This is a genomic window from Serratia sp. LACPHL-BACT-2024-00286 (assembly GCF_043109535.1).
Lineage (GTDB): Bacteria > Pseudomonadota > Gammaproteobacteria > Enterobacterales > Enterobacteriaceae > Serratia > Serratia sarumanii.
On record NZ_JBICNA010000010.1, the window covers coordinates 1 to 57,671 of the forward strand.

The window sequence follows — 57,671 nt, forward strand, 5'->3', positions numbered from 1 at the left end:
AAAACAACAAGCCTCATGCGAAAGCATGGGGCTTTTTGTTTTGTCTGTTATCTGGCGTTCTGCACGAGCATGGGCATGCGAAAGGCCCGTCGGGAACGGGCCTTAACGCCGCTCGCGGCGGCCCCGGAGGGGAGAGTCTCAGGATGAGACGAATTGTGTAGGACACTGCCAGGCATCAAATAAAGCCGAAAGCCCTGAACTGACGTTCAGGGCTTTTTGCTATGCGTAAAACGCAAAAAAGCGCAGCTACACTGCGCTGTTTCTCCGACAAAACAGCCAGAGAAAAGGCCCCGAAGGGCCTTTGATTAGGGTGTGTTTGCTTTTTTCACTTATTATTCGGTCAATGCGAGCTGCCCTGAGAGATGCCCAACCCGGTTTGCGAACGGACAAACTGAGCCCGGAAGCGTTCCCGCTCTTGCTGCCCGGCCAGCGAGCTGTCGGTGATCGAGAATAGCCAGGTACCGACAAAGGCGACAATCATCGAGAACAGCGCCGGATATTCATAAGGGTAAATCGGTTTTTCATGGCCGAGGATCTGCACCCAGATCGTCGGGCCGAGGATCATCAGAATCACCGCCGTCAACAGGCCCAGCCAGCCGCCAATCATCGCGCCGCGAGTGGTCAAACGCGACCAGTACATCGACAGGATGATGATAGGGAAGTTACAGCTGGCGGCGATGGAGAACGCCAACCCGACCATAAAGGCGATGTTCTGCTTCTCGAACAAAATCCCCAGGGCAATGGCGACAATGCCTAGCACCACAACGGTGATCTTGGATACTCTCAGTTCGTCGCGCTCGGTTGCCTTGCCGTTTTTCATCACGCTGGCGTACAGATCGTGAGAAACGGCCGAGGCGCCGGCCAGCGTCAGGCCTGCAACGACCGCCAGAATGGTGGCGAAGGCCACCGCCGAGATAAAGCCGAGGAAGAAGTTGCCGCCAACGGCATTGGCCAGGTGGACCGCCGCCATGTTGGTGCCGCCCAGCAGCGCGCCGGTGGCGTCTTTGAAGGCCGGATTGGCGCTGACCAACAAGATGGCGCCGAAGCCGATGATAAAGGTCAGGATATAGAAGTAACCGATAAAACCGGTGGCGTAGAACACGCTCTTGCGCGCTTCTTTGGCGTCACTCACGGTGAAGAAGCGCATCAGGATGTGCGGCAGACCGGCGGTGCCGAACATCAGCGCCAGGCCGAGCGACAGCGCGGAAATCGGATCGGACACCAGGCCGCCTGGGCTCATGATGGCGATGCCTTTCGGATGCACCTTCACCGCTTCGGCGAACAGGGTGTTGAAGTCGAAGTTAACCGACTTCATCACCATCAGCGCCATAAAGCTGGCGCCGGACAGCAGCAGCACCGCCTTGATGATTTGCACCCAGGTGGTGGCCAGCATGCCGCCGAACAGCACGTACAGCACCATCAGAATGCCGACCAGGATCACCGCCACGTGGTAGTTGAGCCCGAACAGCAGCTGGATCAGCTTGCCGGCGCCGACCATCTGCGCGATCAGATACAGCGCCACCACCACCAAAGAGCCGCAGGCCGACAGGGTACGGATCGGTTTCTGTTTTAGGCGGTAAGAGGCGACATCGGCAAAGGTATAGCGGCCGAGGTTGCGCAGGCGCTCCGCGATCAGGAACAGAATGATCGGCCAGCCGATGAGGAAGCCGATGGAATAGATCAGGCCGTCATAGCCCGAGGTGTAGACCAGGGCGGAGATGCCGAGAAACGAGGCGGCAGACATGAAGTCGCCGGCGATCGCCAGCCCGTTTTGCAGGCCGGTGATGCGCCCGCCCGCGGTGTAGTAATCCTGACGGGAACGGGTGCGTTTGGACGCCCAATAGGTGATGTAGAGCGTGGCGCCGACAAACAGGATAAACATCACGATCGCCTGGATGTTCAGCGGCTGACGATGCACTTCGCCGCCGATGGCTTCGGCACAGGCCAGACCGGGCAGCAACAGCAGCGCGGTGGCAGAGAATAAGCGCTTCATTGTTTCACCTCACGCAGAATTTCTGCGGTGAGGCGATCGAACTCGCCGTTGGCGCGAAACACGTAGATCCCGGTCAAGACGAAAGAGATCACGATCAGCCCGACGCCGACCGGGATCCCGCGGGTGATGGTCGATCCGGCGGCGATCGGCGTGCCGAGCCATTGCGGATCGAAGGCGATCAACAGAATAAAGCCGACGTACAGCGCCAGCGTAATCAGCGAAAGCAGCCAGGCGAACCGGCCGCGTTTTCTCACCAGCTCTTTAAAGCGCGGGTTTTCTTCAATCCCTTGATAAATGGTGTCATTCATCAGAGTGTCTCCAGTCGGTATTGAGAGATTACGCCGCGCCAAGGCCACTCAACGGCGCGTTATCCGAATGAACGGCCTGAAGCGGCGTAAATTATGACGGCACTTTCATTGATTGTTTTTCTTCCAACAGCTTGTCGACTACGGCCGGATCCGCCAGCGTGGAGGTGTCCCCCAGGTTGCTGGTGTCGCCGGCAGCAATTTTGCGCAGGATACGCCGCATGATCTTGCCGGAGCGCGTCTTGGGCAGCGAATCTGTCCAGTGCAGCACGTCCGGCGTGGCGATCGGCCCTATCTCTTTGCGCACCCAGTTGCGCACTTCGGTATAGAGCTCCGGCGTCGGTTCTTCGCCGTGGTTCAGCGTGATGTAGGCGTAGATCGCTTGGCCTTTGATGTTATGAGGAATGCCGACCACCGCCGCTTCGGCGATTTTCGGGTGCGATACCAGCGCAGACTCGATCTCGGCGGTGCCCAGACGGTGGCCGGAGACGTTCAGCACGTCGTCGACGCGGCCGGTGATCCAGTAGTAACCGTCCTCGTCGCGACGGGCGCCGTCACCGCTGAAGTACATGCCTTTGAAGGTCGAGAAGTAGGTTTGCTCGAAGCGGTCATGATCGCCGAACAGGGTACGTGCCTGGCCCGGCCAGGAGTCGACGATCACCAGGTTGCCTTCGCAGGCGCCTTCCTGCGGCGTGCCGACGTTATCGACCAGCGCCGGCTGTACGCCGAAGAACGGCCGCGTGGCGGAACCGGCCTTCAGCTCGGTGGCGCCCGGCAGCGGGGTAATCATGAAGCCGCCGGTTTCGGTTTGCCACCAGGTGTCGACGATCGGGCACTTTGCGTTGCCTATCTTGTTGTAGTACCACTCCCAGGCTTCCGGATTGATCGGCTCGCCGACCGAGCCCATGATGCGCAGCGAATCGCGTCGGGTGCCTTCGATCGCCTTGTCGCCTTCGGCCATCAGGGCGCGAATGGCGGTTGGCGCGGTATACAGAATGTTGACCTGGTGCTTGTCGATCACCTGCGACAGGCGATTGACGCCCGGATAGTTAGGCACGCCTTCGAACATCAGCGTGGTGGCGCCGCAGGCCAGCGGACCGTACAGCAGATAGCTGTGGCCGGTAACCCAGCCCACGTCGGCGGTGCACCAGTAAATGTCGCCGTCGTGGTAGTCAAACACATATTTAAAGGTCATCGCGGCGTACACCAGGTAGCCGCCAGTGGTGTGCAGCACGCCTTTCGGTTTGCCGGTCGAGCCTGAGGTGTACAGGATAAACAGCGGATCTTCGGCGTTCACTTCTTCCGGCGGGCAGTCGGCGGAAACGCCCTGGGTCAGCTCATGCCACCACAGATCGCGCCCTTCCTGCCAGTAACCCGGTTTCCCGGTGCGTTGGAACACCACCACGTTGGCGACGCTGACCACGCTGGGATTTTTCAGCGCATCATCGACGTTCTTTTTCAGCGGCACGGCGCGGCCGGCGCGCAGGCCTTCATCGGCGGTGATCACCAGCTTGGCGTTGGAGTCGATAATGCGCCCGGCGACCGCTTCCGGCGAGAAGCCGCCGAAGATCACCGAATGAACGGCGCCGATGCGCGCACAGGCCAGCATCGCGACCGCCGCTTCCGGCACCATCGGCATATAGATAGCCACCACGTCGCCCTTTTTCACGCCGAGCTTTTTCAGCACGTTGGCGAACTGGCAGACGTCATGGTGCAACTGTTTGTAAGTCACTTTTTTGGATTGGGTCGGGTCATCGCCTTCCCAGATAATGGCGGTTTGGTCGCCGCGCTCGGCCAAATGGCGATCCAGACAGTTGGCCGCCAGGTTCAACGTGCCGTCTTCAAACCAGCGAATGCTGACGTGGCCCGGATCGAACGAGGTATTTTTAACTTTGGTATAGGGTTTGATCCAATCCAGGATTTTGCCATGCTCACCCCAGAAAGCCTCTGGGTCTTGAACCGACTGTTGATAATACTCTTGGTATTGTGCCGGATTAATCAGGGCGCGTTCTGCAATTGCAGAAGGAATAGCGTGTTTATGCAGTTGGCTCATAGCTTTTCTCCTTGAAGTTGTTAATGATATGTCAACTGAAGGTTAAGTGTAGTTTGCTACGATTCTTTGTTTCTTTTTTGCGCGGCAGATCACGCAACAAAGATATTGATTTGTAATCGTTCTGTCGCATTTGCAGGGCATATCTATCTCTTTGGTGCTTAAATCCCCATAAACCCGCATTTTTAACCAAAAACACTTATATAAAGAACAAAAAAGAATAAAAAAAGACGAGGGGAACTGCCTCGATATTAATAGATACGCGCAGGGTCATAATTATTTCTCGCTATAAATCTTTTTGGATTATTTTTCGCTATTAATATTCGAAGTTGGTATTAACACCATATAACGATGGACGACACATCGTGAAATAACGTTTTATTAACCTTAATTCCTGATGAAAGGTTGGATGATGCCTTATGGCATTTGCTCTGCGATATCGTTCGTTTTTTAATCTGAATATAAAGTGGCGCTGCATTTATGGCCGAAAGTGTCACTCGGTCAATTCTCATTTATTTGACTTTTAAGTAACAAAATATAAACATATTATGCGGATTAAATATGCAGAATGGGTGAAAAATAACGCATTTTAATGGCGTTCAAAAAATCGTCGCCGGCGTGCTTGTGTGCTTCATGGTATGAAAAATTATGTTTTTAATAACAAGCAATTATGCCTTTTGAAATAGTAACCCGAAATTTTTGTTATTCGATTCAGCGCTCAACCCTGACAAATCAAGGCTTGCAGAGCATGCCGCCCGGATGATACAGATTTATACTGCGTCGCACCCAGGGCAGGTGAACGCTTCCACTGAATTAACATAAGCCTGTAATAAATGATTAAGTATTCTTTTCGCCGTGTTGCGACTTTGTACGGCGAAAAGGGTCTTTGAGGACTTTTTGGGTATGAAAAGTGTAAAAATTAGCCTGGCTTGGCAAATCCTGATCGCGTTGGTACTGGGTATTATTGTTGGCGCGGTATTGCACAACCAGACCGAATCTCGTGAGTGGCTGGTGAGTAATATTCTCAGCCCGGCGGGCGATATCTTTATTCGTCTGATCAAGATGATTGTGGTGCCGATCGTTATTTCCACGCTGATCGTCGGTATTGCCGGCGTGGGCGATGCGAAAAAGCTGGGCCGCATCGGATTGAAAACCATTATCTACTTCGAAGTGATCACCACCGTCGCCATCGTGGTGGGGTTGACGTTGGCCAACGTATTCCAACCCGGCCACGGCATCGATATGTCGACGCTGACCACGGTGGACATTTCGCAGTATGAGAAAACCACCGAACAGGTGCAAAGCGGTTCGCACAGCCTGGTGGCGACCATTCTGTCGCTGATCCCGTCGAACGTCTTCTCGTCGATGGCCAAGGGCGACATGTTGCCGATTATCTTCTTCTCGGTGCTGTTCGGTCTGGGGCTGTCGTCGTTGCCGAAAGAGACCAAAGAACCGCTGCTGAAGGTGTTCAAGGCGGTGTCCGAAAGCATGTTCAAAGTCACCCACATGATCATGCGCTATGCGCCGATCGGGGTGTTTGGCCTAATTGCGGTCACGGTAGCCAACTTCGGTTTCGCTTCGCTGCTGCCGCTGGCCAAGCTGGTGGTGCTGGTGTACTTCGCCATCGCGTTCTTCGCCCTGGTGGTGCTGGGGGCGGTCGCCCGGCTGTGCAACCTGCGCATCTGGACGCTGATCCGCATCCTGAAAGACGAACTGATCCTGGCTTATTCCACCGCCAGCTCGGAAACGGTGCTGCCGCGCATCATCGAAAAGATGGAGGCTTACGGCGCGCCCAAGTCGATCACCAGCTTCGTGGTGCCGACCGGCTACTCCTTTAACCTGGATGGCTCGACGCTGTACCAGAGCATCGCCGCCATCTTTATCGCCCAGCTGTACGGCATCGAGCTGTCGTTGGGGCAGGAGATCGTGCTGGTGCTGACGCTGATGGTCACCTCGAAAGGGATCGCCGGCGTGCCGGGCGTCTCGTTCGTGGTGCTGCTGGCCACGCTGGGCAGCGTCGGCATTCCGCTGGAAGGCCTGGCGTTCATCGCCGGCGTGGACCGTATCCTGGATATGGCGCGCACCGCGCTGAACGTCGTGGGTAACGCGTTGGCGGTATTGGTGATCGCCAAATGGGAGCACCAGTTCGATCGCAAGAAGGCGCTGGCCTACGAAACGGAGTTTCTGGCGCAGAAGGTGAAGCCGGCCAATCAGGCCTAATCGCCGAGTCTCGCCGACGTTAAAAACGCCCCGGGCAGTTGTGCCGGGGCGTTTTGTTTTTATGGCCCTTCAACCTGCCGCTTTCTTTTCTTTGCCCTACTGCGCGACTTGCATCCCCGCTTAACAGAATCTAAAGTGTTACCAAATTAATGGAAATGATAATAGATGTTATTATCATTTTCATTTGATGATGTATGGAGACACGCAAAAGCCGTTGAACGGCGGGTTACGCCCGTTCGGCGTCTTTATTCGGGCTTATCAAAGGTAGGTAACATGTCGGACACCGCTTTGGCCTCTGAATGGTTGCCGCTGGCGCCAGCGCAGCTTGATTTCTGGGAAGAACACACCTTGCACCCCGGGCAGACCCTGTCCACCGTCGCACACTGCACCGAACTGTGCGGCGCGGTAGAGGAAGAGACGCTCTGCCGGGCGATCGCCACTACCCTCGCCGAGACGCAGGCGTTTGCCCTGCGCTTTGGTGAGCGGCGTGGCGACGCTCCTCCGCCGTTACGGCACGATCCACAGCGCATACCGCCATTACAACGCATCGATCTGCAAACGCACGGCGATCCCTGGCAGGCGGCGCAAAGCCTGATGCGCGAAGATATCGCGCAGCGCCGGGCGCTGCACAGCGAGCCGCTAGCCGCCGCCTGGCTGCTCAAGCTGGGGCCGGAGCGCTACCTCTGGTACGTGCGTGCGCACCATATTCTGGTTGATGGCTTCGGCATGGCCTTGATTGAACACCGCTGTGCCGCGTTGTATGCGCACTATCTGGGTGAAGGCAGCGCGGGTATTCCCTTAGGCGCCTTTGACGCCTTTCAACAGGCCGAGCTGGCCTACGCTGATTCTGAGCGATGCGAGCGCGATCGGCGCTTTTGGCAGAGCTATCTGCCGCCGTCGCAGGCGCTGCCGACGGTGCGCAAGGGCGGTGAGGCCTATGGCGTGCGGCGTCTAAGCTCCCACCACCGGCTGCCGGCGGCGGTATCGCAACGGCTGGCACAGCTGGCGGAACGCAGCGGCATCAATTGGCCCGACTTGCTGGTGGCGCTGTCGGCGGCCTGGCTGTTTCAGGTGATGCCGCGCGACACCCGACAAGGCGATACGCTGCCGATGTGGATGCCGGCGATGAATCGCCGCGGGCAGGCTGCCACCAACGTGCCTTCGCTGGCGGTCAACACGCTGCCGCTGCTGGTGTCGCCACCCCCGTCGGCGACGCTGGGAGATTTTCTGATGACGATGGCGCAGCAACTGCGGGAGCTGCGCAGCCACGCCGGCTACCGCCTGCGTCAACTGGCCGCCGATCGCGGCGTGGAGCCAGGCTCGCGCTTCTTTATTTCTCCTTTCATCAACGTGCAACCCTTCGATGCGCCCCGTTTTACCGGCTGCAGCGGTACTCGCCGCGTATTGGCCGGCGGTTCGGGCGACGGTTTTAATCTGACTTATCGCGGCCGCACCGACGCCCGCGATCTGCAGGTCGATATCGATATTTATCTGGAACAGTTCCCGACGGAGGATGCGCTGGACTATGGCGAGGCGCTGCAAGAGTTTCTGTTGCGCGCGCTGCAGCGGGAAGCCTGGGAACAACCGCTGGCGGCTCTGACGGCGTTGCCCGCCTGATAAAGTGCGGGCGGGGGATGTCCCCGCCCGAGTTTTATGGCATCAGTTGGCCAGCAATGCCGCCACTTCGCGCGCGTTCTTGCATGGCAGGAGCGAACTGCTTACCAGCCGGGTGCCGAAAGCGTCATTGAGGCGCTCCGCCACCTGTTTGATATGCGGCAACTTCAGCCCCATGGTGATAAACGCCGTCTCTTCCCCCCATTCCGGGCGTGGCGTTACGCCGATCGCCTGCCAGTAAATAGTCAGGATCTCTGCGCTGCGCGCCAAAGGCGCGTTCGGCGGCGGCGCCGCACAGGCGTTCAGCGCCGGCGCAGTTTGCTGGTGGCTCAGATCGGCGCGGATGCGATGACGGTCGGTTTTGCCGTTGGCGGACAGCGGCAGCGCCTCGGCATGGATAAAGCGCGTGGGAATATGGGTGCAGGGCAGATAGCCGGTGGCGAAGGCGCGGATCTCGGACAGCGGCAGCGGTTTGCCGTCGCGGGTCAGATACAGGGCGCCGAGCGCCGCTTCGTTGTTCTCTCCGCTGGGATAGTCCACCACCACCATATCCAGGATCGCCGGATGGCGGCGCAGCACATCTTCGATTTCCGGCAACGAGACGCGCACGCCGCGGATCTTCACATAGCCGTTCACCCGGGTGGCGAACATGATGTTGCCGTCCGCACGGTAGTAGCCCTGATCGCCGGTGCGGAAAGCGCGCAGCGGTTGCCCGTCCGGCCCTTCGAGGGTGACGAAGTCATGCTGCTTCAGCTCCCCCTGCTCCAGATAGCCCAACGCCAGGTTGGCCCCGGCGGTATAAATGCGGCCGACCACGCCGGCCGGGCAGTGGCTGCCGTCGTCATGGCAGATGAAGTAGCGGTTGGCCGGCAGCGGGCGGCCGTAAGGCACGGTGCCGCTCTCCTGCGGGGCGATCGGGTGCCAGATGCTCCAGATGGTGGTTTCGGTCGGCCCGCCGAGCGAGAACAGCGCGAGATCCGGGCGCAGGGTGCGCAGGGTTTGCACCGTCGCCGGCTTGATGTAGTCGCCGCCTTGCGCCACCAGGCGCAGCGAACGCAGGCTGTCGGCCGTTTTGCAGGTGAGCAGCATCTCCAGAATGGCGGGCACCGAACACCACAGGGTGACCCGGTGCTTTTCCACCAGCTGGTTCCAGCTGATGGCGTCCTTTTCCTGATGCGGCGCCGGCAGTACCAGCGTAGCGCCGGCGCCCAGCGAACCGAACAGATCGAACATCGACATGTCATGGTGCGGCGGCGTGACGGAGATGAAGACGTCGTCGGCGGTGACCGCCCAGTGTTGCTGGGTCTGGTGGACGACGTTGGCGGTGGCGCGGTTGTTGAGCACCACGCATTTGGGTTTACCGGTGGTGCCGGAGGTATACAGGTAGTAGCTCGCGGCCTGGCTGGCGCTGCGTTCCGCCAACGTCTGTTCATCCGGCAGCGCAGGCGCGCGATCCGTCGGCGCCAGCAGGGCCGCCGGCGTTACGCCGATCGGCGTCTCCAGATCGCCGCCGTGCACCACCAGCGTCGGCCGGCAGTTTTCCAGCAGGTAGGCGGTGCGCTCCGGCGGCGAGTTGATATCGACAGGCACCCAGATCACGCCCTGCAGGGCGCAGGCGAGGCTGAAGATGATCTGTTCCGGGCTGCGCGGCAGATACAGCGCCACCACGTTGCCCGGCTGCACGCCGCGGCTCTGCAGGTTGGCGATCGCCGTGGCGATCCGCTGGCCCAGTTCGCGGTAGGTCAGCGTCTGTTCGCCGCAGATCAGCGCGTTGCCGCCGTTTTGTACGCCAAACAGCCGCTCGGCCAGCTGCGCCAAATAAGGATAAGGTGCGTAATTCGCTTCGCTGTCGTTGTGGCGGTAATGAGTCAGATCGATGAAGTCCCGCGGCGCGATCGCCAGGTCGGCCCGTTGGCAGCTGTGCAGGATGCGTCGCTGCAGTGCCGCCAGCATGGCTTCTACCTGCTCGCCGTGCAGCGCCTGCTCGGCGTAGTCCACGCACAGCTGCAGGTTTTTTTCGCTGTCCAGCGTCAGGCGAATGTCGATGGCGACCTGCGGCGTTTGGGTCAGGCCGTCGTGGAAGCGCACCGGCGCCTCGGCCGGCAGCGTTTCCCAGCCCAGGCAGTTGGTCAGGATCACCGGCAGCGCCGGGCCGCCCTGGCTTTGGCCGAGCAACTGCCGCGCCAGATCGACGCCGGAAAACGTCAGGTGGTCGAGCGCGCCGAGCACGTCGTCCTGTAAGGCTTGCGCGCGTTGGATAAAGTCTTCGCCGTGGCGGGAATAGCGCACCGCCACGAAGCTGGAGGCGTTGCCCAGAGCGCCGTCGGCGGCGGGGAACGCTACCGGCACGCCGACGCACAGCTCGCCGTCGGTGGTCCAGTGGGCCAGCGTATCGAGGATCAGCGCCGACAGCAGGCTGTTGCGCAGCAGCGCATGCGGCGATCCCAGACGGGCAAGCTGTTTTATCGTATCGCGCGGCAGCGTCAGGCTGGCGCGGCGATAGCGCGATGAGGTGAGATTGGCGAGCGGGGCGCGCCACGGCAACGCCGACGGCGTGGTGACATCCTGCAGCTTTTCGCGCCAGTAGGCGGCGTCGGCCTGGCGCTGCGACGCCGATGCGGTGGGGAGCGGCAGCGCGGCGGCGGTCGGCGTCAGAGGGCGATCGTCGAACAGGCGTGCGATCACGGTGGAGATCCCTTGGCCGTCGAGGATCAAGGCATCGAAACTGGTAAAGATCAGCGTATCGTACGGCGATCCCGTCGGATCCTGCTGTTCGGCAAGTTGGATCACGGCGATGCGCCACAGCGGTTGGCTCGGATCGTGGCGCTGGTGGGAGTAACGCTCGCGCAGTTGTTCGACCTGGCGCTGCGCCGCTTCGCCATCAAGGGCGCGCAGATCGTGACGATCCAGATGCAGCGTCACCTCCGGGCGTACGTGCTGCGTGCCGCGCTGCACATCGATGCAGGTGCGCAGCGCCGGGTAGTGCTGTACCAGCTCGGTCAGGCGCGCTTCAAAGCGCGGCATATCCGGCTGCCGGGCGCGGTATTCGCGAAAGTCGTGCATCGCCACGCCGCCGAGCGGCCATCGATCGCTGCGGCCCAGAAGATAGGCCTGCTGCAGTGCGGTTAATGCTGTCTCCATGGTACTTCCCTATAGTCGCTAACCGATTAAAACGAGCCGGGCGCCGCGCGCCCGGAAACCGATCTCAGTGCTGCGGCGCCAGCGCGGCGAGCAGCGCTTTCGCATGCTTTCCTGCCACGGGCGAGCGTTGGCAGATCAGCGCCGCCAGTGCCGCAGGGGAGGAATGTGCCGCCAGATCCTGCGCCGTCAGCGCCGCCGCCAGATACTTGTTGAGCACCGTCAGCAGCGCGTTCACCCCGGCATCCGGCAAGGCCAACCGGCGGATATCGTCGTGGTCGCGCAAGCCGGCCCCGGGGGCCACCCGCGCCAGCAGCCGATGCAGCACCTGGCGCACCGGTGCCTGCTGCGCCAGCGCGTCGGGTGTGCATTGCGCCAACAGCTGCGACAGCGGGCGATCGAACGCCTCCGTTTGCCGCGCGGCCAAGTGCAGCAGCGCCCGGTAACAGGCCAGCAGGCGTGGCAGCACCTGCTCGGGGAACGCATCCAGCCGCACGTCCCAGTTGATCAGAATGCCGTCGTCGACGTGGGCGACCTGCGCATCCAGCGCCACCTGCGGCCCCTGAGAGATGACCCAGCCGAGATGGCCGAAGGTGTCGGTGACCCGTTCGGAAAACAGCGTCTTGCCGCGGATGCCAAAACCGGCGGTAAACACCACCGGCGAAGGCTGCAGGCTGCCGTGCAGGCGCGACAGATCGCGCATCACGCTGACGCCGGGGTAATCCGCATGCTCGATCAGCTCCGCCAGCTGCGTCATCAGGCGCCGGCAGAAGGCGCTCAGATTTTCCGTCGGGTTCAGCTCCACGCCGAGCAGCACCAGGTTAGAGAAATCGCCGATGAGGCGATGCGCGTCCTCCCGTTCGCTCTCGCGGTGGAACAGCGGCACGTTGAGCCGGAAACGCGTCATATTCCAACCCTGGCCGACGGCCAGCGCGAACAGCGCTAAAAACAGCGTCGAGAGCGAGGTGTGGTGCCGTTTGGCGACGTCCTCCAGTGCGCGGCTTTCTTCCGCATTCAGCTGTATGGCCAGGCGATCGCTGCGGCAGCGGTCCGGCATGCGCAGCAGGCGCGGCGCCGGTGGCACCTGCGCCAGGCGCTCACGCCACCAACGCTGGCCGCGTTCGCGCCGCTGGCGCAGCGCCTCGTCGGCGTCGCGTTGTTCGAGGTGATCGAAGTAGGCCGGCGGCGCGTCATGGGAGGGGGCCGGTGGGCACTGGTGATAAAACGCCGTCAGATCTTCCATCAACAGGCGAAAGCTCATGGCATCGCCGGCGATCATATCGAGATCGACATGCAGGCGGCTGCGCCCTTCCGGCAACAGGCTCAGGCTGATATCGCAGGGCACGCCCTGTTCCAGCGGCAGCAGCTGGGTACTTTTTGCCTGGCGTTTGGCGGCGAGCGCGGCTGCCAGCGTCGCTGTATCGGCGTGCCGCCAGTCGTCGAGATGCAAGGTGTGCCGGGGGCCGGGAGGCGCGATCGTCTGCCGGCCATCATCGGTAATGCGCAGGCGCAACAGCGGATGATGCAGGTACAGCGCATCAACGGCCTGGCGTAGTCGGGCGAGATCCAGCTCGCCGCCGTCGAATTCCGCATACAGGTGGGCGGCCATGCCGCCGAGGGGAGGAGCGGACTGTCGGCCTACCCAATAGGCGGCCTGCATCGTGGTCAAAGCTTTCATCGGGTATCCATTTTGATTCAGCCAACGAGACTGCAAGAATATATCCAAATGTTAATAGGAATGAAAATTATTATTATTTAATCCATTTGGCGCGAAGGTGCTATTTATAAGGGGTTTTAGCGATGCCGGGCAGGTAGGGCTTTGGAGGTGAATAATTTATCTATATTATTCTTAGCATTGAAATGATTGCTTGTTATTGCAGCGCTTGTTTTACCTGCAAAAATATAAGGCTTTCTGGCTGTTTCCGTGCTCGGCTCCTCATCTTTGTTGATAATGATTTGCATTAGAAAATGCAAAATATTATCATTCTTAACACTCTTTTACGTTTTTATACAAGCTGCCGGCCGCTTCGCCGGCGGCTTGGCCGTGGACGGGGCCGCGCTCGTTTGGCCGCGAAAAACATGGGTTTGCCGCAGGGATAAGCAACAGCAAGGCCGGGAAGGCCGCAGCGTCATGGTCTGTGTGAGTGTCGATGTAGGTTGTGTAAAAAAAATCAAATTTTGTGCACCTCTGGGATGAAAGGAGAAGACATCTATGGGCAAGCATTTTGCGGCTCAACGGCATGAAAGCGTAGGAAACGGGGAAAAAGCGGGGATGAAAGCCATTGGGGCGTTTTCCTCCGTATTTTTAGGGGTTTGTTCACTGGCGATCGGTAACGTCAACGCGGCGGAAACGAAGAGCAACGAAACCTACCAGGACGCGGAAACGCTGCTGGTTACCGGTGAGAAGGTCAAACGTTCTATTTTCGACACCAGTTCCAGCGTGCAGGTGTTCGACAGCAACCGCATTGCATCGATGCCCGACGCAGTGCAGATCCCCGATCTGCTGCGCATGACCCCCAACGTGGTGGATCTGGGCATCGGCAACGAACTTCCGACCGTGCGCGGTATCGACGGTTCCGGTCCGAACGTCGGCGCCAACGCCTTCCTCAGCGGCACCCGCCCGCGCCTCAACCTGTCGTTGGACGGCCGTTCGCTGACCTATAACGAACAGGCGTTCGGCCCGCAGTCGCTGTGGGATCTGGATCGCGTCGAAGTGTTCCTCGGCCCGCAAAGCTACATTCAGGGGCGCAACGCCATCGCCGGCGCCATCGTCATGGCCAGTAAAGATCCGACCTTCGAGTGGGAAAGCGCCTTCAAGGGCGGCGCCGGCAACCAACACTCTTCGCAACTGGCCGCCATGGCGTCCGGCCCGCTGGTGGAAGATCAGCTGGCGTTCCGCGTGAGCGTCGATCGCCAGCGCCGCCGCAGCGAGGCCGATCTGCCGGCCTATGCGCCGGTGGGCGATCCGCGCGAAGTGGAAGCCACCACCGCCCGCGCCAAGCTGTTGTTCAATCCGGCCGGCTTGCGCGATCTGACTACCAAACTGACCTTTAACCATTTCGGCAGCACCGCACCACAGAACGAAAGCCTCAACCCGCAGCCGCACCCAACCAATCCGCGCCACGATCCGCGCCGCGCCGTGTTCAAAAGCAACATGAACAGCACCATCTGGGATCTGGCCTGGGAGGCCTCCGATGCGCTGACGTTGGAAAACCGCGTTATCTATACCGATTTCAACATCAACCGTCCTACCGCTTACAACATCCAATACGCCGAGATTGACGGCCAGGAAGTTCACGTAGAGCCGGTGGTGCGCTTCGGCGGCGCGGACAGTCGCCTGCACGGGCTGGCTGGGCTGCGTTACTTCCACGGTACGCAGGATGAGTTCGTCAACATCTTCGGCGGATCGACCTTCAAGGATAAAACCGATACCCATTCGGCGTTCGCTGAGCTGACCTATGCGCTGACGCCGCAGGTGGACGTGACCGCCGCCAGCCGTCTGGAACGCGAACACCGCCGCCGCGACGGCGGCAGTCAGGCGGTGCGTATCGACTTCGATGAAACCTACACCGTGTTCCTGCCGAAGCTGGACGTGGCCTGGAAACCGACGGATACCCAAACCTACGGCGCCAAGATCGCGCGCGGCTATAACGCCGGCGGCGGCGGTATCACGATCGGCACGCCGGTGGTCAGCTATACCTACGGTTCCGAGTATGTGTGGAACTATGAGCTGTACACCCGCCATCGCCTGAAAGACGCCAACGTGGTGCTGACGGGTAACATCTTCTACAACGATTACAAAGACATGCAGCTGCCGTACTCGTTGGGTGAGAACTCCAGCGTGATCCGCAACGCCGACAAGGTGGAAACCTACGGCGCGGAAATCGGCGCCACCTGGCAGCCGCGTTGGGACTTTGAGCTGTTCGGCAACCTCGGCCTGCTGAAAACCGACATCAAGAAATTCTCGGGCAGCGGCGTGGAAGGGCATGAGCTGGCGCGCGCACCGGCTTACACCGCCAATATGGGCGCCAAATATCAGTTCCTGAAAGGGTGGGAGCTGAGCAGCAACGTGGCGTTCTCGGACTCCTATTACTCGGCGTATGACAACGATTCGCGCGGGCGTATCGGCTCCTATTGGACGGCCAACGCCCAGCTGGCTTACACCTTCGACTACGGCCGCGCCACGCTGTATGCGAAAAACCTGTTTGATTCCGACCGCCGCGAGATGGTCAGAAGTAATGACATCTACACGGCGACCCTGCAGCGAGGCCGCCTGGTCGGCGCGGCGGTTGAGCTGAATTTCTAACGCTATCGCGATGACGGGGGACGAATGTCCCCCGTTTTATGCGCTATCCCGGCACGGCCGGGCAGAGGAGATAACGCAGTGATCGGTGATTTTGACAGCATTCTGAGCGATGAAGAGGCCCAGCGGCTGGAGAGCGCGTTTCAGGCGCTGGGCGCGGCGTCGGCGAGCGGCGAGCGGCCGGTAAGCGAAGCCGAAGAACGGGCATGGTTTGCCCATCTGCAGCAGGGTGACGCACGCGGGCAGCGGGCGTTGGCCTGGCGTTTGACGGGGGATGTGGATATCGCCCAATTGACGGCGGCGCTGCAGGCGCTGGTGCGGGAAACGCCGGGCGTGGACGTGCGCTACGTTTTTGATGACGAAAACGGCCTGGTGAAACGCCCCGCCGGCTCGGCGCCGTTGCCGGTGAGCCTTCGTCAGGTGGCGGACGAACAACAGGCCATTTGTCGCCTGCTGCAAGCGCAGGCAACGCCGTTTGTACTGGAAAGCGAAGCGCCGCTGCGCTGCCTGCTGTTGCTCACGCCGGGCGATGACGTGATTTTGGGCGTGGTCTTGCATGACATCCTGGCGGAAACGCTGCCGTGGCGTCATCTGCCGGCGATGCTGTCCGCCCGTTATAACGGGGACGCGATGCCTCTGCCTTTCGCGGCGGAGCCGGTCGAGCTGGCGGAAACTCCGGAGCCGCAGCTGCCGTGGGTGCGCCAGGCGGTCTCACTGCAAGATTATCGCAGCCCGGCGCAGCGCGCTGAAGCCTTACCGCCGGTGGGCGCGCGCGTGGTCACGCGCATTGCGCGCTCGCTGTTGCCCGCCAACGACACGCCGCGGGCGCTGCTGGCGGCGGTGGCGGCGCGGTTTGCCGAGTTCGTCGCCGCGCAGGCCGGCGGCCAAGCGGTGCAGCTGTGCGTGCCGGCAGCGGATACGGCGGAGTGCGTCGGCCTGGAGCTAGGCCTGACGGCGCCGCCGCTGATGCGCCTGACCGTACAGCATGGCGAGGGCGACGCCGGGCAGCGGCTGCTGGCGCAAACCGTGGCTGAACAGCCGGATCCGCAACGGGCGCAGCTGCTGGTGGCCTGGCGCGACGATCTGGCCGCAGAGTGGCGGCTGGAAGGCGTTCACGCCGAACGCCTGTTGCTGCCGCCGCTGCATACGCCGTTTGAGCTGGCGCTGCTGCTGGGGTTGCCGGAGGCGGAAGCGCTGACGCTCGAGTTGGTCACCGATCCGCGCCTCTCTCCGCATGTGGCGCCTTTCCTGCTGGAGCAGTTCAGCGCCTTCCTGGCCGGGCAGCGGATTGCCGTCGCATTGCCGGCGGCTGAGTCCGTTTCCCCGGCGATGGCCGCGCCGGCGGCGAACGGCGACGCGGACGAAAGCGTTGCACCGCTGATTTTGCAGGAGTTCCGTGAGGCGCTGGTGGCGCCGGAAATGACCCTGGATGAAGACTTCTTCGATCGCGGCGGCCATTCGCTGGTGGCCACCCGGGTGATCGGCCGTTTGCTGAGCCTGCATCAGATCGAAATCAACATTAACGATCTGTTCAGCCATCCGACGGCGCGCGGGTTGGCGGGCTATGCCAAACGCCTGAACGTTGCGCAGCCGAATGCCGCGGTGGCCACCACCGACGATCATGATCGGGCGCAGGCACCGCTGTCGCTGGCGCAGGAATCGCTGTGGAAGGTGTATGAAGCCTTCGGCCATGACGAAATTTTCAACCTGCCGTTCTCTCTGCGCTTCTTCGATGCGGTGGATGAAACGGCGCTGCGTCAGGCGTTTATCGACGTCATGACTCGCCATACAGTGCTGCGTTCACGCTTCGTGGAGCAGCAGGGCGCGGTGGTGCAGGTGGTGGTGCCGGCCGCCGAGCTGCCGGAGTACCAGTGGTTCCGCTTCTCCCACGAGACGCCGGCGGGCAACGCCGCCGCCCTGTTGGCCGACGCCGGCCAGCACCGGTTCGATCTGGCCGCCGAGCTGCCGCTGCGCGTCACGCTGCTGCGCGATGCGGACAACGGTCAGCAGCTGCTGTCGCTGCTGTTCCACCATGTGGTGCTGGATGAATGGTCGCTCAACCTGATGATGGATGAATTGGGCGTCGCCTACCGCCATCGCGTCGTCGGCCAGGCGCCGCAGTGGAGCGGGCAGCCGCCGCAGTTCCACACCTTCGCCCGGCAGCAGCGGGCCTCCGGGGTGCAGCAGCAACATCTGGACTACTGGCTCGATGCGCTGCGCGGCGCGCCGGTCGGCCAGCCGATCTTCCGGCAAGAGCCATCCACCCACCCGGCGGTGCCGGCACCGGCAGACGTCAACGGCGGCTGGCTGGAGTTCGAGGTCGATCCCGCCGTGGCGGAAGGCCTGTATCAGCTCGCCCGCCGCAACAACGCTTCGCTGTTCAACGTGGTGTATGCCGGGATTACCTCGGCGCTGCGCCTGCTTGGCGGCCCGGCGGATCTGTTGGTGGGCACCTCGACCTCCGGCCGTAACGACGCCGAGTTCTTCGATACCGTCGGCTACTTCACCACCGTGGTGGTGCACCGCGTGCGCTTCGACGAGGGGCTGACGGTGGCCGGGTTGGTCAGCCAGGTGAAAAACACCATCAACGGCTCGCTGCCGTACACCGATATTCCAATCGATCTGGTGGAGGAAGGGCTGTTCGGTGTGGACGCCGACCGCAAGAACCACATGTTCGAAGTGTTCATCCAGATCCACAGCCGCATCAAGCTGAACGGCGAGTTCCGGCTGCAGGACGGCAGCGCGATCGCCTACCGCCAGGTGGAGCCGGAAAAAGCCGAGTCGCTGCTCGGCCTGCAGTTTGAGGTGATGGAAGACGATCTGGCCGGGGCGAAATCCCTGCGGGTGATGATGACCTACCGCCAGGATCACTACAGCCGGGAGCAGGCCAATCTGATCGCCGACGGCGTTCAGCACGTCTTTACCCAGTTTGCGCAGCACATCGCTGGCGATATCGCTCTGGCGGCGCTGCCGCCCGGGCCGCAGGCATGACGTTGTTTCACTCTAACCGAAAGCATGATTTTCAAGGAGATAAAAGGATGTCTGGAACCCTAGCAACCCCGCGCGCGTTACTTTCGCTGCTGGTGGCGGCCTCTCTGGTGGTCGCCGGCGCTGCGCAGGCCGACGATGCCGGCATCAAACCGCAGGACATCAAGCGCGAGGCGCTGTCGTCGGCGGTGGTGGAGATGGCCTACAGCACCTCGCAACAGGCGCTGTTCGTCAGCGCGCCGGACTGGAAGGAAGAGGCGCGCTCCCGTGTGTTGCGGCTGGATCCCAACACCCTGGCGATCAAGGCGGAGATCCCGCTGCAGGTGAAAGGCTTCGGCGTGGCGCTGAACGATGCGGGCAATCGCCTGTACCTGACTCAGGGCTTCAACGGCGAAGTCGGGGTGGTGGACACCACCACCAACCACGCGCTGGGCAGCATCAAGCTGCTGGACAAAGCGGTGCTGGAGCAGGCCTACAAGCAGGCGGGCATCAGCGGCAAGCGCCTGGACTTCCTGCTGGCGGAGTTGAAGAAGTTCAAAATCACCGAGGACTACCTGTACCGCATTCGCGAGATCAAGTATGACGCGCAAAGCGGCCGCTTGTTCCTGCCGGGGCTGGGCTTCGGCGTCGACAGCGTGCTGTACGTGGTCGATACCAAGGCCGGCAAGCTGGAGAAAGTGATCCCGGGCTTCGGCTACAACGCGGTGGGTATCACATTGGATGAGAAGGGCCGCCGGGTATTCGTCTCCAACATGCAGGGGCAGGTGATCACCCTGAACGCCGACACGCTGGCGATCACCGCCACCCACGAAGTGCAGGCCGATCAGCTGCTGAATCTGGTGTATGATCCGGCGAGCAATCGTCTGCTGGGTGTCGATCAGGGTATCGATCGCGATAACTACCGCAATCATCATCTGGGGCACGACTACGTGAAGCGCAGCAGCGGCCACCGGGTATTCGCGCTGGATGCGGACAGCGGCAAGGTACTGGCCAGCGAGCTGACGGATGAGGTGCCGATCGGCCTGCTGCTCGACGAGCGCAGCCAGCGGCTGTACGTCGCCAACCGCAAAGGCGTGCGCGTGGATCACGGCGCCGGGACGCTGACGGTGTTCGACGCCAAGACGCTCAAGCGCCTGCAAACCGTAGATCTGCCGCCGCACCCTAACAGCCTGGCGTTGGATCCGAAAGGCGACGCGCTGTTCGTGACGGTGAAAAACGACGGCGCTTCCACCAAGGCCGGCAAGCCGGAAAGCGTGGTGCGTATTCAGCTGCACACCAACTAACTGAATATAAATATAAAAAAGGGGCGCCGCGGCGCCCCTTTGTCATTGGGTCATGTCATCAGAAATGGGTGTTGATGCTCATGTAGTAGGTGCGGCCCGATTCGTTATAGGTGGCTGCGCCTGCGCCATACATGTAGGAGTTAGTTTTCGCGTTACCGACAGTTTGTGCATTACCGGCGCGGAACTGGCGTTTGTCGAACAGGTTGTCGATGCCGGCGGTGAGGCTGACGTTTTTGGTCAAGTCATAGGTCGCGCTGGCGCCGACGATGGCGTAAGGGCTGACCTCGCGGGCTTCTGAGCCGACAGCGCTCTCTCCTTTATAGTTATACTTCTTCGGCTTCTGGCGGCCGTACCAGGTCAGGGTGGACTGCATCGACAGATCCTGCGTGGCCTGCCAACTGAGGGTCGAGTTGACGGTGAATTTCGGGATCACCGACAGGTAATCGCCGGTGGTCTTGTTCTTGTTCTCGATCATGTAGGTGGCGTTGTTGCTCCAGGTGACGGTCTCGCTGACCGGCACGTTCAGCGAGCCTTCCAGCCCCTGCACCACCGCCTTCGGCACGTTTTCCCACTGATAGATATCGGTTTTAAGACTGTTTGAGGAAATTGGCGCGTAGCCAGCCTCAATTTTGTTGCGGTAATCGTTGCGGAAGTAGGTCACGCCGGCCAGCCAGCCGTCGTTATGGAACTCCAGCCCGATCTCTTTGTTAACGCTGGTTTCCGCTTTCAAATCGTCGTTGCCCATCAGATAGCAAGCACCAGCACTGGCTGCACAACCTTGACCACGGCTGTACAGGATATAGTTACCGTTGTTCTGGAACAGATTGGGCGCTTTGTAGGAGCGTGCAATACCCATCTTAAGCGTGAAGTAGTCGCCCAGTTCCTGCGACAGGTTCAGCGCCGGGCTCCAGTTGTTGCCGGATTCGGAGTGCAGATCGTAGCGCAGGCCCGGCGTCAGCATGGTGGTGTCGGTCAGCTCGATATTGTCTTCGGCGAACAGCGAGAAGATATGTGCGGAGGAATAAGGACTACGGTTAGTGCTGTCCACTCCTGGGATCACTCCACCTTCGGTGAGAGACTGGCTGGTGGAGGTGCCGTCTTTCATCCGTTGCTGAGACCACTCGGTGCCCAGCGTGGCGGTCTGGGCGACGCCCAGCTCAAACGGCACGCTGACTTCGCTGTGCGCCAGGAAGTCGTCCAGCTTGATGGTGCCGAAGCCGGTGTTATTGGTGTCGAAGATGCCTTCGGTGCCGCCGGCCAATCCTTCGTTCAGGCGGGTGTTGCGGGTGCGCTCAAACTGCACGTAGTTGTTGGTGCTCACGCCGTTGTCCCAGGCGCCGCGGTGGGTCAGGCCGAAGGTTTCACGGTAGATGCGGTTGGTCTCTTTGCCGTAGTTGCTTTGCACCAGGGCGTTGGTGTTGGTGTTCTGGGTATCGCCGGCGTACAGGTTGCCCTGGCGGCCATAGGCGTACTCGAACTCCAATGACTGCAGATGAGCGAAGTCCCAGTGCAGCAGGGCGTCGATATTTTTATCGACCACACCTTCACGTCCGGCAGGTAAAGTATTGGAATAGCTGCCGGTGCGCTCGGATTGATGGCCTTGGTTAATATCCCAGGCGTCGGCCTGCGTTTTGCTGTAGCCGCCGAACAGACGGAAGCTCAGGGAATCGCTCAGCGGGCCGGACAGGCTGAAGTCGGTGCGTTTGGTGGCGCCCTCCTGCTTGTGCTGCGGCACGTTGAAGTAGCCGTTCAGCGAGCCGTGCAGCGCATCGCCGGCCTTCTTGGTGATGATGTTAACCACGCCGCCCGCAGCGCCGTTGCCGTAGCGCGCCGCGGCAGGGCCGCGCAGCACTTCGATGCGCTCGATCATTTCCGGCGGCACCCAGGCGGTATCGCCGCGCGAGTCGCGCTCGCCGCGCCAGCCCTGACGCACCGAGTTGCGGCTGGAGGCCGGTTTGCCGTCGATCAGAATCAGGGTGTTTTCCGGGCCCATGCCGCGGATATCGATCTGGCGGTTGTTGCCGCGCTGGCCGCTGGTGGAGTTGCCGGTCAGGTTAACCCCGGGCATGGTGCGGATCAGTTCGCTGATGTCGCGCGCCGGCGGGCGTTTCTTGATCTCATCGGCGGTGATGGTGGACACCCCAGGCGCCTGCAGGTTCTGCCGGGCGGCGGTCACGACGATGGTGTCTTCGCCGCGCGGCTTTTTATCCGCTGCGCCGCTGTTTTCTTCCGTGGTGGGGGTGTCGGTCTGCTGCGCGGCGTTGGCGAACGCGGACGCGCCCAATCCCAAGCCGATAAGAGTGGCTAAAGAATAACGTGATAGCTTGCTTTTCATCTGAGTGTCCTACCTTGCTGCCATCCCTCGCCGAACGGGGGGAAGGGCGGTTGTAGTTTTTGTGTAGTCGGAAATAGAAAATCGGCTGCGGCAAGGGATGCCATTGATATATCCCCGATCCCTGTCCGTTGCGCGCAATACCAGCACGATCTCCAAGCCTTACACACTATTGCAAATGCAAATTATTATCAATAGTATTTGGCGTACAGTGCGTTCGGGCGGTGGCCGACGATAGGGAAAAGTCGACGTTCCCGGTGCCGCCAACTACAAAATGGGTAGGCGTTGTGAATACAGAACTACAGTCAGAAAGCAGCAGATTATTGGCCAGCAGCAATGCGGGCAGTCCAGGATGGTGGTTGACGGTGGCACGGCGCGGTACGCCATGGGTAGAACCGGCGGGTAACGGCCGCTGGCGAACCACCTTTTTCTGGCGCGATCCTCAGGGATGCGAATTGACCTCCGCCTACCGCCGCGTGTGGATCAACATCAACTGCCTGACCGACCATCACCAACCGAATCCGCCGCAAAGCCTGCAGCGTTTGGCCGGCACCGACGTGTGGTACTGGCAGACCGAGCTGAGCGGCGCCTGGCGCGGCAGCTACTGCTTTATTCCCTGCTTTGACGAGCGGCCGCCGGCGTTCAGCGGCGACGATGCGCACGCCAACATGCACAACCTGCGCCACTGGTGGCACCAGGTGTTCGCCAGCGCCACCCCCGATCTGCTCAACCCGTATCGCTCCTGGCAAAGCGCCAGCGGCCACAGCGTCTCCGGCCTGCACATGCCGGATGCGCCGCCGCAGCCGGTATGGCGTTCGTTCGACGAGTATGAGATCGCCAGCGGGCGCTGCACGCCGCCGCTGCCGGCGCGTTTGCAGCGCCATACCTGGCAGAGCGAGCGCCTGGGCAACAGCCGCGACGTCTGGATCTACACCACCGGCGACAGCAAGCCGGCCGAGCGTCCGTTGGCTATCCTGCTTGACGGTCAGTTCTGGGCGAAGCAGATGCCGGTCTGGGAGCCGCTGATGCAGCTGACCCGCGAGGGAGCGTTGCCGGAAGCGGTGTATGTGTTGATCGACATCATCGATCTGCCGCACCGGGCGCGAGAATTAACCTGCAAGGACGATTTCTGGCTGGCGGTGCAGGAAGAACTGATGCCGCAGCTGGCCGACTGGGCGCCGCACAGCGACAAACCGGCCGATACGGTGGTGGCGGGGCAAAGCTTTGGCGGCCTGGCTTCCCTGTATGCCGGGCTGCGCTGGCCGCAGCGCTTCGGCGCGGTAATTACCCAGTCCGGTTCCTACTGGTGGCCGCGGCGCGACATGCTGCAGCTGCCGAGCATCCCCGACGACGCCTGCTGGCTGATGCAGCAGGTGGAACGGCATGGCCTGGGCAACCACGGCGCGCTGAAGGTATTTATGGAAGCCGGTTCGCAGGAAAAGCTGGTGCATCGGGTCAGCGGCGAAATGGCGGCTCGTCTGAGCGGCGCCGGCCATCGGGTGCACTACCGGGTGGTGGAAGGCGGGCACGACGCGCTGTGCTGGCGCAGCGGCCTGACCGACGGGCTGCAGGCGGTCTGGGCCTCCGCTTTCGCCACCGCTTATCCGGCATCGGCGACGGCACGAGGAACACATGATGGAAAGCCTGAATCCGTTCGATGATCAACAGCAGCGCAGCCTGGTGCTGCGCAACGTACAACAACAATACAGTTTGTGGCCGGATTTCCGCGCCATTCCGTCCGATTGGACGATCGTCTTCGGCCCGGCGGCGCGCACCGCGTGCACCGAGTGGCTGGAACAGCATTGGCAAGACATTCTGCCGGTCGCAGCAAGCAAGGCGTGACCGGCGCCAGGTAATCACGGGAGCAATAAGCAGTGTCACACACCCCTAACTCTCTCAGCGGCCCGGCGCTTGCGGGCGAATGGCCGCTGGTCGCGGCGCAACCCGGCATCTGGGTCGCCGATCAAATCTCCCCGCATCGCAATGCCTACGCGGTGGCTCACGCCATCGAACTCAACGGCCCCATTGCCGTGGAGCCTCTGCTGCAGGCCATCATCCAGGGCCTGGACGAGGTGGACATGCTGCGCCTGCGTTTTGCGGAACGCGACGGCGTGCCGGTGCAATGGCTGGATGACGCGCTGGCGGTGCACGAGCCGGAACTTGTCGATCTGACGACGTCGCCGGATCCCGAAGCCGCCGCGCGCGCGCTGATGGACATCGATCTGGCGAGCGATCTGCGCGCCGGCAGCGGCGCGCCGCTGTATCGCCATGTGGTGATGCGCCTGGCGGATGACCGCTGGTTCTGGTATCAGCGCTATCACCATCTGCTGGTGGACGGTTTCAGCTTCACCGCCATCGCTCGCCGCGTGGCGGCGATTTACACCCATATTTGCCGCGGCGACGCGCTGGAACCGACGCCTTTCACGGCGTTCAGCGACGTGGTGGCGGAATACCAGGCTTACCGGGAGGCGCCGGCCTGGCAGCGCGACGCCGATTTCTGGCTCGAAAAAGCGCGGCAGTTGCCGCCGCCAGCCACGCTCTGCCCGCAGCCGCTGGCCGGGCAAACCCCCACGCCGCGCATCCATCGATTGGAACAGCGCTGCGATCCGCAGGCCTTCGCCGAACTGGTGCAGTGCGGCGCTCAGCAGAAGCTGAACGCCGCCGATATGGCGGTGGCGCTGGTGGCGCTGTGGGTATCGCGCCTGAGCGGCCAACCGAGTTTCAGCGCCGGTTTTATCTTCATGCGCCGTACCGGATCGGCCGCCCTGTGCGCCGCCGGGCCGGTGATCAACGTGCTGCCGATGGAGATGCATCTCGAGCCGCAGGCCACGCTGTATGAGGCCGCCGCCCGCATCAGCCGCGAGCTGAAAACGGTGCGCCGCCATCAGCGCTACGACGCCGAGCAGGTGCAGCGCGATCTGGGGCGCATCGGCGACGGCGAACCGCTGTACGGCACGGTCTTCAACTTCAAAATGTTCGATTACCAGCTGGATTTCGCCGGTATCGAAGGCATCACTCACGATCTGGCCTCCGGGCCGGTGCGCGATCTGGAGATTGCGCTGTTTATCGACGAACACCATCAGTTGAAGGTGGAGCTGCTGGCCAACGCCGAGCGTTACGGTCGCCAGGAACTGCAGGCGCATCTGCAGCGGTTGCCGCTGCTGCTGGCGCAGTTCGCCGCGCAGGCAACGTTGCCGATCGGCGAAGCCGATATGCTGACCGCCGACGATCATGCGCTGCTGGCGCGGGTCAACGACACGGCGCACCCGGTGCCGGCGACCACGCTGAGCCAGTTGCTGGCGCAGCAGGCGCAAACCACGCCGGACGCGCCGGCGCTGGCGGATGCGCATTTCAATTTCACCTACCGCGAAACGCGCGAGCAGGTCATGGCGCTGGCGCGCGAGCTGGTTGCGCAGGGTGTGCGGCCGGGCGACATCGTGGCGGTGGCGCTGCCGCGTTCGGTGTTCCTGTCGCTGGCGTTGATGGCGATCGTGGAAGCGGGCGCCGCCTATCTGCCGTTGGACACCGGTTATCCGGACGAGCGGCTGGCGATGATGCTGGAAGACGCCGCGCCCCGGCTGGTCATCACCAACCCGGCGCAGCAGGCGCGGTTCGCCGACAAGGGCGAAATTTTGCTGTATGACGCGCCGCTGCCGGCCGATCACGCCGCCGGGGTGGCGATCGCGGGCCCGACGCCGAACCATGCGGCCTATATCATCTTTACTTCCGGCTCCACCGGGCGCCCGAAAGGCGTGCTGGTCGGCCATCAGGCGATCGTCAACCGCTTGCTGTGGATGCAGCACCAGTATCCGCTGGGGGCGGACGACGCGGTGCTGCAGAAAACGCCGTGCAGTTTCGACGTCTCGGTATGGGAATTCTTCTGGCCGCTGATGGTCGGCGCCCGGCTGGTGATGGCGCCGCCGGAGGCGCACCGCGATCCGCAGCAGCTGCAACAGCTGATCGCGCAGCACCGCATTACCACGCTGCACTTCGTGCCGTCGATGCTGGCGGCTTTCGTTGCCGCCCTGGACGACGACGCGGCGGTGGCGAGCTGCGCCGCGCTGCGCCAGGTGTTCTGCAGCGGCGAAGCGCTGCCGGCGGAGCTGTGCCGCCTGTGGCAAAGCCGCACGGCGGTGCCGCTGCACAACCTCTACGGCCCGACCGAAGCGGCGGTGGACGTGACCTGGCATCCGGCCTACGGCGACGCGCTGGCGAAGGTGACCGGCGCCAACGTGCCGATCGGCCTGCCGGTGTGGAACACCGGGCTGCGCATTCTTGACGCGCGCCTGCGGCCGGTGCCGCCGGGCGTGGCGGGCGATCTGTATCTGACCGGCGTGCAGCTGGCGCACGGCTACCTTGGCCGGCCGGATCTGACCGCCAGCCGCTTTGTCGCCGATCCGTTCGGCGAGGGCGGGCGCATGTACCGCACCGGTGACGTGGCGCGCTGGCTGCCGGACGGCGCGGTGGAATATTTGGGCCGCAGCGACGATCAGCTGAAGATCCGCGGGCAGCGGATCGAGCTGAGCGAAATCGACCACGCCTTGCTGTCGCTGCCGGGCGTGCGCCAGGCGGTGACGCACGCGCTGGTGCTGCAGGGCACGCCGGTGGACGCCGGCGGCGATGCGCGCCAGCTGGTGGGCTATCTGGTGATGCAGCCTGGCGCGAGCTGGGATGCGGAAGCCCTGCGCGCGGCGCTGGCCGACCGGCTGCCGCCGCACATGGTGCCGGTGGCGTTGGTGGAAATGAGCGATTTGCCGCTGAGCGCCAACGGCAAGCTGGATCGCAAGGCCTTGCCGCAGCCGCAGGGCGGCGAGCGCAAGGCTGGGCGGCCGCCGCAGGCCGGGCTGGAAAGCGAGATCGCGGCGGTATTTGCCCGTTTGCTGCAGCGCGAGCAGGTGTTCGCCGATGACGATTTCTTCGCGCTCGGCGGCCATTCGCTGCTGGCGATGCGGCTGGCGGCGGAGCTGCGCCGCGATCTGGGCAAGGCGGTGTCCGTCGGCCAGGTAATGGTGGCGTCGCGCATCGAGCAGCTGGCTGTCTTGTTAGCGGAAGATCGCACGCAGGAAGAGGCCGATCGCAGCGGCTTCGACAGCGTATTGCCGCTGCGCGTCACCGAGGGGCCGACGCTGTTCTGTCTGCACCCGGCGTCGGGTTTCTCCTGGCAGTTCAGCGTATTGCCGCGCTATCTCGATCAGCACTGGTCGCTGGTCGGTATCCAGTCGCCGCGGCCGGACGGCCCGCTGGCACTGAGCGAAGATATGGATCAGGTGGTGGATGCCCACCTGCAGACGGTGTTGCAGGTACAGCCGCACGGGCCGTACCACTTCATCGGCTACTCGCTGGGCGGCACGCTGGCGCAGGGCATCGCCGCCCGGCTGCAGGCGCGCGGCGAGCAGGTGGCGTTCCTCGGCCTGCTGGATACCTATCCGCCGGAGACCCAAAACTGGGACGTGATGCTGGACGACAACGTGTTGAAGGAGGTGCAGCGCGAGCGCGAGCAGTTCCTGGCGGTGTCGCAGGATACGCTCGATCCGGCGCTGGGAGAAACGCGCACCGCGATGTTCGACAACATTGAAGCCAACTACGCCGACTCGGTACGGTTGTTGTCGCACACGCGTACCGCCCATTTCCACGGCCAGGCGACGCTGTTCGTCGCCAAACGCACGCTGCAGGAAGGGATGGACGTGCAGCAAACCTGGTCGCAGTACGTCGATGCGCTGCAGGCGCACGAGCTGGACTGTGCGCATGTCGATATCGTTTCGCCGGCGTCGTTCAAAGTGCTGGGGCCGCTGCTGAACCGGATCTTGCGCACGCTGTAATCGCGTCCGTCATCTCGCCGCCAGGCACGGGTATGACCCCCGCGTGTGGCGGCGTTTCTTGCGGTTGCTCACGGTTGAATATCAATGAGTTTTATTATCATTATTGATTTCGCCATCTGTGCTAGCATAGCGCCCCGCAACTGCAGAATCCCCGTTTAACGATGTGGTGAAAAACCGATGAGTAGCAAACCCTCCATCCTGCTTGATTTTAGCCTGCTGAAAACCAACCGGGCTTTCCGCGCGGTATTCTGCGCGCGCTTTATTTCCATTGTGGCGCTGGGTCTGATGGCGATCGCCATCCCGGTGCAGATCCAGGCGCTGACCGGTTCCACCCTGCAGGTCGGGCTGGCGGTGACGCTGGCCGGCGGCGGCATGTTCGCCGGGCTGCTGATGGGGGGCGTATTGGCCGATCGCTATGAGCGGCGCCGACTGATCCTGTTCGCGCGCTCCACCTGCGGCATCGGCTTCGTCGGCCTGTGCCTCAACGCCCTGTTGCCGTCGCCTTCGCTGGCGGCCATTTATCTGCTGGCGGTGTGGGACGGCTTCTTCGGCGCGGTGGGGGTGACGGCGCTGCTGGCGGCCACGCCGGCGCTGGTGGGCCGCGAAAACATCGTGCAGGCGGGCGCCATCAGCATGCTGACGGTGCGCTTCGGCTCGATCCTTTCTCCGGCGATCGGCGGCCTGGTGATCGCCCATATGGGCATTGCCTGGAACTACGGCCTGGCGGCGTTCGGCACCCTGCTGACGCTGCTGCCGCTGCTGAGCCTGCCGCAGCTGATGCCGCCGCCGCAGCCGCGTGAACACCCGCTGCGCGCGCTGGCGGGCGGTTTCGCCTTCCTGTTCCAGAACAAGGTGATCGGCATGGTGGCGCTGATCGGCGCGCTGCTGACCATGGCCAGCGCGGTGCGCGTGCTGTACCCGGCGATGGCGGAAAGCTGGCACATCGACGCCGCCCACCTCGGCTATATGTACGCCGCCGTGCCGCTCGGCGCCGCCATCGGTGCTTTCACCAGCGGGCGCGTGGCGCACGTGGCGCGCCCCGGCTGGGTGATGCTGCTGACGGCGATCGCGGCGTTCGCCGCCATTGGCCTGTTCGGCCTGATGCCGTGGTACAGCCTGGCGTTGCTGTGCCTGGTGGCGTTCGGCTACCTGAGCGCGCTGAACTCGCTGCTGCAGTACGGCCTGATCCAGAGCCTGACGCCGGACAACTTCCTCGGCCGCATCAACGGTCTGTGGACGGCGCAGAACGTGGTGGGCGATGCGCTGGGCGCGTTGCTGCTGGGGGCGATGGGCGCCTTTATGCTGCCGGCGATGAGCGCCAGCGGTTTCGGTTTCGGCGCGGCGCTGCTCGGCATCCTGTTGCTGTTCGCCATGACCGGTTTGCGCCAGGTGACGCTGCACAAACCGGAGCCGCAGCCCGCCACAGAAAAGTAGTCGAACGCGTTATGACAACGCTGTGGGATCAAATAGCAATGCTTATCATCGGCATGCGTAAAACCCACAGCGTTTATGTCATGATTTTGAAATGAAAGAAGTGCTTACGTTTATTGACATGGCAAATATCGGCGAGTAATTTAGCGCGGAATTAACTCAAATGATAATCATTATTATATTGGTTATCACTTCAAAATCTGAGGGCGAAGCGATGGATACTGCCGTGAACGACATCAATCGAAAGGAAATGCAGGAGCGCGAAGAACACCTGTTCGCCGCTGATTTTTCTCCGGCGTCGGGCTTCTTCTTTACCTCCCCTTTCCGCAGCTTGACCACCACCGGATGTTTCAGCCGCATTCGCCTGCCGGCCGCGGACGGCGCCGATCTGAACGGCGAGTTCCAGCGCAGCGTGCGGCAGGCGTTTGCCGAGGCTCGTCAGGCCGGCATCAAAAATCCGCTGCTGTGCGGCGCTATCCCGTTCGATACCCGGCAGCCTTCGGCGCTGTTTATTCCGCAGCAGAGCCGCTGGTTCGATCGCGCCGCTTTTATGGCCGGCGTTCAGCCGGCGGCAGAGGGGCCGGAGCTGGCTGGCATAACGGAGCTGCCGCAGCAGCAGCCGTTCATGAACATGGTCAGCGATGCCGTTGACGCGATGAAGGCCGGTGAGCTGGATAAAGTGGTCTTGTCGCGCCTGCTGGAGATCGAAACGCGCCGGCCGGTGGATCGCCATGCGCTGATGGCGCGCGTGATCGCCCAAAACCCGCACGGTTTCCACTTCCACGTGCCGCTGGAGCAGGGCGCGCTGTTGGGCGCCAGCCCGGAGCTGCTGCTGCGCCAGGACGGCGGCCGTTTCTACTCCAACCCGCTGGCCGGTTCCGCCCGGCGCGAGGCCGACCCGCAGCGCGATCGCGAAGTGGGGGAGCGGCTGATGGCCTCGGCGAAAGATCGCCACGAGCATCGCATCGTCACCGAAAGCATGCGTGACGTGCTGGCCGGCCGCTGCCGCTACCTGAATGTGCCGCACACCCCCGAATTGTTGACCACCACCACGCTGTGGCATCTCTCCACGCCGATCGACGGCGAGGCAGCGTCTCCAGACGAAAATGCCCTGTCGCTGGCCTGCCTGCTGCACCCAACGCCAGCGCTGTGCGGCATGCCGACGGCCGAGGCGCACGCCCTGATCGGCAAGCTGGAGCCGTTCGATCGCGGCCTGTTCGGCGGCATCGTCGGCTGGTGCGACGACGAAGGCAACGGCGAGTGGGTAGTGACTATCCGCTGCGGCACCGTTGACGGCAACCGGGTGCGGCTGTTCGCCGGCGCCGGCATTGTGGAAGACTCTTCACCCGAATCTGAATGGCATGAAACAGGCACCAAACTCAGCACCATTCTGCGTGCCTTTGGTATGAATCAAGGATAACGACAAGATGAGCATTGCCTTTACCCCCTGGCCGGCGGAGTTCGCCAGCCGCTATCGCGAACGCGGCTACTGGACTGACAAGCCGCTGACCGAGATCCTCGATCGCCAGGCCAACAACGACGCTCCGGCGATTATCGACGCCCAGGGCAGCCTGACCTACCGCGAGTTGCAGCAGCGCTCCGATCGCCTGGCGGCCGCTCTGCTGCGCCGCGGCGTAAAATCCGGCGATACCGCATTGGTCCAGCTGGGCAACGTGGCGGAGTTCTATATCGTGTTCTTCGCGCTGCTGAAAATTGGCGTGGCGCCGGTCAACGCGCTGTTCAGCCATCAGCGCAGCGAGCTGAACGCCTATGCCGAGCAGATCAAACCGGCGCTGCTGATCGCCGATCGCCAGCACGCGCTGTTTGCCGACGATCAATTCCTGAACGCCTTCCGCGATGCGCATCCTTCGCTGCGGGTTGTGGCGCTGCGCAGCCAGCCCGAGGGCGAGCTGGCGCTGGCCGCCTGGCTGGACGAAGCCAGCGACGGTTTTGTCGCGCAGCCTTCCGCGGCCGATCAGGTGGCGTTCTTCCAGCTTTCCGGCGGCAGCACCGGTACGCCGAAGCTGATCCCGCGCACCCACAATGATTACTACTACAGCATTCGCCGCAGCGTGGAGATCTGCCGTTTCGACGCGCAGACCCGCTATCTGTGCGCGCTGCCGGTGGCGCACAACTACCCGATGAGTTCGCCGGGCGTGCTGGGCGTGTTTTATGGCGCCGGGCTGGTGGTGTTCGCCGCCGATCCGGACGCCGGGCAGTGCTTCCGTCTGATCGAACAGCACCAAATCAACGTGACGGCGCTGGTACCGCCGGCGGTCACGCTGTGGCTGCAGGCGATCGAAGAGTGGGGCGGCAATGCCCAGCTCGCCAGCCTGAAACTGCTGCAGGTGGGCGGCGCCAAATTGGGCGAGACGCTGGCGGCGCGCATTCAGAACGAAATCGGCTGCCAACTGCAGCAGGTGTTCGGCATGGCAGAAGGGCTGGTGAACTACACCCGGCTGGACGACGACGAACGCCACATCCTGACGACACAAGGGCGGCCAATGTCGCCGGACGACGAGGTGTGGGTGGCAGATGACGACGGCAATCCATTGCCGGCGGGCGAGGTCGGCCGGTTGATGACGCGCGGGCCTTATACCTTCCGCGGTTACTACCAGAGCCCGGCGCACAACGCCGACGCCTTCGACGCCGACGGTTTCTACTGCTCCGGCGATCTGATCAGTATCAGCGAAGACGGCTACATCACCGTGCAGGGGCGGCAGAAAGATCAGATCAACCGCGGCGGAGAGAAGATCGCCGCCGAGGAGATCGAGAACCTGCTGCTGCGTCATCCGGACGTGATCAACGCCGCGCTGGTGTCGATGCCGGACGCGCTGATGGGGGAGAAGAGCTGCGCCTATATCATCGCCAACGCGCCGCTGAAGCCGGTGGTGCTGCGCCGCCACCTGCGCGAGCAGGGCGTGGCGGACTTCAAACTGCCGGATCGCTTTATTCAGGTGGACAGCCTGCCGCTGACCCCGGTCGGCAAAGTGGACAAAAAACGGCTGCGCCAGCAGCTCGACGGGCAACTACAGACTCAGGCTCAGGGAGATTAATCGATGGCCATTCCAAAACTTAATGACTACGCGCTGCCGACGGCGGACGAACTGCCGCAAAATAAAGTCACCTGGCACGTAGAACCGCAGCGCGCCGCGCTGCTGATCCACGACATGCAGCAGTATTTCCTCAATTTCTGGGGCGAAGACAGCGCGCTGATTAAACAGGTGGTGGAGAACATCGCCAACCTGCGCCGCTACTGCAAACAGCAGGGCATTCCGGTGTTCTATACCGCGCAGCCGAACCAGCAGAGCGATGAAGACCGCGCGCTGTTGAACGACATGTGGGGGCCGGGCCTGAACAAACATCCTGAGCAGCAGGCGGTGACCGCCGCGCTGGCGCCGGACGAAGACGACACGGTGCTGGTGAAATGGCGCTACAGCGCCTTCCACCGCTCGCCGCTGCAGGAGATCCTGCAGGAGTCCGGCCGCGATCAGCTGATTATCTGCGGCGTGTATGCGCACATCGGCTGCCTGACCACCGCCATCGACGCCTTCATGCGCAATATCCAGCCGTTCATGGTGGCCGACGGCCTGGCGGACTTCTCGCGCGACGAACACCTGATGGCGCTGCGCTACACCGCCGGCCGCTGCGGCCGGGTGGTGACCACTGCTTCCCTGTTGCCGGCTGCCGGTATCGCCAGCATCGATGCGCTGCGTCAGCAGATCCTGCCGCTGCTTGACGAAGACAGCGAAGACATGGGCAACGATGAGAACCTGATCGATTACGGCCTGGATTCGGTGCGCATCATGGAGCTGGCGACCCGCTGGCGCAAGATCCGCGGCGATATCGACTTTATCGCGCTGGCGCGCAACCCGACCATCGACAGCTGGTGGGCGCTGCTTTCCGAAGAGAAAGCCTGATTTTAATAACGAGAGAGGGCGGTCGAGCGGCCGCCCCGTTGGTTCTATAAGGAGATTACGATGAATGCTTTGATCACCAAGGGAAAACGTGCGGCATTTCCGCTGATGCTGCTGTCCACGCTGCTGTTCTCCAATACGCTGCTGGCACAGACCGCGCCGGAAGTGCTGCGCAAGCCGGTTGGCAAGGGCGCCTATGAAATGGCCTACAGCCCGAGCGAGAACGCGCTCTACCTGGCGACGTCGCAGAGCCGCAAGCTGGACAAGGGCGGCATCGTTTACCGTCTGGATCCGACCACGCTGGACGTGACGCAGATTATCCATAACGACATCAAGCCGTTCGGCGCCGCCGTCAACGCCAAGACCGGCACGCTGTTCTTCGGTAACACCGTCAATAACTCGGTGACCGCCATCGACGCCAAGACCGGCGACGTGAAAGGCCGCCTGGTGCTGGACGCGCGCAAGCGCTCCGAGACCGTCAAGCCGCTGGCGCCGCGCGAACTGGTGGCGGATGCCGACAGCGATACCCTGTACATCACCGGTCTGGGTGAATCCAGCGTAGTGTGGGTGGTGGACGGCAAGGATCTGACCCTGCGCGCCACCGTGACCGACACCGGCAAATACGGCACCGGCCTGGCGCTGGACGCCGCCGCCAAACGTCTGTACGTCACCAACGCCGACGGCGAGCTGGTGACCATCGACACCCAATCCAACAAGGTGCTGTCGCGCAAGAAGCTGGATGAGTCCAAAGAGCACTTCTTCCTGAACATCAGCCTGGATACCGCTACCCATCGTGCGTTCATCACTGATTCCAAGCAGCCGCAGGTGCTGGTGGTGGATATCCGCAACGGCAACATTCTGAGCAAGATCGACGTACCGGAATCGCTGGCGGTGCTGTTCAACCCGGCGCGCAATGAAGTTTACGTCACCCATCGCCAGGCGGGCGAAGTGAGCGTAATCGACGCCAAGAGCTACAAGGTGCTGAACACCATCAAGACGCCGACCCACCCGAACAGCCTGGCGCTGTCGCCGGACGGCCAGACGCTATACGTCAGCGTCAAGCAGGCTTCCAGCCGCGAGAAAGAAGCCACCGCGCCGGACGACGTGATCCGCGTAGCGCTGAAATAATCCCACGCAGGGTAAGCGCACATCGAACAGGCGAAGCGGCGACGCTCCGCCTGTTTTTTTTCGCCTCAGGATCTGCGGTATAAAGAGTGCATTGATCTGTTAACCCGAAGGAACGTTGGTTATGCCCGCCTCGCGTACCCCGCTGTTGTTGTTCGTTATCACCCTGCTGCTGCTGGCCGCGTTGATCCACAGCGGCATCCGCCCTTACGATCGCACCACCTGGCTGATGGAGGTGGCGCCGGTATTGATCGCTCTGCCGCTGCTGTGGCTGACCCATCGCCGTTATCCGCTGACGCCGCTGCTCTATACGCTGATTTTCTTCCATGCGCTGATCCTGATTTTCGGCGGCATGTACAGCTATGCCCGCGTGCCGCTGGGGTTTGAGGTGCAGCAGTGGCTGGATCTTGGCCGCAACCCGTACGACAAACTGGGGCACTTCTTCCAGGGACTGGTGCCGGCGCTGGCGGCGCGCGAGATCCTGCTGCGCGGCGGCTATGTGCAGGGGCGCAAGATGCTGGGCTTTGTGGTTTGCTGCATCGCGCTGGCCATCAGCGCCGTGTATGAGCTGATCGAGTGGTGGGCGGCGCTGGCGCTGGGCCAGGGCGCCGACGAGTTTCTCGGCACCCAGGGCGATCCGTGGGATACCCAGTCCGACATGTTCTGCGCGCTGCTCGGCGCGCTATGCGGTTTACTGCTGTTCGCCGGCTGGCAAGACCGGCAAATTCGCCGCCTGCGCTGAGTATTTTCCGACGTTGATCAGGCCCGCCTTATGGCGGGTTTTTTTATTTATGCTCAGTTTGTTAATCCACTTTATGCGTGCATTGAATCAGAAAAAGGCTGCAAAATTCACTCTGAGAATTGTATGGTGATATTTAATATCTGTTTGTTTTTATTAGATTTTATTCTTTTTGTTAAGAATTTTCTTATCATTTGCGCTATGCTAATATTGCCACGTTTGATAGGGGCTAATGGGCGTTAACCAGTTTATCGCGCAGGGAATTATGAGATATATAATTAATAATAATATTAAATATCATGAAGATAGATCGGAGCTGATCTCGCTGCATGACGACATTCCGCCGGTTGTGCTGACGGCCACGCTGAACCGCCTGCTTTCCGCCCTGGTGCGCAACAATAACCTGGTGCTTTCCCGCGAAACGCTGCTGACGCAGGTATGGGAGGCGCACGGCCAGGTCGCTTCCGGCAACAACCTCAACAACACCATTTCTATTTTGCGCAAAGCGTTCTCCTCGCTCGGCGAGGAAGAGATCATCGTCACCCTGCCGCGACAGGGGTTTATGTTTACGGCAGCTGAACTGCATACGATGGATAGCCAGGCGGAAAGTTTACTGGTGCCGGATTTGCAGCCAGCAGCCAAACCGGCTGCAGTGGCTACCGTTACGCAAACCAGACGTTTTAAATTTACTGCAGTTGTGCTGGCGCTATTGGCGTTAGGCAGCGGTATAGGGGCGTGGTGGGATGCAGGGTATCCAGCGGTGAGTGTGGCTAAGGTGGGTAAGATTGGCAATTGTGACGTGCAGTTTATTACTTCTTTCCACAGGATCGGGCCTGTTGAGGTGGATCTGACACATTTGCAGAACATGTTGGAACAAAAAAAACATACTAAGTGTAATGAAAACGGTGTTCCTGCGACGCTCTTTTATTACGACAGCAAAATGCTAACGCCGAATAGCCCTGGGCGAGTCAGGAGTTACTATTTTTATTATTGCCCGCAGAGCCGAATGGCATCGGGTAAGGTTCAATGTGAAAACTTCCATGAAAACATTGTGTTATAATTTTTTTTGGCGCTCTCGTTATGGAGTGTTGTTGGTATTTTCGCTGATTATCGGCGGTATTTCCGGTTACTGGCTATTTTTAAAACCGCAGATCCCGGCGTGTCGAGCTGTCGTCGGGATGACCAACCAACGCGAGGGCAAAACGATACAGCGGATATTGTTGATCAGCGTTGCTCCGGATGGCCCGCGGCGTGCAACAGTGTTGATTAACGGTAGTCTGTTTGACGGAGCAACCCGCTATAACGTTGGTAGAACGGTTACACTGGACTATCGGCGACGAGGGGAAGACTATATTTTTACCGTGGTGAAAAATAGCATAAGACAGCAAGACTCGGTTGTACGACCAGATTTAAATAAGCATTTGCCGATGGTTGGGCAGCAGTATCATTTGCGCATTGAGCAAATAGACAGCAGCCATTACATGTTTATTGCCAATTACGGTCCGTTGTTTGTTTGCAGTACTCGGTCATAAGCCATACCCTTGGCAAAGTGCGGCCAAGGGGAGGCTAAATAGGCGGCCCTGGAGGGAGAGTTTAAGGTGTTAGTTGTTATTATTAATATAGCTGTTAATACAAGGAGCACTAATTTCGCGTGGGCAGAACGTGAGCTGTTCTTCAGCGCTTTGTGAGTCTGCACTACGAATGTTATCGTAATAGTATACATCCGCCCTGGTCTTGCAGTTAAAACCTGCCTGATGAATGATGTTTTTAATTCTCCTCAAATCGCCACTCTCCAACTTCATGCTGTAGATCTGACATTGCTCATAGTTTCCCAACGGATAAACGCTAATGCGTGTGCTATTTTGATACAAAATAACAAGTGCAAAAGGCACCAGACAAGCGGCGGCAATCATCACCAGACGCTGAAGCAAACGGCGGAGATTGGTGGGTTCAATTTTTGGTTCCGCGATTGCCGTTTTTTCCTCACTATCATATTTCAGGTCGTTATCACTTCCATCTAATTTGTCAGATTTATCAATATTTATGGCGCAAAATTTAAACCCCTGGCGGGGATAGGTCACAATAATTTCTTCTATTCCGCACTGCGCTAGTGATTTACGTAATCCAGATACATAATTATTTAAGTTGTTATTCGATGCCTTAAGCCCATGGTCGACCCAGACATCATTAATCAACTTTTCCCGCAGCAGCAGTGTGCCATTATTCCTGATGAATAATGAGAGCAAACGTCCGGCTGGTTTAAGTAAGGCTACTTTATTGTTGGCATTGTCTATATGCGCCAACGTACCTTCCTCCTCATTATAGAGGACACTTTTGTTGATGATAAAAATCATTTTTATAACCTGCAACTTTCCTGTCGAGAGATTATTCTGAGACCTGTCTTTGTTTTTTTCAATCCTTTGGTGTGCCTGTATATAGGATTTTTCTCTATATCGCTATAAATGAGATATCCCATCTGTTACTTGCCAAGTTTTTAAAAATAAACATTGATAATTAAAAGATATTTATTGGCATTAAAACCTATTTTATTGCTATTTTTTTTATAAAAATCCTGTGTTTTTGTATTTTTGCGACATAACATTTTATTTTTTGTTTCTGACGTGTAAATTTGTTCTCACTGATACGGAGCGTGAAGACGCAGCGTATTAGCTACGCAAATCATGTTTGTGAATATATCTGAAGCATTGATTGCGTGACGCTTATGGATTTAATTGACTCCACTGCTTACTAAGGAATGTAAGGGATTTTTATGAAACTGAATAAAATTATGCTGGCCGCCGCAATGGCTTTGGGTGTTTCTTCTCTGGCACACGCCGCCGATCAGGGCCACGGTAAAGTGACCTTCAGCGGTTCTATTATTGATGCACCATGCTCGATCGCTCCTGAGTCCATCGATCAGACCGTTGAGCTGGGCGCGATCTCTAACGTAGCGCTGAAAAACGGCGGAAAATCTACCCCGCGTAACTTCCAAATCAAACTGGAAAACTGTGATTTGATTGTGGATGAGAAAGATCCTTCGAAAAATAACAACACCGTCGCTCTGACCTTCACCGGTGCTACCTCTGCAGCAGATGCAAACCTGCTGGGCATTACCGGCACAGCTAAAGGCGCGGGTATTGCCATCACTGACGGTTCCGGTGCTGATATTAAACTGGGCAAGCCGACTAAAGCACAAACACTGCAGAATGGTGCCAACACCCTGAGCTTCGCCGCTTATTTGCAGGGTAGCACCGTCGCTGATGCTGTTGTGCCTGGTGAGTTCCAGTCCGTTGCCGACTTTACCTTGGCTTACCAGTAATCGTCATCTGACGAACTACGTGTGATTATGAGCATGCGGGATAACCCGCATGCTATTTACCTGAATCCGTTATTTCTTAAGGGATGAGAATGGAATTTTTGGGTAAAGGAATGAAGGCGGCTTGCCTATTGCCGTTACTGGTTTTCTTTACGGGGGATGCTATTTCTGCTGTGCAGGGACAGGGGCGCGTCAATATGCAAGGGGCCATTATTGATACAGCTTGTGCTATAGCAACGGAGAGCCGTGAGCAAACAATTGATATGGAGGTCATTCCGGTATCGGATATTGCTCGAGATGGGAAAGGAAGATATGTGCCTTTCAGCATAGAATTAATTAACTGTATTCTAACGCGCTCAGATAAAAAGCTGCCTGATTGGCGTCAATTTCAAGTGACGTTCGACGGTAATGTGGATGGTGACATGTTTGGCATTCATGGCGATGCCTCAGGTGTCGCACTCGTGATTACGGATATGTTTGGGAATGTTGCCATACCGGGTAAACCTTTACCGTTGGCAGATATTCTGCTGGGGAACCAGATGCTGAATTACGGCATAACGTTGATGGCCAATAAAAAAACATTAAAGCCGGGAAGCTATTTTTCATCAGTGAGATTCAAAATGGATTATTACTGACTCGGCTGTTCATTTCAGGGAAGTTATTAAATAAAAGGTTTGGAACATGATGTTTTTGCCTGCTGGTAAGCCGTTTCGTTTGCATATTTTGAGCGCTTGTGTGGCCTTAGTGCTTGGCAGCCTAATGGCTGATGCCGGTGCGGTGGAAGAAATCCAGTTCAACACCGACGTGTTGGACGTAAACGATCGCAAAAACATCGATCTCAGCCAGTTCTCTCGCGGTGGCTACATCATGCCGGGTCGTTACAGCATGCTGGTGCATCTAAATAAGAGCGATCTGCCGGAGCAGCAGGTGCCGTTTTATGCCCCGGACGACGATCCGAACGGCAGTCGCGCTTGTTTGTCGCCGGACCTGGTGGCGCAGTTAGGTTTAAAGGCCGGTTTGACGAAGCAACTGACCTGGTGGCACCAGAATCAATGTCTGGACGAAGCCAGCCTGAAGGGGATGGAAGTGCGTGGCGATCTGGCTACGTCGGCTTTGTATCTCAGCATTCCACAAGCTTACTTGGAGTACAGTTCTGAGGATTGGGATCCGCCGTCGCGCTGGGATGAGGGGATTCCGGGACTGTTGCTTGATTACAATCTTAATGCTCAGACGCAACACCAATTGCAGGCTGGCTCACGTGGTTACAGCGTGAGTGGCAACGGCACGGCGGGCGTTAATCTGGGTGCCTGGCGATTACGTACCGATTGGCAGGGGAGCCTCAACCATCAAACGGGCTCTGGTATGCCGACGGACAAACGTTTGGACTGGAGCCGCTACTACGCCTACCGGGCGCTGCCGGCGCTGCGCTCAAAATTGACGTTAGGCGAGGACTATCTGGACTCCGGGCTGTTTGACAGCTTCCGTTTCGGCGGCATGAGCCTGCGTTCCGACGACAACATGCTGCCGCCCAACCTGCGCGGCTATGCACCGGAAGTGGTGGGGGTGGCGAAGAGCAACGCCAAGGTGACCATCAGCCAGCAGGGCCGAGTGTTGTACGAGACCCAGGTCGCGGCCGGCCCATTCCGCATTCAGGACATCAACGACGCGGTGTCCGGCGAGCTGGATGTGAAGGTGGAAGAGCAGGACGGCAGCGTGCAGGCGTTCAAGATGAACACCGCCAGCATTCCTTATCTGACGCGACCCGGCTCGGTGCGCTATAAGCTGGCGATGGGCAAGCCGTCGGATATGGATCACCGCTACCACGGCCCCATGTTCGGCACCGGCGAATTTTCCTGGGGGGTGAGCAATGGCTGGTCTCTGTACGGCGGCGCGCTGCTGGGCGGCGACTATAACGCGCTGGCGCTGGGCATCGGCCGTGACCTGATGTTACTGGGGGCGCTGTCGTTCGATGTGACCCAGTCGCGCGCCAAATTGCCGCAGGAGAATGAGGCGTTGAGCGGCGGTTCGTATCGCCTCAGCTACTCGAAGAGTTTCGACGAGCTGGATAGTCAGGTGACCTTTGCCGGCTACCGCTTCTCGGAACAGAACTTTATGAGCATGGGCGAGTTTCTGGATGCGCGTGAATACGGGCGGCGCTTCGGCAACAGCAAAGAGATGTATACCATCAGCTATAACCAGCAGTTGCGGGATCTGGGGCTGAGTGCATACCTCAACTATAACCACCAAACCTACTGGGATCGGCCGGCCAACGATCGCTACAACCTGACGATGGCGCGCTATTTCGATATCGGCCGTTTTAAAAGCCTGAGCCTGTCGCTGTCGGCCTATCGCAACCGTTACAACGATGTGAATGACGACGGCATGTATGTCTCGCTGTCGGTGCCTTGGGGCGGGAGTGGCAGCCTGAGCTACAACGCGACGCTGAACCGCAACGACATAACCAACCGTGCGGGCTACTACGACCGGATCGATGAACGCAGCAACTACCAGATCAGCGTCGGCAATGCGCGTAGCGGGATGAATATGAGCGGTTATTACAACCGCGACGGCGATATGGCACGCGTGAGCGCCAACGCCAGCTATCAGCAGGATCGCTACCGCGCAATGGGCTTTTCCGCGCAGGGCGGCATGACGCTGACGGTGGAAGGCGGGGCATTGCACCGCATAGGCATGCCGGGTGGCACCCGGTTGCTGCTGGATACCGAAGGGGTGGCCGGGGTGCCGGTGCGCGGCTACGGCAGTGCCGTGGCGACCAACCGCTGGGGCAAGGCGGTGGTGGCGGACGTCAACAGTTACTACCGCAACAAGGCCAGTATCGATCTGAACGCGCTGAGTGATAACGCCGAAGCCACCAAATCGGTGGTGCAGGCGACGCTGACCGAGGGGGCTATTGGTTACCGCAAGTTTGCGGTGATCGCCGGGGAGAAGGCGATGGCGGTAATCAAACTGGCGGACGGTAGCGAACCGCCGTTCGGCGCCACGGTGCTGAACGCACGCGAGCAGGAGACCGGCATCGTCAACGACGGCGGCAGCGTCTACCTGAGCGGCATCAACGCCGGCGAGCGCATGACGGTGCGCTGGGGCGGCACGGCGCAGTGCGAGGTGCAGATGCCGACGCCGCTGCCGCAGGAGATGCTGACGACCAATTTACTGCTGCCGTGCCGGGCGCTAAGTGCGGGCGACGGCGGCAACGAACACTGAATTGAGGAGTTTTTATGATGAGCACACGTAACGTTATCGGCCTACTGGCCACCACTTCGTTGCTGGCCGGGGCGCTGGCCCCGACGGCGCACGCCGCCATCGCGTTGGATCGCACCAGGGTGATTTTCGACGGCAGCGTGCAGTCGGTGAGCCTGAGCGTCAGCAACCAGAACAAGCAGCTGCCGTATCTGGCGCAGGGCTGGCTGGAAGACGAGCAGGGCAACAAGATCCAGAGCCCGCTGACGGTGCTACCGCCGGTGCAGCGCATCGAGCCGGGCAAGCCGAGCCAGGTGAAGATCCAGGCGTTGCCGGCGGCGAAGATGCTGCCGCAGGACCGCGAGACGCTGTACTACTTCAACCTGCGCGAGATCCCGCCGAAGAGTAACAAGCCGAACTCGCTGCAGATTGCCCTGCAGACGCGCATCAAGCTGTTCTACCGCCCGGCGGCGATCGCCCCGGAGCGCAACGCGGCGCCGTGGCAGGAGCAGCTGACGCTGACCAAACAGGGCGATAAATACGTAGTGAACAACCCGACGCCGTATTACGTCACTATCGTCGACGGTGCGAGTCGCAAAGGCGTGGGAGGCGCTAAGGACTTTGAACCGTTTATGGTGCCGCCAAGAGGCACAGCCCCGCTGACGGTGAGCGCAGCCAGCCTGGGCGGCAGCCCGGTGCTGACCTATATCAACGACTACGGTGGCCGGCCACAGCTGACCTTTAACTGCAACGGCAGCAGTTGCAGCGTGGTGCCGGAGAAAGCCAAGCCGTAGCGGCAGCGCCGCGCGAAGGAGAAAAACATGGCAAGGAAAGAGACAGGGCTGCGTGATTGGAGCTATGCACACAGCGAATTGCGTTACTACATTGCCTTGAGCGGTCTGGCGCTGATGGCGCCGTTGAGTCTGGCGGCGATGCTATGGCTGCTACCTGCCTCACAGGCGGCGGATAACTGGGACGTGGAGGGCGCCAACGGCGTGCTGTATATCGAAGGGGCGCTGACCGAAAGCGCCTGCCGGTTGGAGATGGACAGCGCGCGCCAGGATATTCGCCTGGGGGACGTGTCGACCGGGCGGCTGGCGCAGGTGGGCGATCGCGGCGTGCCGGTGGCATTTGAACTGCGGCTGCGTGATTGCCTGCGTAGTCCGGCGGTCAGCCGGGATGAACGTACTGGCGCGCTAAGCTGGGCGCATGACCAACCGGCGGTGCGGGTGGCCTTCCACGCCCCGGCTGACGCCGATAACCCGCAGTTGGTGAAGGCGCAGGGCGTCTCCGGTCTGGGCCTGAGGTTATTGGATGCCCAGGGCCGGGACGTTCGGTTGGGTAGCCGTGGTATGCCGCTGTGGCTGACGCCAGGCAGCGACGTGCTGAACTACAGCGTAGCGCCGGAACGCACTGTGGCACCGCTGCGCGCCGGCAGCTATCGCGCCATGGTGGATTTTAGTTTGAGTTATGACTGACGGCGGGTGAAAGCCGGCGCAGCGCCAACAACCCATATGGAGTGACGGGGTGAAAACAGGAAACGGAATACAGCGGCTGCTTGCGGCAGCGGTTATGGGATGCATCACGCTGCCGGTGACGGCGGCGACGACTGTGACCGTGAGCGTAACCGTGTTGGCGCCATTGCCTTGCGTGATCAACGGCGGCAAACCGATCGAGGTGGATTTTGGCAATGAAGTATTGACCACGCGAATCGACGGCAGCAATTACCTCACGCCAATAAATTACTCCCTGAGCTGCACGGGGCAGGCGAGAAACAGCATGAAGCTGCAGATAGCGGGCAATGGCGCAGGGTTTAACGGGCAGCTGTTGCAAACCAGCGTGAACGGTTTGGGGATTGCGCTGCTGCGCGGTGATTCCCGTATCCCATTGAACAGCTGGCAAAACTTTACGTACCCGAATGTGCCGGAGTTGAAAGCGGTGCCGATAAAACAGGCCGGCGTTCAGCTACCGACCGGTGAGTTCACGGCATCCGCCACCATGCGCGCGGATTACCAATGAAGCGGGGAGTGAAGATGAAACAGGCGGCTATCGTTCTGCTGTTGGCCTTTGGCCAACAGAGTCTGGCGGCGGAGGATACTGCGATGCGTTTTCGCGGCACGCTGCGCGCACCACCGCCTTGCACCATCAATGACGGCGGCACGGTGGCGGTGGATTTTGGTCAGCGGGTGGGGGTCAGTAAAGTTGATGGTGTCAACTATCGGCAGCAGGTGGATTATCTTATCAGCTGCGATTCGCCGGGGGTGCGGCCGTGGGAAATGATGCTGTCCTTGAAGGGGACGGCCACCGCCTTTGATCGGGCGGCGGTACAAACCGATAAAACCGATCTCGGCATTCGTCTTTATCAGAATGATACGCCCTTTGTGCTCAACACCAGCTTCAAGATTGATCCCGGCAACCCGCCGCGCCTGGAGGCTGTGCCGGTCGCCAAACCGGGGGCCGTTCTGAAAGAAGGGGCGTTTGTGGCGACGGCGACGCTGCAGGTCGATTACCAGTGAGGGGGCGAAAATGAAACAACGGATCGTGATGGGATTAGCGCTGGCGCTGTGTTGCCTGCCGCCGTTGGCCGGCGCGGCGGATAATCTGCGATTTAGCGGCGCACTGGTGGCGGAACCCTGTGTGATCCCACCGGGACAGGAGACGATAGCGCTGGATTTCGGCAACGTGGTGGATAAATACCTGTACCTGAATCAGCGAACGCCGGGCGTGCCGTTTGCCATTACCCTGGCGGACTGCGATCTCAGCTTGGGTAAAACGGTTACCGTGACCCTGAGCGGCAAGGAGAGCGCCGCTTTGCCGGGGCTGCTGGCGCCGGCGGCGGGCAGCCAGGCCGCTGGCATCGCTATCGGGCTGGAGAGTGCGGCGGGCGAAGCGTTGCCGGTGAATCGCCCCGGCGGCAAAGTGCGCTTGTCTTCAGGCAGCAACAATATTCGGCTGCAGGCGTATGTGCAGGGAGAACCCGACGCTATTGCCAAAAAGGCACTGGTACGCGGCGTATTTAACGCAGTGGCGACGTTTAGTTTGGAGTACGAGTGAGCCTGCCGTTGTTTGATATAAAAATGGCGGTAGTGAGATATTAACCAACGATGTTTTTAGTTTAATACGCCATACGCCGCTATGGGCGATTGTATTGCAGCGACGGTTATTTTGGTGAGTCTGGCAAAAAATGAAACTTAAAAGGAGAAGGGTTTGTTAAAATTTTTTTTAATCGCCATTTTATGGGTTATTTCTGCCGGTTCTTATGCAACGATAACTCTTGAGTGGACGTTGTCAGACTCGGGCGCCTTGTCATATATAGTGACAGCGGCAGAGCCGAGGCCGTTAGACCCCGACGGCATTTTAAAGTGCGGCACTTTTTTACAGTCACCGCAGTGTTATGTCAGGTCGCGTATTGGTTTTCCAGGTGATACGGTTTCAAAGGATTATATTCAAATTAAAGGGGATCAGAGGTTCAGCACGGTAGTTTCCACCTGGGTAGCGTCGGGCCCCAAGGGCTATATCGGTAATTGGTCCTATCTTGTGGAGAAAAACGGCGGCGTCGCGCCCTGCATCGTATTCGATTTGAACTCCGATTCAAGGGGGGGAGTCGGCGCTGTGGGAACCTTTGGGCATACCTGTACAGGCACGGCCACTCCACCGCCAATAAAGCCACCGCCGCCACCGCTGTCCTGCTATCTGATGAACAATATTGTTTTACAGCATGGCACCTTGGCGGCAGATGAGGTGACCGGCCATCGGGCCCAGACGACGGCCCGCGTTTATTGTACCGGCGCCGCCAGAGTGAGGCTGAAGGTATTATCCTACCAGGGCGGAGAAGATTATAACGTGAAGTTGCGTTCAGACGGCATCCTGGTTTCCTTATTAAGTATCAATGGAACCTCTGGCTCAGCATTGTTGGACGTTCCGGCCATTGGGGGAAAAGAAGTGACGTTTTCATCGTTATTGCTTGCCTATGCCCCGTTATCGTCAGGAAGTTTTTCGGGCTCGGCGGTGGCGGTAGTTGAAGTTATTTAAATGACCCGCATGAATTGGTGTTTTTAATTTTCACGTTAACGATCACGCCATTTATCTTTGTGAGGGTGGTTATGATGAAACCTAATAAGGTTCTATAGGTTTTATATGTGCTGAGAGGGCGAAATGAAAACAATAAATATTGTTATAGATGATGAGAATCGTTATTTCGCGGCGGGGCTGGAGCAAAGCATCGGTGAGTATGCGCTAACCCATCAGAAGACCGTGAATTTTTTAAGGCCGGATGCCGAAATACAAGCGGATATGGTGATCGTTTCCTCTCGCCGGCGTGCTCAGCGTTGGCGGAGAAGTAGCGTTACCCGTGCGATGACGCCGGTTGTGACTATCAAGGAAAGAACGATAACGCCGTTGCGGGAAGCGCCACAGGTGCTGTATCGAACTGACAGTCAGCATCGTTTGTTTGAGCTGCTGACTGAAACGCTGAATGGCACCGGCGCAGCCTGTTTGCGTGAGCGCCACGCGCTGACGCTTCGAGAGCGGCAAGTGATGAGCTATTTACGGCGTGGGTTCGATCAATCGCAAACCGCCCGGGTGCTGGGCGTAAGCGTAAAAACGGTGCATAGCCACAAGCGCTCGGTGATGAGTAAAATGATGCTGAGACGGTCTCACGACTTTATTTATTGGCTGATTTCTCATGAGGGAGAATATTCCTAACCGTGATGAGGGATGTTTTGTTTTTTATTTTTGCTATATTTTTATCTCTGTCTGGGTTTTATTTTTATAATTAAATTTGCATTGTGAATGTTTTTTATTTATCTATTGGTTTTACATATTACAAGTCTGCTCAAGGTGCGTTATTTCATTGACTCTCGTCTACGCGACGCTGCCAACTTGTGTGTATGTTGGCTTAAACTGCGCTGGAAACAGCAGTGTCGGGGTATGTCTGAACGGTAACGATCAACGTGTGGGACAATGAATAGGGGAAAGTAACGGTGCCGAAAAACCGAAAGAAAAGAGAAGGATGAGACGTAGAATTCCATTTTTCTGCAGCCGTTATGAAAAGTATGCCGCCATCTGTCAGTAGTCATTATTCATATTAAAAAGCAGGGATGCCTCTCTGCTTTTTTTGTGATCCTGGTCGGAGAGTGCTATGGATTCAGTTCTAAAGATAACTTTGGGGAATAATACCAGTCCGGTATCTGGCTAGGTGGTTTTTTAGAAATAAAGCGCGCCAATAAGCGTTGCCAAAGGAAGGTACAGTGAGTTTATTTTTTCTGGCGATATTACTGTTTTGCTTGAGTGTGTTTTCATTTTTTATGCATGCGAAACGTATGAAAAAAAGGCGTTTGATGCTACAGGGAGAGATGGTTGACAGAACGATGCGACGGTGGCTGTGGGGCTAATTGCAATCACCGAGCGGCTCGATGACGAGTCCGTATCTCGGAAAGCAAAAAACCAGCCATAGGCAGGGTTCTCTAAATAGGGCGACCGGACTCGGACAACCGGCGCTGGCGCCGTGTTGAACAACGCTTCAGCGCTGGCCCGCAGGGTGAGGCCTTTGGCCGAATAATCGAACGCAGTTCGATGGAGAGTCCTGGCCCTGAAAAGCAAAAACCCGCCTTTTGGGCGGGTTCTTCTAAATAGGGCGACCGGACTCGGACAACCGGCGCTGGCGCCGTGTTGAACAGCGCTTCAGCGCTGGCCCGAAGGGTGAGGCCTTTGGCCGAATAATCGAACGTAGTTCGATGGAGAGTCCTGTCCCTGAAAAGCAAAAACCCGCCTTTTGGGCGGGTTCTCTAAATATGGTGCCCGGACTCGGAATCGAACCAAGGACACGGGGATTTTCAATCCCCTGCTCTACCGACTGAGCTATCCGGGCAACGGGCAGCATTAAACCGTATTGGCCGATGGCCGTCAACGGCTTTATGCATGAAAGGCGTTAAAACGCGTCCGGTTGCTGGCTTTTCAGGCAAAGGGCGCAAAAATTGCGCCTGCTGTGGCTATCGCCTTGGGCTGGCGGCGCCGTAAGCGCGGCTCGCCTAGCTCAGCGCCCCATTGCGGCGGCACTGCGCCACCTGCAAGATATCTTCCGCCAGCCGTTTGGCGACCGATACGTCCTGGAGCTGGCGTTTTACCAGCAGTTTGCTCAGGCAGCCTTCCTGAATCAATTCCATTTGCTGCGCCACCATGTCGGCGTCGTCGGCGTCCATTTCGCGCAGCAGTTCGCGGGTCAGCTCCAGCGAGGTCAGCTTTTGCTGCTCCGCCAGCTGATGGATCGGATGATCCGTTTCCGGGAAGAAGCTGCAGGCGGCGATAAACAGGCAGCCGGGATAGCGGTCTTGCTGCACGTATTCCGCCAGCACGTCATAGCGCGCCAGCAGTTTTTGCTGCGGGCTCAGGTTTTCGTCCAACAGCAGCTGGCGGCGCCAGGTGTCGATCTGTTGGCCGTGGTAGCGCAGGCAGTCGTACAGCAGCGCTTCGCGATCCGGCCAGAACCGTTTGAGATCGCCGGGCTGAACGTCGAGTTTTTCCGCCAGCATCTCTAATGTGGCGGTCGCCAGGCCCTGTTGTTCCAACAGGCCCAGCGCGGTATCAAGGACGTGTTCACGTTGCACTTGTGCTTCCTCCCATTCGCTTCCGATCTTCAGTGTCAGTTATCGCATCACTTTCTGCAAATGCGCGTTGAAGGCTTCTGCCTTCATAAAACCGGTGACCCGCTGGGCCGTCAGCTCCTGGCCAGCCGGATCGAAGAACAGGATCGTCGGCAACCCCAGCACCTGCAGGTGCTTCAGCAGCGCCGACTGTTCCGCACCGTTGGCGGTCACATCCGCCTGCAGCAGCACCGCGTTGGCCAGGCTCGCCTGCACCGCCGCATCGCTGAAGGTGTATTTTTCGAACTCTTTACAGGCTACGCACCAGTCGGCGTACAGGTCCAGCATCACCGGTTTGCCCCGCGCCTGTTGCAGCGCCAGATCTAATTGCTCGACGTTGTTGATGCGGGTAAAAGTCAGATGCGGCTGAGCTGCCTGCTGCGCCTGATCGGCGCCGAAGGCCCAGTCCTGCAACGGCCGCGCGGCGATCACCGCCGCCGCCAGCAGAAGCAGCTGCAGGGCGCGCGTCCATCCGCGCGCGCTTCTCAGGCTCAGAGCGAAGGCCCAGCCGAAGAACGCCAGGCCGAGCAGGCTCCACAGGCGCTGGCCCCACAGATCGCCGATCACCCGCTCCAGCAGGAACACCGGCAGCGCCAGAATGACGAAGCCGAAGGCCTCTTTCACGTACTGCATCCACGGGCCGCTGCGCGGCAGCAGGCGGTTGCCGAACAGGGTGACGATCACCAGCGGAATGCCCATCCCCAGCGCGTACAGGTACAGCGTGCCGCCGCCGGCCCACAGGTTACCGCTCTGGGCGATATACAGCAGGATGGCACTGAGCGGCGCGGTGGTGCAGGGCGAGCAAATCAGCCCGGCCAGGGCGCCCATCAGGAACACGCCGGTCAGCGAGCCGCCGCGCTGGGTGTTGCTCCAGTTCGCCAGCCGGGTTTGCAGCGCCGAGGGCAGCTGCAGGGAATAGAGGCCGAACATCGACAGCGCCAGCGCGATAAACAGCACCGACAGGCCGATCAGCACGTAAGGGTGCTGCAGCGCCGCCTGGAACTGCAGGCCGGCGGCGGCCACCACCAGCCCCAGCAGGGTGTAGGTGAGCGCCATGCCCTGCACGTAAACCACCGCCAGCGCCAGAATGCGGCCGCTGCTTTGCGGCCGGTCGCGGCCGAGGATGATGCCGGAGATCAGCGGGTACATCGGCAGCACGCACGGGGTGAAGGCGATGCCGATGCCGATCAGCAGCGCCCACAGCGGCGAGAACGGCAGGCTGGCCGGCGTAGCGGGCTGTTCGGTTGGTGCGGTGTCAACCGCCGGGAGCGGGGCGGCCGCGCCGGCGCTGACCGCGTCCAGCGGGATGATGCGGGTTTCCGGCGGATAGCAGAAGCCGGCCTCGGCGCAGCCCTGATAGGTGACGCTGAGGCTGGCGTTGGCCGCCGCCTGTTGCAGCGGCACCTGCAGATTCAGCTGCTGTTTGAAAATCGCCACTTCGCCGAAGAACTCGTCCTTGTGGCTCAGCCCTTCGGGCAGGGTAAAGGCGCCGAGCGTCGCCTGCTGCGGCACCAGTTTGATCTGCTGGCGATACAGGTAGTAGCCGGGGCGGATCTGCCAGTTCAGCGTCACCTGGCTGCCTTGCTGTTTGAAATCGAAGGCGAAGGCCTGATCGACAGGCACGAACTGGCTGCCGCCCTTCGGCGCGAACAGCGAAGCCTGCGCCGCCTGCGGCAGGAAGAACAGGCTGCACAGCAGCAAAATCAGTTTAAGGAAGCGTTGATCCATAACAGGTAGTCTTTATCTCCGGCCATCACCGGCAGCACCAGCAGCTCGGGCGTCTGGTAGGGGTGATGTTGTTTCAGGGTGTCGAGCAGGGCCTGCTGACGGCGGCGATCGCTTTTGAACAGCATCTGCACTTCGTATTCCTGTTCCAGTTTCCCTTCCCAGTAATACAGCGAGGTGGCGCCGGGCAGCAGCGTGGCGCAGGCCGCCAGCTTATCGCCCAGGATCCGCGCCGCCAGTTCCTGGGCGCTGGCTTCATCGGGTGCGGTACAGAGTATGACGACAGCTTCGCAATCAGACATCTTCAGCCCTCTCATCGGTTCGAATGGGCACTATACCCTGAAGGCGGATTGGCTAGAAGGCGAGTTTATCGCCAGAAGGAAAACCGGGGCCGCAGCCCCGGTCGGAGCGTTACAGCATGATGCTGCCGAGCAGGAAGCCGAATACCACGGCGAAAATCACGCCCATGGTGCCGGGAATGAAGAACGGGTGGTTGAACACGAAGCGGCCGATGCGCGTGGTGCCGGTATCGTCCATCTGCACCGCGGCGACCAGCGTTGGGTAGGTCGGCAGGATGAACAGGCCGGAGACGGCGGCGAAGGAGGCGACGGCGGTCAGCGGCGACACGTTCAGCGCCAGCGCCATCGGCATCAGCGCCTTGGCGGTAGCGGCCTGCGAGTACAGCAGCGCCGAGCAGAAGAAGAAGATCACCGCCAGCAGCCACGGGTGCGCCTGAATGACGCTGCCGGCCGTCTCTTTGATCCAGTCGATGTTGGCCTGCACGAAGGTATCGCCCAGCCAGGCGACGCCGAGGATACAGATACAGGCGCTCATGCCGGCCTTAAAGGTGCTGGAGTTCAGCACCATGTCGGTGTCGACGCGGCACAGCAGGGTGGTCAGCGTGGCGACGCTCAGCATGATGATCAGGATGGCGTTGGTGGTGTTCATCAGCGGCTTGGCCACCAGGCCAAGACCCGGGCTGTTGATGATGGCGTAAGCCACTACGCACAGCACGCCCAGCAGGAACAGCAGCACCGAGGCTTTGGCGCGCGGTTTGATCTCCAGCGCGTTGTTGCCGCGCAGGGTGATCAGGCCTTCTTCCAGGCGTTTCAGGTACACCGGGTCGTTAGACAGCTTGGAGTCGAACAGCCAGGTCACCAGCAGCGACATCACCAACACGGCGCAGAAGGTGGACGGGATCACCACCATCAGCAGGTGCAGGTAGCTGACGCCGTGGCCTTCCATCACCGAAGACATGTACACCACCGCGGCGGAGATCGGCGAGGCGGTGATGGCGATCTGGGCGGACACCACGGCGGTCGACAGCGGCCGGCAAGGCTTGATGCCCTGTTCTTTCGCCACTTCGGCGATCACCGGCAGCGCCGAGAGCGAGATGTTGCCGGTGCCGGCGAAGATGGTCAGGAAGTAGGTGACGATAGGGGCGAGAATGGTGATGTGCTTGGGGTTCTTGCGCAGCAGCTTTTCGGTCTGCTGCACCAGGTAATCCATCCCCCCGGCGACCTGCATGGCGGAGATCGCCGCGATCACCGCCATGATGATGGAAATCACGTCGAAGGGAATGCTGCCCGGCTTGACGCCGATCAGCGCCAGGACCAGAACGCCCAATCCCCCCGCGAACCCGATACCGATACCGCCCAACCTGGCCCCTAAAAAGATGGCCAGCAGAACGATAACCAATTCTACGGCTAGCATAGTGTTTACTCCTTAAAATGAGAGAAATTGAAAATCAAACGTTAAAATTTTGTGGGCGCCGGAAAGTAAAAAGGCACGCTATCCAGAGGATTTAGCGTGCCTTTCAGGGCTACCGGGTAGGTCTGTTATTGTTCATTTTCATCCGTATAGCGTTTGGCTTTATAGGCCGGGTGCATCAGGTTCTCCACGGAGAAGATGTCATCCAGCTCGGCTTCGGTCAGCAGGCCGCGTTCCAGCACCACTTCACGCACGCTCTTGCCGGTTTCGGCGCAGATCTTCCCGACGATGTCACCGTTATGGTGGCCGATGAACGGGTTCAGATAGGTGACGATACCGATCGAGTTGAAGACGTAGTGTTCGCAGACTTCTTTATTCGCGGTGATGCCGTTAATGCATTTTTCCAGCAGGTTGTAGCAGGCGTTGGTCAGGATATGGATCGACTCGAACATCGCCTGGCCGATCACCGGCTCCATCACGTTCAGCTGCAGCTGGCCCGCTTCGGCCGCCATGGTAACGCAAGTATCGTTGCCAATCACCTTGAAACACACCTGATTGACCACTTCCGGCACTACCGGGTTCACTTTGGCCGGCATGATGGACGACCCCGCCTGCAGCTCAGGCAGGTTGATTTCGTTCAGGCCGGCGCGCGGGCCGGAGGAGAGCAGGCGCAGGTCGTTGCAGATTTTGGACAGTTTCACCGCCAGGCGTTTGAGCGCGCTGTGCACCATCACGTAGGCGCCGCAGTCGGAGGTGGCCTCGATCAGGTCTTCCGCCGGCACCACCGGCAGGCCGCTGACTTCCGCCAGTTTTTGCACCGCCAGCGGCTGATAGCCTTCCGGGGTGTTGAGCGCGGTGCCGATGGCGGTGGCGCCCAGGTTCACTTCCAGCAGCAGCTCCGCGGTGCGGTGCAGGTTGCGGGTCTCTTCGTTCAGCAGCACGCTGAAGGCATGGAATTCCTGGCCGAGGGTCATCGGTACCGCGTCCTGCAGCTGGGTGCGGCCCATTTTCAGGATGGTTTCGAACTCTTTCGCCTTGCGGTCGAAGCCTTCGCGCAGCTGGTTGATGGCGTCGATCAGCTTCTGGTTGGAGGCGTACACCGCGATGCGGAACCCGGTCGGGTAGGCGTCGTTGGTGGACTGGCACTTATTGAGGTGATCGTTCGGGTTCAGGTACTGGTATTCGCCTTTTTGGTGGCCCATCAGCTCCAGGCCGATGTTCGCCAGCACTTCGTTGGTGTTCATGTTCAGCGAGGTGCCTGCGCCGCCCTGGAACACGTCCACCGGGAACTGATCCATGCACTTGCCTTTATCCAGTACCTCGTCGCAGGCCTGGATGATCACGTCGGCGATTTTGCGCGGGATGGTTTTGAGTTCTTTGTTGGCCATCGCCGCGGCCTTTTTCACCATCACCATGCCGCGAACGAACTCGGGGACATCGCTGATTTTGCTGTTGCTGATGTAGAAGTTTTCAATCGCACGCAGAGTGTGGACTCCGTAGTAAGCGTCTGCGGGGACTTCACGTGTTCCTAACAGGTCTTCTTCGATACGAATGTTGTTTGACATGAGAACCTTCTCTATGTGTTGCTGCCGAATTAATAATGTGTCAGGTCAAGGCTAATAAGGGCACAGCCTAAATTAATGTTGCCGAAGGCTTGGGGCGTGAAACGATTAACCAAATCGCCCGTTGCTGCCCAGATCATATGCTGGTTGGTAAGAAATGACTGAATCCAGATCACCTTATGGTGTTTAAGGATATGCCCTTTTCCGGTTCTGTGACTTCTTTCACGTTTGTGAACTTTAGCAATAAAAACCGGCTCTCGGTTGAAATGGTGGGGGGATGCCCTCATTGTAATGGTGTCGGCCGTTTACGGCCTCTTTTTTCGCGCCGTCGCCCCGTGGCGGCCGCGCTTTACCTACCGATAGGAGAACCAGGTGCGCTGGTTACCGCTACTGCTGATATTTCTGCTGGCTTACATAGAAATATCCATCTTTATCAAAGTCGCCGCCGTGCTCGGCGTGGCTGTCACCCTGCTGCTGGTGGTGTTCAGCTCCTGCGTCGGCATTTCGCTGGTGCGCAATCAGGGCATGAAAACCTTCGTGCAGATGCAGCAAAAACTGGCGGCCGGCGAAAGCCCGGCGGCGGAAATGGTGAAAAGCGTTTCGCTGGTGCTGGCGGGCTTCCTGCTGCTGATCCCGGGCTTCTTCACCGACTTCCTCGGCCTGTTGCTGCTGCTGCCGCCGGTGCAAAAAACGCTGACGCTGAAGCTGATGCCGCATCTGTCGGTTTATCGCCCCGGCGGTTGGACGGGCGGTGACGCCGCCAACGGCAACACCTTCGACGGCGAATTCCAGCGCAAGGACGACGAACGCTCGGTGCTGGAACACCGCCCGGACGAGGAGCGCAAGCCTCACGATCGTTAAGCAAACGCGGCTCAGGCCGCGTTTTTTCTCTCTGTAGCACCCGCGCGGCCAAAAATGCGAAATTTTTTTCGTTAGCCCCCTTGAAGGGGGCTGGAACGCCCCCATCTCAAATGCCACGAGGCCGGTAATAACAACCATCCGGTGTACAACCCTAAATCTGATAGAGACCTTCTTACAGGAGAGCGTTCAATGAGTATTCGTCCATTGCATGACCGCGTTATCGTCAAGCGCAAAGAAGTTGAATCAAAATCTGCTGGCGGCATCGTCCTGACTGGCTCTGCTGCGGGCAAATCCACTCGCGGTGAAGTGGTTGCAGTGGGTAAAGGGCGTGTGCTGGAAAACGGCAACATCCAACCGCTGGATGTGAAAGTTGGCGATATCGTGATTTTCAACGACGGCTACGGCGTGAAAGCAGAGAAGATCGACAATGAAGAAGTGTTGATCATGTCCGAAAGCGACATTCTGGCAATTGTTGAAGCGTAATTGCGCTTTATCTTCTGAACTGAACGAGTTGAAGGGAAATACCAATGGCAGCTAAAGACGTAAAATTCGGCAATGACGCTCGCGTGAAAATGCTCCGCGGCGTGAATGTTCTCGCTGATGCAGTAAAAGTGACCCTGGGCCCGAAAGGCCGCAACGTAGTGCTGGATAAATCTTTCGGCGCACCGACCATCACCAAAGACGGCGTTTCCGTTGCGCGTGAAATCGAACTGGAAGACAAGTTCGAGAACATGGGTGCACAGATGGTGAAAGAAGTGGCCTCCAAAGCGAACGACGCGGCGGGCGACGGCACCACCACGGCAACCGTACTGGCTCAATCCATCATCACCGAAGGCCTGAAAGCGGTTGCTGCAGGCATGAACCCGATGGATCTGAAGCGCGGCATCGACAAAGCGGTTGTCGCCGCGGTTGAAGAACTGAAGAAACTGTCCGTACCTTGCTCCGATTCCAAAGCTATCGCTCAGGTAGGCACCATCTCCGCCAACTCCGACGAAACCGTGGGTAAACTGATCGCGGAAGCGATGGAGAAAGTGGGCAAAGAAGGCGTTATCACCGTTGAAGAAGGCACCGGCCTGCAAGACGAGTTGGACGTGGTTGAAGGTATGCAGTTCGACCGCGGTTACCTGTCCCCATACTTCATCAACAAGCCGGAAACCGGTTCTGTTGAGCTGGAAAGCCCGTTCATCCTGCTGGCTGACAAAAAGATCTCCAACATCCGCGAAATGCTGCCGGTGCTGGAAGCCGTTGCCAAAGCAGGCAAGCCGCTGCTGATCATCGCTGAAGACGTTGAAGGCGAAGCGCTGGCGACCCTGGTGGTCAACACCATGCGCGGCATCGTGAAAGTGGCTGCCGTTAAGGCGCCTGGCTTCGGCGACCGCCGTAAAGCCATGCTGCAGGACATCGCAACCCTGACTGCCGGTACCGTTATCTCTGAAGAGATCGGTCTGGAGCTGGAAAAAGCCACCCTGGAAGACCTGGGCCAGGCAAAACGCGTTGTGATCAACAAAGACACCACCATCATCATCGATGGCGTGGGCGACGAAGCGACCATCCAGGGCCGCGTTGCTCAGATCCGTCAGCAGATCGAAGAAGCGACCTCTGACTACGATCGTGAAAAACTGCAGGAGCGCGTAGCGAAACTGGCCGGCGGCGTTGCCGTTATCAAGGTTGGCGCAGCGACTGAAGTTGAAATGAAAGAGAAGAAAGCCCGCGTTGAAGACGCCCTGCACGCGACCCGCGCCGCAGTGGAAGAAGGCGTGGTTGCCGGCGGTGGCGTAGCGCTGATCCGCGTTGCAGGCAAAATCGCCGCGCTGAAAGGCGACAACGAAGACCAGAACGTGGGTATCAAAGTTGCGCTGCGCGCAATGGAAGCCCCTCTGCGTCAGATCGTGGTGAACGCCGGTGAAGAAGCTTCCGTTATCGCCAACCAGGTGAAAGCGGGCGAAGGCAGCTACGGCTACAACGCTTACTCCGAAGAATACGGCGACATGATCGCGATGGGTATCCTGGATCCGACCAAAGTGACCCGTTCTGCTCTGCAGTACGCGGCTTCCGTGGCTGGCCTGATGATCACCACCGAATGCATGGTCACCGACCTGCCGAAGGCTGACGCACCTGATCTGGGCGCAGCAGGCGGCATGGGCGGCATGGGCGGTATGGGCGGCATGATGTAATCATCCCCCACACGCTGGTGTGCTGAGAACCCCGGTCAAACGACCGGGGTTTTTTTATGCCTGCGCGCCGCCGCACTGTATTTGATGATATTTTTGCCGCCGGGGGCGATTTAGCTGGTAAACTGTTAAGTCATCAGCTGTCGCTCAAGACGTTGGCCCGCTCGCGTGGCAACGGATGCTTAAGAGATGGCATCGCTTTCTGATAAGCTTTTGCGTAATTCTCAACATCGAATGGGGAACAAGATGCGGATTAAAGCCTTACTGGGTCTCTCGGCAGCGATGCTGCTGGCGGGTTGCAGCACCACTCATGAACTGACCGCTGCGGGTCAGCAGATCAAGTTCACCGACAGCAAGCCGGCGGCGGAATGCCAGCTGCTGGGGGAAGTGACCGGCACCCAGAGCAACTGGCTGTCCGGCAACGGCGGTGAAGGCAGCTCCATGCGCGGTGCGGCCAACGATCTGCGCAACAAGGCGGCGGCCATGGGCGGCAACGTGATCTACGGCGCCAACAGCCCGAGCCAGAATCTGCTCTCCAGCTTCGCACCGCTGGACAGCAAAATGGTCGGTCAGGTTTACAAGTGCCCGTAAGGCGCTGAGGCCGCAGCCGCAAAGAGATAAAAAAAGAGGAATGCCACGGCATTCCTCTTTTCGTTGCGGCATTTGGCGCACGTCACTCCTGCATCAGGCGCAGATCGATCGGCGTTTTGCTCGATTCGCCGCCCACTTCGCGCGTCAGGCGCGGCACCAGATAACCGGACACCTTGCTCAGCAGCGCCTGCATGATGGCGCGCGCTTCATCGTCGCTGACCATGAAGTGCGCCGCGCCCTGCACCTTGTCCAGCACGTGGATGTAGTAAGGCAGGATACCGGCGTCGAACAGCGCGTTGCTGAGCGCCGCCAGCGTGTCGGCATCGTCGTTGACGTCGCGCAGCAGCACGCTCTGGTTGAGCAGCGTGACGCCGGCGAGACGCAGCTGCGCCATGGCGCTTTGCAGATCGCGGTCAATTTCGTTGGCGTGGTTGATGTGCGTGACCATCAGCACCTGCAGGCGCGAGGCCGATAGCAGGCGGCACAGCGCCGGCGTGATGCGCGCCGGGATCACCACCGGCAGACGGGTGTGAATGCGCAGGCGTTTCAGGTGCGGGATGGCCTCCAGCTCGCCGACCAGCCACTCCAGCTCGCTGTCTTTGGCCATCAGCGGATCGCCGCCGGAAAAAATGATCTCGT

43 protein-coding genes and 1 tRNA gene (1 of these 44 running past the window's edge) are annotated in these 57,671 nt (G+C 59.8%); 30 read left to right on the forward strand and 14 right to left on the reverse strand.

Features of this window, described 5'->3' with window-relative positions; translation table 11 throughout:
- Positions 1-340: 340 nt before the first annotated feature.
- The 3 genes from actP to acs all read right to left on the reverse strand — a co-directional run bounded on the left by actP (position 341) and on the right by acs (position 4,351).
- Positions 341-1,993 carry a cation/acetate symporter ActP gene (gene actP / locus ACF8MC_RS22950; protein WP_033649946.1) on the reverse strand — a complete coding sequence of 551 codons (1,653 nt, stop codon included), beginning with the start codon at positions 1,991-1,993 and terminating at the stop codon, positions 341-343.
- Entirely contained in the window at positions 1,990-2,301 is a 312-nt protein-coding gene (locus ACF8MC_RS22955) for a DUF485 domain-containing protein (RefSeq protein WP_004930047.1), read from the reverse strand. The genes actP and ACF8MC_RS22955 overlap by 4 nt, the downstream gene beginning before the upstream one ends.
- A 91-nt stretch (positions 2,302-2,392) precedes the next feature.
- Positions 2,393-4,351 carry an acetate--CoA ligase gene (gene acs, locus ACF8MC_RS22960; RefSeq protein WP_164105765.1) on the reverse strand — a complete coding sequence of 653 codons (1,959 nt, stop codon included), beginning with the start codon at positions 4,349-4,351 and terminating at the stop codon, positions 2,393-2,395.
- 900 nt (positions 4,352-5,251) lie between these two features.
- On the opposite strand from acs, the gene gltP reads away from it, so the two are divergent.
- Positions 5,252-6,568, forward strand: coding sequence for a glutamate/aspartate:proton symporter GltP (gene gltP, locus ACF8MC_RS22965; protein ID WP_015376334.1), 1,317 nt, complete (start codon positions 5,252-5,254; stop codon positions 6,566-6,568).
- 273 nt (positions 6,569-6,841) lie between these two features.
- Positions 6,842-8,185, forward strand: coding sequence for a condensation domain-containing protein (locus ACF8MC_RS22970; RefSeq protein WP_164105766.1), 1,344 nt, complete (start codon positions 6,842-6,844; stop codon positions 8,183-8,185).
- Positions 8,186-8,227: 42 nt separating this feature from the next.
- Here ACF8MC_RS22970 and ACF8MC_RS22975 read toward each other — a convergent pair whose 3' ends face one another.
- Positions 8,228-11,323 (reverse strand): amino acid adenylation domain-containing protein, encoded by a 3,096-nt coding sequence (locus ACF8MC_RS22975; protein WP_164105767.1) that lies wholly within the window; start codon positions 11,321-11,323, stop codon positions 8,228-8,230.
- Positions 11,324-11,387: 64 nt separating this feature from the next.
- Entirely contained in the window at positions 11,388-12,998 is a 1,611-nt protein-coding gene (locus ACF8MC_RS22980; RefSeq protein WP_049213438.1) for a condensation domain-containing protein, read from the reverse strand.
- Between the two features lie 534 nt (positions 12,999-13,532).
- On the opposite strand from ACF8MC_RS22980, the gene ACF8MC_RS22985 reads away from it, so the two are divergent.
- From ACF8MC_RS22985 to ACF8MC_RS22995, 3 genes are all read left to right on the forward strand, one after another.
- The gene (locus ACF8MC_RS22985) at positions 13,533-15,626 is read left to right on the forward strand and encodes a TonB-dependent receptor (RefSeq protein ID WP_164105768.1); all 2,094 of its coding nucleotides are present in this window, start codon (positions 13,533-13,535) and stop codon (positions 15,624-15,626) included.
- 78 nt (positions 15,627-15,704) lie between these two features.
- The gene (locus ACF8MC_RS22990; RefSeq protein ID WP_164105769.1) at positions 15,705-18,614 is read left to right on the forward strand and encodes a condensation domain-containing protein; all 2,910 of its coding nucleotides are present in this window, start codon (positions 15,705-15,707) and stop codon (positions 18,612-18,614) included.
- A 47-nt stretch (positions 18,615-18,661) separates the two neighbouring features.
- Entirely contained in the window at positions 18,662-19,894 is a 1,233-nt protein-coding gene (locus ACF8MC_RS22995; RefSeq protein WP_033636746.1) for a YncE family protein, read from the forward strand.
- Between the two features lie 58 nt (positions 19,895-19,952).
- Here ACF8MC_RS22995 and ACF8MC_RS23000 read toward each other — a convergent pair whose 3' ends face one another.
- Complete coding sequence (locus tag ACF8MC_RS23000) at positions 19,953-22,229, reverse strand: TonB-dependent siderophore receptor (RefSeq protein ID WP_041037534.1); 2,277 nt, start codon at positions 22,227-22,229, stop codon at positions 19,953-19,955.
- Between the two features lie 284 nt (positions 22,230-22,513).
- On the opposite strand from ACF8MC_RS23000, the gene fes reads away from it, so the two are divergent.
- The 11 genes from fes (at position 22,514) to ACF8MC_RS23055 (ending at position 36,789) form a co-directional block, all read left to right on the forward strand.
- Positions 22,514-23,887, forward strand: coding sequence for an enterochelin esterase (fes, locus tag ACF8MC_RS23005; protein ID WP_072269751.1), 1,374 nt, complete (start codon positions 22,514-22,516; stop codon positions 23,885-23,887).
- Entirely contained in the window at positions 23,862-24,068 is a 207-nt protein-coding gene (locus ACF8MC_RS23010; RefSeq protein WP_033636748.1) for an MbtH family protein, read from the forward strand. Before fes ends, ACF8MC_RS23010 begins: the two co-directional genes overlap by 26 nt.
- A gap of 32 nt (positions 24,069-24,100) precedes the next feature.
- On the forward strand, positions 24,101-28,045 hold the full coding sequence (locus tag ACF8MC_RS23015) for an enterobactin synthase subunit F (RefSeq protein WP_164105770.1): 3,945 nt from the start codon (positions 24,101-24,103) through the stop codon (positions 28,043-28,045).
- A 177-nt stretch (positions 28,046-28,222) separates the two neighbouring features.
- Positions 28,223-29,479, forward strand: coding sequence for an enterobactin transporter EntS (entS, locus tag ACF8MC_RS23020; RefSeq protein WP_033649954.1), 1,257 nt, complete (start codon positions 28,223-28,225; stop codon positions 29,477-29,479).
- 211 nt (positions 29,480-29,690) lie between these two features.
- Entirely contained in the window at positions 29,691-30,896 is a 1,206-nt protein-coding gene (locus ACF8MC_RS23025; protein ID WP_060419668.1) for an isochorismate synthase, read from the forward strand.
- A gap of 7 nt (positions 30,897-30,903) precedes the next feature.
- Entirely contained in the window at positions 30,904-32,532 is a 1,629-nt protein-coding gene (locus ACF8MC_RS23030; RefSeq protein ID WP_164105771.1) for a (2,3-dihydroxybenzoyl)adenylate synthase, read from the forward strand.
- A gap of 3 nt (positions 32,533-32,535) precedes the next feature.
- On the forward strand, positions 32,536-33,396 hold the full coding sequence (locus ACF8MC_RS23035; protein ID WP_164105772.1) for an isochorismatase: 861 nt from the start codon (positions 32,536-32,538) through the stop codon (positions 33,394-33,396).
- A gap of 105 nt (positions 33,397-33,501) precedes the next feature.
- Positions 33,502-34,521, forward strand: coding sequence for a DUF5074 domain-containing protein (locus tag ACF8MC_RS23040; RefSeq protein WP_392424146.1), 1,020 nt, complete (start codon positions 33,502-33,504; stop codon positions 34,519-34,521).
- Between the two features lie 121 nt (positions 34,522-34,642).
- Complete coding sequence (locus ACF8MC_RS23045; protein WP_164105773.1) at positions 34,643-35,260, forward strand: DUF2238 domain-containing protein; 618 nt, start codon at positions 34,643-34,645, stop codon at positions 35,258-35,260.
- A 229-nt stretch (positions 35,261-35,489) separates the two neighbouring features.
- Entirely contained in the window at positions 35,490-36,317 is an 828-nt protein-coding gene (locus ACF8MC_RS23050) for a winged helix-turn-helix domain-containing protein (RefSeq protein WP_239504676.1), read from the forward strand.
- Positions 36,298-36,789 carry a hypothetical protein gene (locus tag ACF8MC_RS23055; RefSeq protein WP_152903828.1) on the forward strand — a complete coding sequence of 164 codons (492 nt, stop codon included), beginning with the start codon at positions 36,298-36,300 and terminating at the stop codon, positions 36,787-36,789. Before ACF8MC_RS23050 ends, ACF8MC_RS23055 begins: the two co-directional genes overlap by 20 nt.
- 69 nt (positions 36,790-36,858) lie before the next feature.
- Here ACF8MC_RS23055 and ACF8MC_RS23060 read toward each other — a convergent pair whose 3' ends face one another.
- On the reverse strand, positions 36,859-37,611 hold the full coding sequence (locus tag ACF8MC_RS23060; protein ID WP_049194490.1) for a winged helix-turn-helix domain-containing protein: 753 nt from the start codon (positions 37,609-37,611) through the stop codon (positions 36,859-36,861).
- 416 nt (positions 37,612-38,027) lie between these two features.
- Between ACF8MC_RS23060 and ACF8MC_RS23065 the strand changes: the two genes are divergently transcribed.
- From ACF8MC_RS23065 to ACF8MC_RS23110, 10 genes are all read left to right on the forward strand, one after another.
- Positions 38,028-38,576, forward strand: a complete 549-nt coding sequence (locus ACF8MC_RS23065; RefSeq protein WP_049194491.1) for a fimbrial protein — start codon at positions 38,028-38,030, stop codon at positions 38,574-38,576.
- A gap of 89 nt (positions 38,577-38,665) precedes the next feature.
- On the forward strand, positions 38,666-39,208 hold the full coding sequence (locus tag ACF8MC_RS23070; protein WP_053091686.1) for a fimbrial protein: 543 nt from the start codon (positions 38,666-38,668) through the stop codon (positions 39,206-39,208).
- Positions 39,209-39,254: 46 nt separating this feature from the next.
- Positions 39,255-41,795 (forward strand): outer membrane usher protein, encoded by a 2,541-nt coding sequence (locus ACF8MC_RS23075; protein WP_164040427.1) that lies wholly within the window; start codon positions 39,255-39,257, stop codon positions 41,793-41,795.
- A 17-nt stretch (positions 41,796-41,812) separates the two neighbouring features.
- Complete coding sequence (locus ACF8MC_RS23080) at positions 41,813-42,565, forward strand: fimbria/pilus periplasmic chaperone (RefSeq protein ID WP_049194503.1); 753 nt, start codon at positions 41,813-41,815, stop codon at positions 42,563-42,565.
- 27 nt (positions 42,566-42,592) lie between these two features.
- Positions 42,593-43,249 carry a fimbrial protein gene (locus tag ACF8MC_RS23085; RefSeq protein WP_049194495.1) on the forward strand — a complete coding sequence of 219 codons (657 nt, stop codon included), beginning with the start codon at positions 42,593-42,595 and terminating at the stop codon, positions 43,247-43,249.
- Positions 43,250-43,298: 49 nt separating this feature from the next.
- Positions 43,299-43,790 (forward strand): fimbrial protein, encoded by a 492-nt coding sequence (locus ACF8MC_RS23090; RefSeq protein WP_239504675.1) that lies wholly within the window; start codon positions 43,299-43,301, stop codon positions 43,788-43,790.
- Between the two features lie 14 nt (positions 43,791-43,804).
- Positions 43,805-44,287, forward strand: coding sequence for a fimbrial protein (locus ACF8MC_RS23095; protein ID WP_192839560.1), 483 nt, complete (start codon positions 43,805-43,807; stop codon positions 44,285-44,287).
- Between the two features lie 10 nt (positions 44,288-44,297).
- On the forward strand, positions 44,298-44,825 hold the full coding sequence (locus ACF8MC_RS23100; RefSeq protein ID WP_164040429.1) for a fimbrial protein: 528 nt from the start codon (positions 44,298-44,300) through the stop codon (positions 44,823-44,825).
- A gap of 153 nt (positions 44,826-44,978) precedes the next feature.
- Positions 44,979-45,803, forward strand: coding sequence for a hypothetical protein (locus ACF8MC_RS23105; protein ID WP_164040431.1), 825 nt, complete (start codon positions 44,979-44,981; stop codon positions 45,801-45,803).
- 123 nt (positions 45,804-45,926) lie between these two features.
- Entirely contained in the window at positions 45,927-46,475 is a 549-nt protein-coding gene (locus ACF8MC_RS23110; RefSeq protein ID WP_164040433.1) for a LuxR family transcriptional regulator, read from the forward strand.
- Between the two features lie 1,089 nt (positions 46,476-47,564).
- Here ACF8MC_RS23110 and ACF8MC_RS23115 read toward each other — a convergent pair.
- The 6 genes from ACF8MC_RS23115 to aspA all read right to left on the reverse strand — a co-directional run bounded on the left by ACF8MC_RS23115 (position 47,565) and on the right by aspA (position 53,412).
- A tRNA-Phe gene (locus tag ACF8MC_RS23115) sits at positions 47,565-47,640 on the reverse strand.
- Between the two features lie 160 nt (positions 47,641-47,800).
- Entirely contained in the window at positions 47,801-48,376 is a 576-nt protein-coding gene (locus ACF8MC_RS23120) for a transcriptional regulator (protein ID WP_016929381.1), read from the reverse strand.
- Positions 48,377-48,415: 39 nt separating this feature from the next.
- A complete protein-coding gene (locus ACF8MC_RS23125; protein ID WP_164105463.1) occupies positions 48,416-50,140 on the reverse strand; it encodes a protein-disulfide reductase DsbD in 1,725 nt (574 codons plus the stop codon).
- Positions 50,116-50,439, reverse strand: coding sequence for a divalent cation tolerance protein CutA (cutA, locus tag ACF8MC_RS23130; RefSeq protein WP_131164174.1), 324 nt, complete (start codon positions 50,437-50,439; stop codon positions 50,116-50,118). Before cutA ends, ACF8MC_RS23125 begins: the two co-directional genes overlap by 25 nt.
- Before the next feature lie 109 nt (positions 50,440-50,548).
- On the reverse strand, positions 50,549-51,850 hold the full coding sequence (locus ACF8MC_RS23135) for an anaerobic C4-dicarboxylate transporter (RefSeq protein WP_041037552.1): 1,302 nt from the start codon (positions 51,848-51,850) through the stop codon (positions 50,549-50,551).
- A 125-nt stretch (positions 51,851-51,975) separates the two neighbouring features.
- On the reverse strand, positions 51,976-53,412 hold the full coding sequence (gene aspA, locus ACF8MC_RS23140) for an aspartate ammonia-lyase (protein WP_004929659.1): 1,437 nt from the start codon (positions 53,410-53,412) through the stop codon (positions 51,976-51,978).
- A 369-nt stretch (positions 53,413-53,781) separates the two neighbouring features.
- Between aspA and ACF8MC_RS23145 the strand changes: the two genes are divergently transcribed.
- The 4 genes from ACF8MC_RS23145 to ACF8MC_RS23160 all read left to right on the forward strand — a co-directional run bounded on the left by ACF8MC_RS23145 (position 53,782) and on the right by ACF8MC_RS23160 (position 57,032).
- A complete protein-coding gene (locus ACF8MC_RS23145) occupies positions 53,782-54,270 on the forward strand; it encodes an FxsA family protein (protein WP_033636764.1) in 489 nt (162 codons plus the stop codon).
- A gap of 189 nt (positions 54,271-54,459) precedes the next feature.
- Positions 54,460-54,753, forward strand: a complete 294-nt coding sequence (locus ACF8MC_RS23150) for a co-chaperone GroES (RefSeq protein WP_004929661.1) — start codon at positions 54,460-54,462, stop codon at positions 54,751-54,753.
- A 44-nt stretch (positions 54,754-54,797) separates the two neighbouring features.
- Positions 54,798-56,444 (forward strand): chaperonin GroEL, encoded by a 1,647-nt coding sequence (groL, locus tag ACF8MC_RS23155; protein ID WP_004929662.1) that lies wholly within the window; start codon positions 54,798-54,800, stop codon positions 56,442-56,444.
- Positions 56,445-56,687: 243 nt separating this feature from the next.
- Positions 56,688-57,032, forward strand: a complete 345-nt coding sequence (locus ACF8MC_RS23160) for a DUF4156 domain-containing protein (protein ID WP_025305007.1) — start codon at positions 56,688-56,690, stop codon at positions 57,030-57,032.
- A gap of 82 nt (positions 57,033-57,114) precedes the next feature.
- Here the strand turns inward: ACF8MC_RS23160 and epmB are convergent, their stop codons facing one another.
- Positions 57,115-57,671, reverse strand: partial view of an EF-P beta-lysylation protein EpmB gene (epmB, locus tag ACF8MC_RS23165; RefSeq protein WP_164105461.1) — the 3' portion only. Its footprint extends 472 nt past the window's final position; the window shows 557 of its 1,029 coding nt (coding positions 473-1,029); the start codon falls outside the window, past its right edge — the gene reads right to left on this strand; its stop codon occupies positions 57,115-57,117.

What these genes read in the sequence shown, in the direction of transcription:
- ACF8MC_RS23135 (WP_041037552.1), bottom strand. Translation starts at nt 51,850, where the DNA reads ATGCTAGCCGTAGAATTGGTTATCGTTCTGCTGGCCATCTTTTTAGGG.
- ACF8MC_RS23100 (WP_164040429.1), top strand. Translation starts at nt 44,298, where the DNA reads ATGAAACAACGGATCGTGATGGGATTAGCGCTGGCGCTGTGTTGCCTG.
- ACF8MC_RS23125 (WP_164105463.1), bottom strand. Translation starts at nt 50,140, where the DNA reads ATGGATCAACGCTTCCTTAAACTGATTTTGCTGCTGTGCAGCCTGTTC.
- ACF8MC_RS23085 (WP_049194495.1), top strand. Translation starts at nt 42,593, where the DNA reads ATGGCAAGGAAAGAGACAGGGCTGCGTGATTGGAGCTATGCACACAGC.
- ACF8MC_RS23000 (WP_041037534.1), bottom strand. Translation starts at nt 22,229, where the DNA reads ATGAAAAGCAAGCTATCACGTTATTCTTTAGCCACTCTTATCGGCTTG.
- ACF8MC_RS23050 (WP_239504676.1), top strand. Translation starts at nt 35,490, where the DNA reads ATGGGCGTTAACCAGTTTATCGCGCAGGGAATTATGAGATATATAATT.
- ACF8MC_RS22975 (WP_164105767.1), bottom strand. Translation starts at nt 11,323, where the DNA reads ATGGAGACAGCATTAACCGCACTGCAGCAGGCCTATCTTCTGGGCCGC.
- ACF8MC_RS23095 (WP_192839560.1), top strand. Translation starts at nt 43,805, where the DNA reads ATGAAACAGGCGGCTATCGTTCTGCTGTTGGCCTTTGGCCAACAGAGT.
- ACF8MC_RS22985 (WP_164105768.1), top strand. Translation starts at nt 13,533, where the DNA reads ATGGGCAAGCATTTTGCGGCTCAACGGCATGAAAGCGTAGGAAACGGG.
- ACF8MC_RS23060 (WP_049194490.1), bottom strand. Translation starts at nt 37,611, where the DNA reads ATGATTTTTATCATCAACAAAAGTGTCCTCTATAATGAGGAGGAAGGT.
- ACF8MC_RS23065 (WP_049194491.1), top strand. Translation starts at nt 38,028, where the DNA reads ATGAAACTGAATAAAATTATGCTGGCCGCCGCAATGGCTTTGGGTGTT.
- ACF8MC_RS23070 (WP_053091686.1), top strand. Translation starts at nt 38,666, where the DNA reads ATGGAATTTTTGGGTAAAGGAATGAAGGCGGCTTGCCTATTGCCGTTA.
- gltP (WP_015376334.1), top strand. Translation starts at nt 5,252, where the DNA reads ATGAAAAGTGTAAAAATTAGCCTGGCTTGGCAAATCCTGATCGCGTTG.
- ACF8MC_RS23075 (WP_164040427.1), top strand. Translation starts at nt 39,255, where the DNA reads ATGATGTTTTTGCCTGCTGGTAAGCCGTTTCGTTTGCATATTTTGAGC.
- ACF8MC_RS23160 (WP_025305007.1), top strand. Translation starts at nt 56,688, where the DNA reads ATGCGGATTAAAGCCTTACTGGGTCTCTCGGCAGCGATGCTGCTGGCG.
- ACF8MC_RS23110 (WP_164040433.1), top strand. Translation starts at nt 45,927, where the DNA reads ATGAAAACAATAAATATTGTTATAGATGATGAGAATCGTTATTTCGCG.
- ACF8MC_RS23150 (WP_004929661.1), top strand. Translation starts at nt 54,460, where the DNA reads ATGAGTATTCGTCCATTGCATGACCGCGTTATCGTCAAGCGCAAAGAA.
- actP (WP_033649946.1), bottom strand. Translation starts at nt 1,993, where the DNA reads ATGAAGCGCTTATTCTCTGCCACCGCGCTGCTGTTGCTGCCCGGTCTG.
- acs (WP_164105765.1), bottom strand. Translation starts at nt 4,351, where the DNA reads ATGAGCCAACTGCATAAACACGCTATTCCTTCTGCAATTGCAGAACGC.
- entS (WP_033649954.1), top strand. Translation starts at nt 28,223, where the DNA reads ATGAGTAGCAAACCCTCCATCCTGCTTGATTTTAGCCTGCTGAAAACC.
- ACF8MC_RS23040 (WP_392424146.1), top strand. Translation starts at nt 33,502, where the DNA reads ATGCTGCTGTCCACGCTGCTGTTCTCCAATACGCTGCTGGCACAGACC.
- ACF8MC_RS23010 (WP_033636748.1), top strand. Translation starts at nt 23,862, where the DNA reads ATGGAAAGCCTGAATCCGTTCGATGATCAACAGCAGCGCAGCCTGGTG.
- cutA (WP_131164174.1), bottom strand. Translation starts at nt 50,439, where the DNA reads ATGTCTGATTGCGAAGCTGTCGTCATACTCTGTACCGCACCCGATGAA.
- ACF8MC_RS23035 (WP_164105772.1), top strand. Translation starts at nt 32,536, where the DNA reads ATGGCCATTCCAAAACTTAATGACTACGCGCTGCCGACGGCGGACGAA.
- ACF8MC_RS22970 (WP_164105766.1), top strand. Translation starts at nt 6,842, where the DNA reads ATGTCGGACACCGCTTTGGCCTCTGAATGGTTGCCGCTGGCGCCAGCG.
- ACF8MC_RS23030 (WP_164105771.1), top strand. Translation starts at nt 30,904, where the DNA reads ATGAGCATTGCCTTTACCCCCTGGCCGGCGGAGTTCGCCAGCCGCTAT.
- ACF8MC_RS23080 (WP_049194503.1), top strand. Translation starts at nt 41,813, where the DNA reads ATGAGCACACGTAACGTTATCGGCCTACTGGCCACCACTTCGTTGCTG.
- ACF8MC_RS22980 (WP_049213438.1), bottom strand. Translation starts at nt 12,998, where the DNA reads ATGAAAGCTTTGACCACGATGCAGGCCGCCTATTGGGTAGGCCGACAG.
- ACF8MC_RS22955 (WP_004930047.1), bottom strand. Translation starts at nt 2,301, where the DNA reads ATGAATGACACCATTTATCAAGGGATTGAAGAAAACCCGCGCTTTAAA.
- groL (WP_004929662.1), top strand. Translation starts at nt 54,798, where the DNA reads ATGGCAGCTAAAGACGTAAAATTCGGCAATGACGCTCGCGTGAAAATG.
- ACF8MC_RS22995 (WP_033636746.1), top strand. Translation starts at nt 18,662, where the DNA reads ATGTCTGGAACCCTAGCAACCCCGCGCGCGTTACTTTCGCTGCTGGTG.
- ACF8MC_RS23055 (WP_152903828.1), top strand. Translation starts at nt 36,298, where the DNA reads ATGAAAACATTGTGTTATAATTTTTTTTGGCGCTCTCGTTATGGAGTG.
- ACF8MC_RS23045 (WP_164105773.1), top strand. Translation starts at nt 34,643, where the DNA reads ATGCCCGCCTCGCGTACCCCGCTGTTGTTGTTCGTTATCACCCTGCTG.
- ACF8MC_RS23025 (WP_060419668.1), top strand. Translation starts at nt 29,691, where the DNA reads ATGGATACTGCCGTGAACGACATCAATCGAAAGGAAATGCAGGAGCGC.
- aspA (WP_004929659.1), bottom strand. Translation starts at nt 53,412, where the DNA reads ATGTCAAACAACATTCGTATCGAAGAAGACCTGTTAGGAACACGTGAA.